The sequence below is a fragment of the Mesorhizobium sp. M0598 genome (assembly GCF_040320865.1).
In the GTDB taxonomy this organism is placed as follows: domain Bacteria; phylum Pseudomonadota; class Alphaproteobacteria; order Rhizobiales; family Rhizobiaceae; genus Mesorhizobium.
This window is the reverse complement of sequence record NZ_JAMYQL010000033.1, coordinates 1-54,962: the sequence shown is the minus strand read 5'-3', so window position 1 is coordinate 54,962 and position 54,962 is coordinate 1. Positions and strand designations below refer to the sequence as shown.

57 protein-coding genes and 3 pseudogenes (1 of these 60 running past the window's edge) are annotated in these 54,962 nt (G+C 61.5%); 29 read left to right on the top strand and 31 right to left on the bottom strand.

Annotated elements, in window-relative coordinates; genetic code table 11:
• The 3 genes in view from NKI59_RS28465 to NKI59_RS28455 are tightly spaced (at most 38 nt apart) and all read right to left on the bottom strand, a layout consistent with a single transcriptional unit that may run on beyond the window.
• Positions 1-192: the start of a DUF1259 domain-containing protein gene (locus NKI59_RS28465; RefSeq protein ID WP_352708048.1), read on the bottom strand. Its footprint begins 696 nt before the window's first position; the window shows 192 of its 888 coding nt (coding positions 1-192); its start codon is at positions 190-192; its stop codon lies off the left edge, out of view.
• Between the two features lie 38 nt (positions 193-230).
• The gene (locus NKI59_RS28460) at positions 231-701 is read right to left on the bottom strand and encodes a chromate resistance protein ChrB domain-containing protein (RefSeq protein WP_352623691.1); all 471 of its coding nucleotides are present in this window, start codon (positions 699-701) and stop codon (positions 231-233) included.
• Complete coding sequence (locus tag NKI59_RS28455) at positions 698-1,672, bottom strand: Fe-Mn family superoxide dismutase (RefSeq protein WP_352623692.1); 975 nt, start codon at positions 1,670-1,672, stop codon at positions 698-700. Before NKI59_RS28455 ends, NKI59_RS28460 begins: the two co-directional genes overlap by 4 nt.
• 111 nt (positions 1,673-1,783) lie before the next feature.
• Here NKI59_RS28455 and NKI59_RS28450 point away from each other — a divergent pair, with 111 nt between their 5' ends.
• The gene (locus NKI59_RS28450; protein ID WP_352623694.1) at positions 1,784-2,761 is read left to right on the top strand and encodes a chromate resistance protein ChrB domain-containing protein; all 978 of its coding nucleotides are present in this window, start codon (positions 1,784-1,786) and stop codon (positions 2,759-2,761) included.
• A gap of 17 nt (positions 2,762-2,778) precedes the next feature.
• Positions 2,779-4,194, top strand: a complete 1,416-nt coding sequence (gene chrA / locus NKI59_RS28445; RefSeq protein ID WP_352623772.1) for a chromate efflux transporter — start codon at positions 2,779-2,781, stop codon at positions 4,192-4,194.
• On the opposite strand, the gene NKI59_RS28440 is transcribed toward chrA, so the two are convergent.
• From NKI59_RS28440 to NKI59_RS28430, 3 genes are all read right to left on the bottom strand, one after another.
• Positions 4,115-4,519, bottom strand: a complete 405-nt coding sequence (locus NKI59_RS28440; protein WP_352623695.1) for a TetR/AcrR family transcriptional regulator — start codon at positions 4,517-4,519, stop codon at positions 4,115-4,117. The genes chrA and NKI59_RS28440 overlap by 80 nt on opposite strands.
• 175 nt (positions 4,520-4,694) lie before the next feature.
• Positions 4,695-5,096 carry a phosphoribosyltransferase family protein gene (locus tag NKI59_RS28435; RefSeq protein WP_352708047.1) on the bottom strand — a complete coding sequence of 134 codons (402 nt, stop codon included), beginning with the start codon at positions 5,094-5,096 and terminating at the stop codon, positions 4,695-4,697.
• A 538-nt stretch (positions 5,097-5,634) separates the two neighbouring features.
• Entirely contained in the window at positions 5,635-5,835 is a 201-nt protein-coding gene (locus tag NKI59_RS28430) for a hypothetical protein (RefSeq protein WP_352623704.1), read from the bottom strand.
• Positions 5,836-6,324: 489 nt separating this feature from the next.
• Between NKI59_RS28430 and NKI59_RS28425 the strand changes: the two genes are divergently transcribed.
• Together NKI59_RS28425 and NKI59_RS28420 are read left to right on the top strand one after the other, a co-directional pair.
• Positions 6,325-7,332 carry an alpha/beta fold hydrolase gene (locus NKI59_RS28425; RefSeq protein ID WP_352623706.1) on the top strand — a complete coding sequence of 336 codons (1,008 nt, stop codon included), beginning with the start codon at positions 6,325-6,327 and terminating at the stop codon, positions 7,330-7,332.
• 381 nt (positions 7,333-7,713) lie between these two features.
• Positions 7,714-8,010, top strand: a pseudogene (locus NKI59_RS28420) (ABC transporter permease); the annotation flags it as partial.
• Positions 8,011-8,283: 273 nt separating this feature from the next.
• Here NKI59_RS28420 and NKI59_RS28415 read toward each other — a convergent pair.
• From NKI59_RS28415 to NKI59_RS28380, 8 genes are all read right to left on the bottom strand, one after another.
• A complete protein-coding gene (locus NKI59_RS28415) occupies positions 8,284-10,710 on the bottom strand; it encodes a heavy metal translocating P-type ATPase (protein ID WP_352708046.1) in 2,427 nt (808 codons plus the stop codon).
• A 38-nt stretch (positions 10,711-10,748) separates the two neighbouring features.
• A complete protein-coding gene (locus NKI59_RS28410) occupies positions 10,749-12,176 on the bottom strand; it encodes a multicopper oxidase family protein (protein WP_352708044.1) in 1,428 nt (475 codons plus the stop codon).
• A 78-nt stretch (positions 12,177-12,254) separates the two neighbouring features.
• Positions 12,255-12,923, bottom strand: a complete 669-nt coding sequence (locus NKI59_RS28405; RefSeq protein ID WP_352623715.1) for a methyltransferase family protein — start codon at positions 12,921-12,923, stop codon at positions 12,255-12,257.
• A gap of 2 nt (positions 12,924-12,925) precedes the next feature.
• Positions 12,926-13,240, bottom strand: a complete 315-nt coding sequence (locus NKI59_RS28400) for a DUF2933 domain-containing protein (protein ID WP_352623717.1) — start codon at positions 13,238-13,240, stop codon at positions 12,926-12,928.
• Positions 13,237-13,710: a hypothetical protein gene (locus NKI59_RS28395; protein ID WP_352708043.1), complete on the bottom strand. Its 474-nt coding sequence runs from the start codon at positions 13,708-13,710 to the stop codon at positions 13,237-13,239. Before NKI59_RS28395 ends, NKI59_RS28400 begins: the two co-directional genes overlap by 4 nt.
• A gap of 19 nt (positions 13,711-13,729) precedes the next feature.
• On the bottom strand, positions 13,730-13,978 hold the full coding sequence (locus NKI59_RS28390) for a DUF5676 family membrane protein (RefSeq protein ID WP_352708063.1): 249 nt from the start codon (positions 13,976-13,978) through the stop codon (positions 13,730-13,732).
• A 42-nt stretch (positions 13,979-14,020) separates the two neighbouring features.
• Positions 14,021-14,491: a CopM family metallochaperone gene (copM, locus tag NKI59_RS28385; RefSeq protein ID WP_352642945.1), complete on the bottom strand. Its 471-nt coding sequence runs from the start codon at positions 14,489-14,491 to the stop codon at positions 14,021-14,023.
• Between the two features lie 300 nt (positions 14,492-14,791).
• Positions 14,792-15,169, bottom strand: coding sequence for a hypothetical protein (locus tag NKI59_RS28380; protein ID WP_352642947.1), 378 nt, complete (start codon positions 15,167-15,169; stop codon positions 14,792-14,794).
• 293 nt (positions 15,170-15,462) lie between these two features.
• Here NKI59_RS28380 and NKI59_RS28375 point away from each other — a divergent pair, with 293 nt between their 5' ends.
• From NKI59_RS28375 to NKI59_RS28360, 4 genes are all read left to right on the top strand, one after another.
• Complete coding sequence (locus NKI59_RS28375) at positions 15,463-17,886, top strand: phosphoketolase family protein (protein WP_352642949.1); 2,424 nt, start codon at positions 15,463-15,465, stop codon at positions 17,884-17,886.
• Between the two features lie 51 nt (positions 17,887-17,937).
• Complete coding sequence (locus tag NKI59_RS28370) at positions 17,938-19,158, top strand: acetate/propionate family kinase (protein ID WP_352623727.1); 1,221 nt, start codon at positions 17,938-17,940, stop codon at positions 19,156-19,158.
• 1 nt (position 19,159) lies between these two features.
• The gene (locus NKI59_RS28365) at positions 19,160-20,455 is read left to right on the top strand and encodes an ATP-grasp domain-containing protein (RefSeq protein WP_352623729.1); all 1,296 of its coding nucleotides are present in this window, start codon (positions 19,160-19,162) and stop codon (positions 20,453-20,455) included.
• A 1,886-nt stretch (positions 20,456-22,341) separates the two neighbouring features.
• Positions 22,342-22,596 (top strand): glucoamylase family protein, encoded by a 255-nt coding sequence (locus NKI59_RS28360; RefSeq protein ID WP_352708062.1) that lies wholly within the window; start codon positions 22,342-22,344, stop codon positions 22,594-22,596.
• Between the two features lie 306 nt (positions 22,597-22,902).
• On the opposite strand, the gene NKI59_RS28355 is transcribed toward NKI59_RS28360, so the two are convergent.
• The 3 genes from NKI59_RS28355 to NKI59_RS28345 form a co-directional block, all read right to left on the bottom strand.
• Positions 22,903-24,489: a serine hydrolase gene (locus tag NKI59_RS28355; RefSeq protein WP_352708042.1), complete on the bottom strand. Its 1,587-nt coding sequence runs from the start codon at positions 24,487-24,489 to the stop codon at positions 22,903-22,905.
• Positions 24,490-24,873: 384 nt separating this feature from the next.
• Positions 24,874-25,092: a hypothetical protein gene (locus tag NKI59_RS28350; protein ID WP_352708040.1), complete on the bottom strand. Its 219-nt coding sequence runs from the start codon at positions 25,090-25,092 to the stop codon at positions 24,874-24,876.
• 169 nt (positions 25,093-25,261) lie between these two features.
• A complete protein-coding gene (locus tag NKI59_RS28345; RefSeq protein ID WP_352708038.1) occupies positions 25,262-25,411 on the bottom strand; it encodes a hypothetical protein in 150 nt (49 codons plus the stop codon).
• 303 nt (positions 25,412-25,714) lie between these two features.
• Here NKI59_RS28345 and NKI59_RS28340 point away from each other — a divergent pair, with 303 nt between their 5' ends.
• Positions 25,715-25,978: a hypothetical protein gene (locus NKI59_RS28340; RefSeq protein ID WP_352708037.1), complete on the top strand. Its 264-nt coding sequence runs from the start codon at positions 25,715-25,717 to the stop codon at positions 25,976-25,978.
• 42 nt (positions 25,979-26,020) lie between these two features.
• On the opposite strand, the gene NKI59_RS28335 is transcribed toward NKI59_RS28340, so the two are convergent.
• Positions 26,021-26,281, bottom strand: a complete 261-nt coding sequence (locus tag NKI59_RS28335) for a hypothetical protein (protein ID WP_352641576.1) — start codon at positions 26,279-26,281, stop codon at positions 26,021-26,023.
• Positions 26,278-27,174: a LysR family transcriptional regulator gene (locus NKI59_RS28330; protein ID WP_352708035.1), complete on the bottom strand. Its 897-nt coding sequence runs from the start codon at positions 27,172-27,174 to the stop codon at positions 26,278-26,280. Before NKI59_RS28330 ends, NKI59_RS28335 begins: the two co-directional genes overlap by 4 nt.
• A gap of 160 nt (positions 27,175-27,334) precedes the next feature.
• On the opposite strand from NKI59_RS28330, the gene NKI59_RS28325 reads away from it, so the two are divergent.
• The 5 genes and pseudogenes from NKI59_RS28325 to NKI59_RS28305 form a co-directional block, all read left to right on the top strand.
• Positions 27,335-27,781 carry a (2Fe-2S)-binding protein gene (locus tag NKI59_RS28325; protein ID WP_352623742.1) on the top strand — a complete coding sequence of 149 codons (447 nt, stop codon included), beginning with the start codon at positions 27,335-27,337 and terminating at the stop codon, positions 27,779-27,781.
• 10 nt (positions 27,782-27,791) lie between these two features.
• Positions 27,792-30,032, top strand: coding sequence for a xanthine dehydrogenase family protein molybdopterin-binding subunit (locus tag NKI59_RS28320; RefSeq protein ID WP_352623744.1), 2,241 nt, complete (start codon positions 27,792-27,794; stop codon positions 30,030-30,032).
• Positions 30,029-30,397 carry a c-type cytochrome gene (locus NKI59_RS28315; RefSeq protein WP_352623746.1) on the top strand — a complete coding sequence of 123 codons (369 nt, stop codon included), beginning with the start codon at positions 30,029-30,031 and terminating at the stop codon, positions 30,395-30,397. Before NKI59_RS28320 ends, NKI59_RS28315 begins: the two co-directional genes overlap by 4 nt.
• A gap of 19 nt (positions 30,398-30,416) precedes the next feature.
• Positions 30,417-30,881 (top strand): arginase family protein, encoded by a 465-nt coding sequence (locus NKI59_RS28310; protein WP_352708034.1) that lies wholly within the window; start codon positions 30,417-30,419, stop codon positions 30,879-30,881.
• Positions 30,880-31,020: pseudogene (locus NKI59_RS28305) on the top strand (short-chain fatty acyl-CoA regulator family protein); the annotation flags it as partial. The gene NKI59_RS28310 and the pseudogene NKI59_RS28305, both read left to right, overlap by 2 nt.
• Before the next feature lie 217 nt (positions 31,021-31,237).
• Here NKI59_RS28305 and NKI59_RS28300 read toward each other — a convergent pair.
• Positions 31,238-31,465, bottom strand: a complete 228-nt coding sequence (locus tag NKI59_RS28300) for a hypothetical protein (RefSeq protein ID WP_352623748.1) — start codon at positions 31,463-31,465, stop codon at positions 31,238-31,240.
• Positions 31,466-31,478: 13 nt separating this feature from the next.
• Here NKI59_RS28300 and NKI59_RS28295 point away from each other — a divergent pair, with 13 nt between their 5' ends.
• Together NKI59_RS28295 and NKI59_RS28290 are read left to right on the top strand one after the other, a co-directional pair.
• The gene (locus NKI59_RS28295) at positions 31,479-31,772 is read left to right on the top strand and encodes an amidohydrolase family protein (RefSeq protein WP_352623750.1); all 294 of its coding nucleotides are present in this window, start codon (positions 31,479-31,481) and stop codon (positions 31,770-31,772) included.
• The gene (locus tag NKI59_RS28290) at positions 31,745-32,044 is read left to right on the top strand and encodes an amidohydrolase family protein (RefSeq protein ID WP_352623752.1); all 300 of its coding nucleotides are present in this window, start codon (positions 31,745-31,747) and stop codon (positions 32,042-32,044) included. The genes NKI59_RS28295 and NKI59_RS28290 overlap by 28 nt, the downstream gene beginning before the upstream one ends.
• Positions 32,045-32,107: 63 nt before the next feature.
• Here NKI59_RS28290 and NKI59_RS28285 read toward each other — a convergent pair whose 3' ends face one another.
• The 3 genes from NKI59_RS28285 to NKI59_RS28275 all read right to left on the bottom strand — a co-directional run bounded on the left by NKI59_RS28285 (position 32,108) and on the right by NKI59_RS28275 (position 33,105).
• The gene (locus NKI59_RS28285; protein WP_352708061.1) at positions 32,108-32,326 is read right to left on the bottom strand and encodes an aldehyde dehydrogenase family protein; all 219 of its coding nucleotides are present in this window, start codon (positions 32,324-32,326) and stop codon (positions 32,108-32,110) included.
• Positions 32,327-32,455: 129 nt separating this feature from the next.
• Positions 32,456-32,662, bottom strand: coding sequence for a zinc-binding dehydrogenase (locus NKI59_RS28280; RefSeq protein WP_352623754.1), 207 nt, complete (start codon positions 32,660-32,662; stop codon positions 32,456-32,458).
• Positions 32,593-33,105 carry a zinc-binding dehydrogenase gene (locus tag NKI59_RS28275; RefSeq protein WP_352708033.1) on the bottom strand — a complete coding sequence of 171 codons (513 nt, stop codon included), beginning with the start codon at positions 33,103-33,105 and terminating at the stop codon, positions 32,593-32,595. Before NKI59_RS28275 ends, NKI59_RS28280 begins: the two co-directional genes overlap by 70 nt.
• On the opposite strand from NKI59_RS28275, the pseudogene NKI59_RS28270 reads away from it, so the two are divergent.
• Positions 33,093-33,833: pseudogene (locus NKI59_RS28270) on the top strand (IS110 family RNA-guided transposase); the annotation flags it as partial. The gene NKI59_RS28275 and the pseudogene NKI59_RS28270 overlap by 13 nt on opposite strands.
• A 410-nt stretch (positions 33,834-34,243) precedes the next feature.
• Here NKI59_RS28270 and NKI59_RS28265 read toward each other — a convergent pair.
• Genes NKI59_RS28265 through NKI59_RS28250 form a run of 4 tightly spaced genes read right to left on the bottom strand, consistent with a single transcriptional unit; the run spans position 34,244 to position 38,810 of the window.
• The gene (locus tag NKI59_RS28265; RefSeq protein WP_352623758.1) at positions 34,244-35,443 is read right to left on the bottom strand and encodes a mandelate racemase/muconate lactonizing enzyme family protein; all 1,200 of its coding nucleotides are present in this window, start codon (positions 35,441-35,443) and stop codon (positions 34,244-34,246) included.
• 17 nt (positions 35,444-35,460) lie between these two features.
• The gene (locus NKI59_RS28260; protein WP_352708031.1) at positions 35,461-36,822 is read right to left on the bottom strand and encodes a mandelate racemase/muconate lactonizing enzyme family protein; all 1,362 of its coding nucleotides are present in this window, start codon (positions 36,820-36,822) and stop codon (positions 35,461-35,463) included.
• 56 nt (positions 36,823-36,878) lie between these two features.
• Positions 36,879-38,045, bottom strand: a complete 1,167-nt coding sequence (locus NKI59_RS28255; protein WP_352623762.1) for a mandelate racemase/muconate lactonizing enzyme family protein — start codon at positions 38,043-38,045, stop codon at positions 36,879-36,881.
• A 54-nt stretch (positions 38,046-38,099) separates the two neighbouring features.
• Positions 38,100-38,810: a GntR family transcriptional regulator gene (locus tag NKI59_RS28250; protein ID WP_352708029.1), complete on the bottom strand. Its 711-nt coding sequence runs from the start codon at positions 38,808-38,810 to the stop codon at positions 38,100-38,102.
• A gap of 208 nt (positions 38,811-39,018) precedes the next feature.
• On the opposite strand from NKI59_RS28250, the gene NKI59_RS28245 reads away from it, so the two are divergent.
• From NKI59_RS28245 to NKI59_RS28220, 6 genes are all read left to right on the top strand, one after another.
• Entirely contained in the window at positions 39,019-40,497 is a 1,479-nt protein-coding gene (locus NKI59_RS28245) for an ABC transporter substrate-binding protein (RefSeq protein ID WP_352708028.1), read from the top strand.
• 80 nt (positions 40,498-40,577) lie between these two features.
• Positions 40,578-41,537, top strand: a complete 960-nt coding sequence (locus NKI59_RS28240) for a carbohydrate ABC transporter permease (protein ID WP_352708027.1) — start codon at positions 40,578-40,580, stop codon at positions 41,535-41,537.
• Positions 41,534-42,424, top strand: coding sequence for a carbohydrate ABC transporter permease (locus tag NKI59_RS28235; protein WP_352708026.1), 891 nt, complete (start codon positions 41,534-41,536; stop codon positions 42,422-42,424). Before NKI59_RS28240 ends, NKI59_RS28235 begins: the two co-directional genes overlap by 4 nt.
• A gap of 10 nt (positions 42,425-42,434) precedes the next feature.
• Complete coding sequence (locus tag NKI59_RS28230) at positions 42,435-43,532, top strand: ABC transporter ATP-binding protein (protein WP_352708025.1); 1,098 nt, start codon at positions 42,435-42,437, stop codon at positions 43,530-43,532.
• A 33-nt stretch (positions 43,533-43,565) separates the two neighbouring features.
• Complete coding sequence (locus tag NKI59_RS28225) at positions 43,566-44,729, top strand: mandelate racemase/muconate lactonizing enzyme family protein (protein WP_352708024.1); 1,164 nt, start codon at positions 43,566-43,568, stop codon at positions 44,727-44,729.
• Between the two features lie 22 nt (positions 44,730-44,751).
• A complete protein-coding gene (locus NKI59_RS28220; protein WP_352708023.1) occupies positions 44,752-45,501 on the top strand; it encodes a ribonuclease activity regulator RraA in 750 nt (249 codons plus the stop codon).
• Here NKI59_RS28220 and NKI59_RS28215 read toward each other — a convergent pair whose 3' ends face one another.
• Genes NKI59_RS28215 through NKI59_RS28205 form a run of 3 tightly spaced genes read right to left on the bottom strand, consistent with a single transcriptional unit; the run spans position 45,502 to position 49,064 of the window.
• The gene (locus NKI59_RS28215; RefSeq protein WP_352708021.1) at positions 45,502-46,323 is read right to left on the bottom strand and encodes an alpha/beta hydrolase; all 822 of its coding nucleotides are present in this window, start codon (positions 46,321-46,323) and stop codon (positions 45,502-45,504) included. It lies immediately after the preceding gene.
• Positions 46,324-46,331: 8 nt separating this feature from the next.
• Positions 46,332-47,819, bottom strand: a complete 1,488-nt coding sequence (locus NKI59_RS28210; protein WP_352708019.1) for an NAD-dependent succinate-semialdehyde dehydrogenase — start codon at positions 47,817-47,819, stop codon at positions 46,332-46,334.
• 18 nt (positions 47,820-47,837) lie between these two features.
• Positions 47,838-49,064, bottom strand: coding sequence for an iron-containing alcohol dehydrogenase (locus NKI59_RS28205; protein ID WP_352708018.1), 1,227 nt, complete (start codon positions 49,062-49,064; stop codon positions 47,838-47,840).
• Between the two features lie 332 nt (positions 49,065-49,396).
• Here NKI59_RS28205 and NKI59_RS28200 point away from each other — a divergent pair, with 332 nt between their 5' ends.
• Both NKI59_RS28200 and NKI59_RS28195 read left to right on the top strand, forming a co-directional pair.
• Positions 49,397-50,089 (top strand): GntR family transcriptional regulator, encoded by a 693-nt coding sequence (locus NKI59_RS28200; protein WP_352641607.1) that lies wholly within the window; start codon positions 49,397-49,399, stop codon positions 50,087-50,089.
• A 151-nt stretch (positions 50,090-50,240) separates the two neighbouring features.
• Positions 50,241-50,834, top strand: coding sequence for a DJ-1/PfpI family protein (locus NKI59_RS28195; RefSeq protein WP_352493019.1), 594 nt, complete (start codon positions 50,241-50,243; stop codon positions 50,832-50,834).
• Between the two features lie 133 nt (positions 50,835-50,967).
• Here the strand turns inward: NKI59_RS28195 and NKI59_RS28190 are convergent, their stop codons facing one another.
• Positions 50,968-51,879, bottom strand: coding sequence for a GntR family transcriptional regulator (locus tag NKI59_RS28190; RefSeq protein WP_352708017.1), 912 nt, complete (start codon positions 51,877-51,879; stop codon positions 50,968-50,970).
• Positions 51,880-52,039: 160 nt separating this feature from the next.
• On the opposite strand from NKI59_RS28190, the gene NKI59_RS28185 reads away from it, so the two are divergent.
• From NKI59_RS28185 to NKI59_RS28170, 4 genes are all read left to right on the top strand, one after another.
• Positions 52,040-52,294: a hypothetical protein gene (locus NKI59_RS28185; protein WP_352595583.1), complete on the top strand. Its 255-nt coding sequence runs from the start codon at positions 52,040-52,042 to the stop codon at positions 52,292-52,294.
• Positions 52,270-53,091 (top strand): ABC transporter permease, encoded by an 822-nt coding sequence (locus NKI59_RS28180; RefSeq protein WP_352708016.1) that lies wholly within the window; start codon positions 52,270-52,272, stop codon positions 53,089-53,091. Before NKI59_RS28185 ends, NKI59_RS28180 begins: the two co-directional genes overlap by 25 nt.
• Entirely contained in the window at positions 53,088-53,873 is a 786-nt protein-coding gene (locus tag NKI59_RS28175) for an ATP-binding cassette domain-containing protein (RefSeq protein ID WP_352708015.1), read from the top strand. Before NKI59_RS28180 ends, NKI59_RS28175 begins: the two co-directional genes overlap by 4 nt.
• Before the next feature lie 94 nt (positions 53,874-53,967).
• Complete coding sequence (locus NKI59_RS28170; RefSeq protein ID WP_352708014.1) at positions 53,968-54,879, top strand: sugar ABC transporter substrate-binding protein; 912 nt, start codon at positions 53,968-53,970, stop codon at positions 54,877-54,879.
• The last annotated feature ends 83 nt before the right edge of the window (positions 54,880-54,962 follow it).

Sequence of the window (54,962 nt, the reverse complement as noted above, 5' to 3'; positions counted from 1 at the left end):
AACGGCTACGCCGTCAAGCGATACCTTCAGGTCGGTTCGCGGCAGGCCGACCCTGTAGACGCCATCAGGCATTTCGGTTCCGGATTTGCCGAGTGTCTTTGCAACCATTTGCCAATCGGGAGCCGCGGCGGCGGGCTGGAGCGACGCTGACATTGCAATCGAGATTGCACCGATCATGAGTTTTGCATGCATGGGATATCTCCTTGTGATCTGCCCCATTGCCCGATCTGTCATGCGGCCGCCGGCTTCGGCGCGGGTGGCCAGCTGTGGGTCTCCGCTTTGCGGCGCGAGGCCCAGGCGTAGAGTGCGTCATAGATGACGAAGCCGTGCTTCAGCACCTCGTGATCGTCGGGTGTCACATCACGCAGACCCATGGAGATCGCGAGTAGTCCTGCCGACTGTGGCGTGAGATCGTGCCGGTCGGTGTCGGCACCGCGCACGATTGCGGCAATGGTCACGATCGCCGGGTCGCGCTCGAGGCCATATTTCGAGACGAAGGTGTCGAAGCTGCAGCCGTCGCCGACATGCGTGAACTCGACGCCGGGCACGTCATAGGGCGTCGCGCCGGTTTCCTCGGCAACATGGATCACCTGATCCGGCGCCACAAAGAGAAACTCCGGCTCCTTGTCGATGAAGCGCGCAATCAGCCAGGGGCAGGCAATGCGGTCGATGACCGGACGTTCGCGAGTAACCCATTTCATGATGAAATCCTTTCTTCGCTCATCACCAGGGGGACGGTTGGCGCGCCGATCGCATGCCAGGCGGCGACGCCGCCTGAAAGTGCACTTGCATAGACGCCGCGGCGGCGCAGTTCGGCGACGGCGTCGCCGCTGACCTGGAAGCCATAGAGGCAATAGACGATCACCGGCCTGTCTTTCGGCACCTCCTCCGCCCAATCGGCAATCTTTTCGGGTGCGCGGACCTTGGCTCCCGGCAGCATATCGCTGCGCTTTGCCAGATCCTCGGCTAGGCACACGTCGAGCAGAACGAGATCTTCTCCCCGATCGAGGCGCGCGCGCAACTCCTCCGGCCCGACTGCCGGAATCCTTTCAACCGACTCAGCCCTAGCTGCGGGATCGCGTTGCGCAACCGCTCGCTGATGGCGGAGAGCGACCCGATCCCAATGGATGTTCTTCATGAAGGCGTCTACATAGGCACCGGCCTTCGCGCCGAAATCGAGATGATAGGCGTGTTCGTACATGTCGAGCGCGAGGATCGGTATGCCGCCAGCGAGGCAGTTGGTGTGGTCCGCCGCCCATTGGATCGTCAGCCGGTCGCGACGCTCCGACCAGGTCAGCAAGGTCCATCCAGAACCGCCGGCTTGCGCCTTTGCGCACGCCATGAACCTGGCGCGCCAGTTCGCTACACTGCCGAAGTCGCGCTCCAGCGCGGCGGCGAGATCGCCACCGGCATCGCCGGTGCCACCCAGCCCATCAAAATAGATTTCGTGGAGGATCGCTGAATTGGTGGCAACCAACTCCTCGCGCTTCAACCCGTTGATGTCGAAGACGGGCGCCGTGCTCCAATCGAGTTCGTCGAGCCGCCGTTCGATGGCGTTGAGGCGGCGAACGGCACCTCCGTAATTGTTTTCGTAGTGGCTGGCCAACAACCGTTCGGACAAGCCGACGAGCCTGGGCGGCTTGAACGGTAGCGGCATGATCCGGTGTGGCATCGGGTTCTCTCGCTCGGCGGCACGGCCCATCCGTGAGGAAGCGAAGGCTATGCTCAAACGAAAAATGATACAAGTGTTGCATTTCACTTTGTTCGTGATACGGTTTCATTTATGAATGAGGGGCAACCGCAGGAGCAGCGCTGGCTGCTTCTGATCCATCAACTGCCAAGCAAGCCCGCCTACTTCCGGGTGAAAATTTGGCGACGGTTGCAAGGCATCGGCGCGGTCGCAGTCAAAAGCACCGTTTATGCCCTGCCGGCCAATGCCGAGATGCAGGAGGATTTCGAATGGCTTCTGAAGGAGATCGTCGCTGGCGGCGGCGAGGCCATGATGTGCGAGGCGCGCCTCGTCGATGGTTTGTCGGACGCCCAGGTGCGGGCGCTGTTCGACGCAGCCCGTGATGCCGACTATGCGGGGGTCGCTGGGGAAGCGCGCGAACTGGCTGCAGCGATTGGGGCCGACGCGACATCGGAAAAGGATGCCGAGGCACGTTCGCAACTGGGTCGCTTGCGCAAGCGGCTCGCTGAAGTGGTGACGATCGACTTTTTCGGCGCCAGCGGTCGCCTCACCGCCGAGGGTTTGATCGCCGAACTCGAGGCACAGATTGCAAAGGACGACGGCATGACCGACGAGCCCAAGAAGGCGGCTGACCCGGCCGAGCTCAAAGGCCGGATCTGGGTCACGCGCCGGGACGTGCATGTCGACCGTATTGCTTGCAGCTGGCTGATCCGTCGTTTCATCGACGCCGATGCGATCATCCGCTTCGTGGCGGGCAAGGGATACGTGCCAAAGGAGGGGGAATTGCGCTTCGACATGTTTGAAGGCGAAATCACGCATGAGGGCGATCGCTGCAGCTTCGAAGTTCTGCTTGCCCGCGCCGCCATCAACGACCCGGCGCTGCAGGCCATCGCCGAGATCGTCCATGACATCGATCTCAAGGACAACAAGTTCGGTCGCGAAGAGGCGACGGGCATTGCTAGCCTGATCGCCGGCATCGCCATGGCGAACAAGAGCGACGAGCAACGGATCGCGCAGGGCGCTCCTGTCTTCGACAACCTCTATCAGTATTTCGGCAAGAAACGCGGATGACCGAAAGGACGCAAGCAATGGCCAATCTGGAGCAGACCGTCGCGACGACGCCCTCTTCAGCCGGGACTCACGACCACGGCGTTTCGTTTGCTGCAGCCATGCGCGTATGGGCTCGTGTGGCAATGCTCAGTTTCGGTGGGCCGGCGGGCCAGATCGCCATGATGCATCGGATCATCGTCGAGGAAAAGCGCTGGATCGGCGAGACCCGATTCCTGCATGCGCTCAACTACTGCACGCTGCTGCCCGGTCCTGAGGCGCAGCAATTGGCGATCTATATCGGCTGGCTCATGCACAAGACCAAAGGCGGCCTCGTTGCCGGCACCCTGTTCGTCCTGCCCGGGGCAATCGCGATAATGGTCCTGAGCTGGATCTACGCGATTTTCGGCAACGTCGGCGCCGTTCAGGCGCTCTTCTTCGGCCTTAAGGCGGCAGTTCTGGCCATTGTGCTTGAAGCGGTCCTGCGGATCGGCAGGCGGGCGCTCAGGAACAATGTGATGGTAGGCCTCGCCGCCGCCGCCTTCATTGCCCTGTTCTTCTTCAAGGCGCCGTTTCCGGTGGTCATCCTGGCCGCGGCTGTGATCGGTTACGTCGGCGGCAGGGCAGGCTGGGCTGCTTTCAAATCGGGCAACGGACATGGCAAGTTTGCCGGCACGCAGGTCGATGATGCCGACTCGGCGCTTGGCGAAGGGATACCGGCTCATGCACGGCCCTCCGCCGGGTGGGGGTTCAAAGTTGCCGGAGTGGGATTACTGCTATGGCTGGTCCCGGTCCTCGCGCTGCTTGCATTCCTAGGGCAGGGCAACGTCTTCACCGATATCGCGATCTTCTTCTCCAAGATGGCGATGGTCACCTTCGGCGGCGCCTACGCAGTCCTCGCCTATGTCGCTCAGCAGGGTGTGGAGCACTATGGCTGGCTGAAGCCAGGAGAGATGCTTGACGGTCTCGGTATGGCCGAGACTACGCCTGGTCCACTCATCATGGTCACCCAATTCGTCGGCTTCATGGGGGCCTACCGTGCGCCAGGTGTGCTTACCCCGCTGGTAGCCGGAACACTCGGCGGTCTTCTGACAACGTGGGTAACCTTCATCCCGTGCTTCCTATGGATATTCCTAGGCGCGCCGTTCATGGAGACCATGCGCAGCAACAAGGCCTTGTCCGCAGCGCTGGCTGCCATCACTGCAGCGGTGGTTGGTGTGATCCTAAACCTGGCGGTATGGTTCGCGCTTCATGTGTTGTTCCGCGAACTGCATGACTTGAGCTGGCTGGGCATGACGCTGGACGTGCCGGTGCTCAACTCCATCAATATCCCGTCGCTGGTGCTGACGCTCGTCGCGCTGCTGGCGGTATTCCGTTTCAAGGTCGGCATGATCCAGGTCCTCGCGACCTGTTCGATATTGGGTGTTCTTTACGGCGTCGCCACGGGTTTGGTCTAGGCTGTGCAGTCGGCCTCCCGACTGGCATGCAGGAGGTGTGTTCGGTTCGCACGGCGCGTCGGATCCGTTCGCGCAACTGGTCGTGGATCGTATCGCCGCTGCTCAAAAGCAGCGCGTGGTGCACCGATTGGAAGGCCTGCGCGTGCTCGAACATCGGCAGGCTGAATTCGAACAGGCGGCGGTTTGCCTGCTCCCTTTCCGACATGCGCCTGTTCAGCGACTGCAGATGCGCCTCCAGGGTCGCACCGCGCAGTTGGTCCTTGCCGGCGTAATGGGTGTAGAAGGTCGACCTGCCGACATCAGCCTTCTGGCAGATGTCCTCCACGGTGAGTGCCGCGTAGCCGCGCTCGGGGATCAGGGCAATCAGCGCGTCCTGCAGCAGGGCGCGCGTGCGCGCGCGCCGCGCCGGTCGATCGTGCCCCTGTCGTCGGTCCGCTCAATTTTCATGGTCACTGCGCCCTGCCGCGTGCGGTTCCGGACATTCAGCGGTCCGGTGTCTCTCAACAGCTTTTCCAGACACTGTGTCCAGTATGATACGCCAAGTCCAGAAGCTGAATGATCATTTGAGCACACCGAAATAGAGAGGCGGCAAAAAATTCATGCACCAATTTGGTCATCGGGCCGGCGACGCACACGAGCGAGTAAGCTTCAATGACTTCACGATTCAGCACAACATACGCAGGGTCACCGTCGACGATGGCAGCGACGGCCAACTCGCAATTGCCCGGCGCGCCCACCTTGCGCACGATGATGAGGTCAAGCGGCGCCTTCAGGACTTTGGCCACTTCAGCGGCAACAGGAACGCCACCGCGCGGCAGGGCCAGAATGACAGGTTGGTGCAACTGGAGTTTCCTCAGCTCGATGGCAAGCCTCTGCCCCGCCTCCCGACGATCGTGGAACATCGTTCAACCCACCAGCCAGAGGTGTCGGAGGTGGACCACTTCGCCAGACAATACGTGGCGGGCAAGCCGCTTCGATCGCCTTGGTGATATCGACGCCAAGCTTGCGCCCAAAGCTATTCCGGACGCAAATGAGGAAGCCGCTCTTTTTCGTTCCGCCACGGGCTCCCCCGATAAGTCCAGCGCTCGAAATGAAGTGTGGGTCATGCGGAGATCCTTCAATCTGGCTTGCCATTCTGGCCGACGGGAAGACTGTCGCATTAAGCCGGATCAATTTGGCTGGACCCATGTCGGTCAAGCAGTCCACGAGGGGTGGAACTTCCGTGTTGGAGTCGGGGCAACCGCGCCGACGTGTATTCAATCCAGCAAGTTCCGATCACAAGACGGGCCTTCAAATCCTTCAGCAGATCTTCAAGCAACCATCGAAGTCCAGCGCCTCTGTGATGTGTCTGATCGCTCGACTGGCTGGACTGGAGGCTCTATCGGGGCTTTGCCTCGACTAACCGCCTCACGTGGATGCTGGCCGGGTCCGGGGTGAAACTCAGGGACGAGCCGCTGGCAAGTGCTGGTCGTGGTCGTCCAACGGGAAGAAGTGGACAGCCTTCAGCGTGACCGGAAGGTCATAGCCCTCAATCAGCACGGTCGCCCACTGATCCCCTAGATCATCCTGCCAAGTCTCGATGACGCGGCACCTCACAGCCACATCCATGCCAACCTCGATATTGTCTGTTCTCTTCGCCATCCCGAACTCCCGTTGCTTGGCATTGGTGCTGTCATCGACGCTTCGCTGTCGCGCCAGTTCGAAGCAATCGGCTGATCGCCCCCTGTTTTAGGAGAGGGAGCGGCTAACACCCATTCACGGCAGCGGTTGTGAGCGTAGCCGCCCAACACCCTTTCCGACTGCTTGTGTCGAAGTACCAGGCCTGCATTCAACTGGCTTTGATGCGCATCAATTGAGGACGATGATCAGCGGGCGGGCGCACCTCTCGACTGCGTCAGCCTCACGTAAGAGGCAGCGGCTCCGGTCATTGCTGTACAAGGGCCTGCTGCTCACGCCTGTTGGGCGAGTCGATGGCTTTTGGGATTAACGATGCACAACCCGGAGAAGTCTTGGCGATATTCGACCGTCTTCGTATCCAAAGTTCACAGCATCCGACTTGAAGCAGGGAAAATCAACTTGCCTCCAAGCCAGACAGGCTAATATTCGGTCGTGCTTTGTGGAGCTTTTTTTATGTGGCAAATTGGTGGTTTCCTGCTGGCCATATTTGTCGCCCTCGCGGCCGCGGTCTTTGTGACCTTCTTAGCTTACGAAACCCAGCTGAGCCGTATACGCAACGCCGCCAGCCGAGGCAGTGTGGTCGCTAAACTCGACGCAGGTCCGATCGAATACGTCGACAATGGAGTGGGTCCTGCGCTTCTATCGATCCACGGGGCCGGTGGCGGCTTTGACCAAGGGCTTGCCAATGCGGCTGATCTTGTGGGCGAGGGCTTTCGGATCATCGCGCCGTCGCGCTTCGGGTATCTGCGCACCCCCGTTCCGCAGGATACCTCTCCAGCCGCGCAGGCCGATGCGCACGCGGCGTTGCTGTCCAAACTGGGCATTCCCGAAGCGATAGTCGTCGGCGTTTCGGCAGGCGCGCGTTCTGCGGTCGAGCTGGCACTCCGTCATCCGGACAAGGTCACCGCTCTCGTTCTGATCGTCCCAGGCCTTTATTCGCCCACCAGTCCGGTGTCGATCGAAGCGAGCCGCGGCAACAGGTTCGCATTCTGGGCCGTCAATGCCGGCGGCGACTTCGCCTGGTGGGCCGCTGAGAAGATCGCGCCGTCAGTGCTCGTTCGTTTCCTCGGCGTTCCGCCGACGCTGGTTGCGGCTGCGCTTCCGGCCGAACAGGACCGCGTCATGAGCATCGTCGAGAGTGTCGAGCCGCTGTCGCTGCGCTTCGCCGGGATCAACATCGACAGCACCCCCGCCTTGCATGAACTGCCGCTGGAAGTAATCACTGCGCCGATGATCATTATTTCTGCGCGCGACGATCTGTTTAACACCCTGCCGGCAGCTGAGTTCGCTGCAGCCAAGATCCCGGGTGCCAAGCTGGTCATCTACGACACTGGAGGACATCTTCTTGTCGGACGACAGCAGGAGGTTCGCATGGCAGTCCGCATGTTCCTAGCTGGCGCCGGCCGGATCCCGTCATCCGAGAGCCCGGACAGTCAGACAAGACCCGCTCGGGGGCAGTAGCGCCTCACAGATCGCGTCGTTGTTGTCCCCGATCGATGGAATGGTGGCAGAAGAGGGACAGCGCATCACGACGTAGCTCTCGAACCGGCGTTCGATGCCCATCCACTGGAGCGTGGAAGGACCAGGACGTGGCACGCTCGCTCCGTGGTCCGTCGCCGCCTCCCTGCCTTGTTTCGATCAGCGGTGCACCCGCCTGGACCACTTCCTTCGCTCTCCTGAATGATCTTCAGGACGCTGCCGGCAAGAGGGACGCTGGCGAGCGCTTTTTCCGACATCCAGATGAGGCCGAAGCGGCGGTCGTCCGGCATGATATCGCTTGGTCCGACTGCATAGATGAACTCGGGCGACAGCGCGATCCCGACAATCGTCAATTCGCGCCCCTATGACCTCGATGATGCGTTCTCGTCCGTTTCGTTGAAGTTGCTGCGGGGCGCGTCCGAGAGTGAGGTCATGATGCGCCTCGACGCGATGCTCGAGCGCTATGGCGGCCGAGCGGCCTATGGCCGGAAGGACCACACTTCGCACGCCTGGCTGAACCACGAACTCGATATGCTCAACAACATGAGCCGGACGCTGCCACCGATTTTCCTTTTGGTGTCGGCATTTCTGGTCAATCTCACACTTAGCCGGCTCGTTGCACTGGAGCGCGAGCAGATCGGGCTCATGAAGGCGCTGGGATAACTAACGTGGAATGCCGTCCTGATCGGCATGCTCACCTTGGCTGTTACCTGCTTGCGAGCATGATTGCCCTTCTGGACCAGCCATACGATTCGGCAGCGGTCAAGAAGCCGATCTGCGGCGCATGAATGTCGGGTCTGCCGAGCCGGCAAGCCGCTCGATCATCATCGGCAGGACCGGCAAGACAATCCAGTAGCCGAGCGCAACGACAAAGGCCGAGAAGGGCGCTCAGGACCCATCGCGACGTAGGCAAGCCAGCCCGCATCGACACACTCATGCCTGTGCGCCTCTAGGGTGCTCATGTGCGACCCCCTCGGCCCTCGATGTGGTGGCAGGACGGATGCCCTCAAGCCTCGTCCGCTTGAGCAAAAGCGCATTGACGGCCACAAGCGCAGAACTGCCCGACATTGCCAGCGCCGCAAGCTCGGGGCTCAAAAGGAACGGGTAGAACACGCCTGCCGCGATCGGGAAGGCAATGAGATTGTAGCCCACCGCCCACCACAGGTTCTGGTGCATCTTGCGCAGCGTGGCACGCGAGAGTGTCATCGCACCGACCACATCGTAAGGATCACTCTTCATCAGCACGATATCAGCGCTTTCGATGGCGACGTCGGTGCCCGCACCAATGGCGAACCCCACGTCACTCTGTGTCAGAGCCGGCGCGTCATTGACGCCATCTCCGACCATGCCGACCTTCAGGCCCTGTCCCTGCAGTTCCTTGATCTTTTCGGCCTTCTGGCCCGGCAACACGTCGGCGAGCACAATGTCGATGCCGAGCATGTCCGCGATGCGCTTGGCGGTGCCGGCGTTGTCACCCGTGAGCATGGCCACGCGAACGCCCTGCTCGTGCAGTTTGGCAATCGTTGCGATGGCTGTCGGGCGCGGCGTATCGGCGATCGCGATCAGCCCGAGCAGCTTGCCGGACCGTGCAACATGGATGACGGTGCGGCCTTCGCCCTTGAGCGTCTCGGCCCTGACGCCAAGCGCCAGAAGATCGATCTTCTGCTCTTCCATAAGTCGCCGGTTGCCAAGGAAAACCTTGGCTCTGCCAATGGCGGCGCTGGCACCCTTGCCCTCGATATTGAGGAAGCCCGAGACCTTGGGAAGCTTCATACCCTTGGCCTGCTCGCCGATGGCAACGGCAAGCGGGTGATCCGACCCTTGATCCACGGCAGCTGCGACCTGCAGAACCTCGTCGGGCGAAACGCCGGCAGCCGGGACGATTTCGACGACCTTGGGCTGCCCCATGGTGAGCGTGCCGGTCTTGTCGAAGACGATTACGTTGAGCTTGGTCGCCTCCTCGAGAGCGGCTGCATTCTTGAAGAGGATCCCGTTTGTAGCGCCAAGGCCAGTGCCGACCATGACGGCCATGGGCGTGGCGAGGCCGAGCGCATCGGGACAGGCGATGACGAAGACGGTTATGGTCAAGGTCATCGCGAACAGCAGAGGCTGGCCGAGCCACCAGAACCAGACGGCGAAGGTCGCAAGGCCGATGAGGATCGCGGCGAGCACCAGCCATTGCGAGGCGCGATCGGCCAGCAGTTGCGCCGGCGCCTTCGAATTCTGGGCCTCCTGGACCAGCTTGACGATCTGGGCCAGGGCCGTGTCGGCGCCGACCTTGGTAGAGCGGTAGCGCAGCGTCCCGCTCTTGTTGATCGTGGCGCCGATGACCTTGTCCCCGACCTTCTTGGTCACCGGCATCGACTCTCCGGTCAGCATCGATTCATCGATCGTCGAGGTGCCTTCGATCACCTCGCCGTCGACCGGAAGCTTGTTGCCAGGCCGGAGGACTACTATGTCGCCGAGCACGACCTCGGCGGTTGCAACCTCGACCTCCTTGCCCTCGCGGAAGACGGAGGCCTTGGGTGGAGCAAGGTCGAGCAGGGCCCTGATCGCGGCCGAGGCCCCGGCGCGGGCACGCATCTCGAGCCAGTGGCCAAGCAGGATGAACACGAGCAGCACGCTCGCGGCCTCGTAGAACTGCTGCCCCTCGAAGAAGAAAGTCGCGCCGACGCTGAACAGGTAACCAGTGCCGACGCTCAGCACCACCAACACGGCCATGTTGAGGACGCGGTTGCGCAGGGCACGCCAGGCGGCAACCAGGAAAGGCCAGACGGGATAGAGGATCGCGGCGCTGGCGAGGAAGAACATCGCAAGGTCTTCGCTGAGGCCGAAGGGCGGACGCAGCCAGGGCTCGCCCAGGCCCATCGGCTCCATGGCGAAAATCGGCAGCGCGAAGACCAAGCTGATGAAGAACCGGTTGCGCATGTCCTTGACCATGCCCTGCATGTCCATGCCGGCGCCGTGTCCCATCTCATGGGCCATGGCGTCGTGCGGCATCTTGGCCGCAGCCGTCCTGAGGCCCGCTGCACTTGGTTCGATCATGGTGGCGTGCCCCGCATGATCATGCCCGGCCTGCCCGGACGTCCCCCGCGGATGCCCGGGCGGAATGGTCGTGCTATCGGGAATGCACAGATGCCGCGGCACGGACTCGCCACGGCAATGGAAGCCGCAGGCCTCGATGTCCCTGGCAAGGGCCCCGGGGCTCGTCCGTCCTTCGTCGAATTCGACGGTCGCGGTCGTAGACCCCGCGTTCATGGCAACACCGGCGACGCCTGGCAGAGCCGCCAGACGTTTTTCGACCGCTGCGAAATCCATCATGCCGACAAGGTCGCGCACTTCCAGATTGACCTTTTTCATCGTCGTTCTCCGTGCCGGCATTCGCGCTGCTGCGTGCCTCAGCTTCGATAGGCAAAGGTCGACATCATGCCGCTCGCCATGTGGTAGAGGTGGTGACAATGGAATGCCCATTTGCCGGGATTGCCGGCGTCCACGGCAATGGTGACCGAGCGCATCGGCGGCACCAGCACGGTGTCGCGAACTGCGCCCTGAAAGCGCTGCCCATCAATCGCGACCACCTGGAAATGATGGCCGTGAAGATGCATCGGGTGGGCCATCATGGTGTCGTTGCGCAGCGTGACCTCGACGCGATCGCCCCTGTCCACGAGAAGCGGAGCGTTGGTTTCGAGGCCCCAGCGATAGGCAGCCATATCGCCGGTCAGCGCCATTTCGAACGTCTTTTCGGCAGAGCGTGATGCAAGCGGCGACATTGCCCGAAGCTGCGCCTCGAGCGCCAGGTCGAGAACCGGAGCATCGACATCAGCCGCCGGCCCGATCTTGGCCACCGCCGCTCCCGCCGGACGCAGGACAATTCCCGTCTGCTCCTTGCTTCCCTCGCGCAGCGCCAGGATCGGAAAGGAGTTGAGTTCGCGCGGCAACTGCAGGCGCACGTCGATGCGCTGTCCCATTGTCATCGGAAACCGCCGGCCCCTGACCGGCTCGACAGGCTGACCGTCGACCGCGATCAAGTCGCCTTCAAGCTCGCCGAGGTCCATCGTGAAAGCGGTCGCCGTGGCGCCATTGATGATCCGCACCCGCACGCGTCCGCCTCGTTCGACCTCCACGATCTCGGGATCGTTCAGGGACCGGTCATTGGCCAGATAGGCGTCATAATCGATGTCGTTGATATCGGTCGCCATGCCGCCATCGTTCATCCCTGCCATGGTGTTGCCGGCGCCACCCGACATGGCCATGCCGTCCATCGGCATGGAACCGCCAGTATTCTTACTCTGCAGCCGGGCCAGCAGTTCCTCCGGCGATGAGAACGAGAAATCGTGAAGCAGGATGACGACCTCCTGCTCATCCCTCGCATCGTCCTTGGGATCGGTGACGATGAGCGGAGCAGCAAGCAGCAGCTGTTCCTGCAGGGTGTGGGCGTGCATCCAGAAGGTGCCGGGCTCGCCGACCGGAAAATCGAAACTGCGATCGGCTCGAGCGCCAATGAGCGGCAGTGGCGCGTCGGCGACGCCGTCGCTCGGCCACGGCGTCGTCAACCCATGCCAATGTATGATTGTCGGCTCGGGAGTCTCGTTTCGAAGCAGGACATTGAAGCCATCGCCGGCGCGAAAGCGCAGGCCGGGCGCACCCTCGGCCCCTCGCAAGCCAAAGACACTTGCGGCCTTGCCATTCACCTCGATCGTGCGGCGTGAGATGCCAAGCATCTGGCCTTCTGACTGGCTGGCGGAGGCTGCAGCGAGCAACGATGATGGGATCGCAAAAGCTGCGGCGCCTGCAACTGCGCCCTTCAGGATATCTCGACGTTTCATAATCGTTCCTTCGTTTTCGAGTTCAGATTTTTCTTGCTTGGTTCAGCACGCAAGGACAGGGCTATCGACCCCCGCGCTTCAAGGCGCACGGCGCTCGCCGGCCGAACTGAACAGCCTGGTCACATGCGGAAAAAAGGCGGGCACACGGGCGGCGTATCGGTCGTATGCATCGCCGAACTCCTTTCTCGCTTCCCGCTCCTCGATGAAGGAAAGCCGGACATACATGCCGACGAGAATGGGAAACATCGCCAGCGTCAGCAGCGTCGGCCACTGCACGAGGAATCCCGCCATGACGAGGACGAAGCCGACATATTGCGGATGCCGGATGGAGGCATATGGGCCGCCCGTTGCGAGGCGATTGTGATGCTGCGCGTCGTAAAGCACTCGCCACGCGGTCGAGATCAGCATGAAACCGCCGCCGATCAGGAAGAAGCTGAAAACGTGGAAGGGCCCGAAATGCGGATTGAGCCGCCAGCCGAACATCATCTCCGGGAGGTGACCCGCATCATGCGAGAACCAGTCGATGCCTAGGTATCGTGACTGCAGCCAGCCCGAGAGCAGGTAAATCGTCAACGGAAATCCATACATCTCGGCAAACAACGCCACCAGGAAGGCGCTGAATGCTCCGAAGGAGCGCCAGTCACGGCCGGTTCGCGGCTTGAAGAAGCTGAATGCGAATAGAACGAAGACCGCCGAATTGATTATAACCAGGACCCAGAGGCCATAGGCGGGAGATTGCTCGACCATCGTCATGTTCCTTTATGTTGGGTAATGCCGTCTTGCGCGCCCGGCTCGGGTTCCTTGCGCCTGGCATGGCCGCCGTGGCCGCGGTGGCCGCCATGCATGGACATGTGAAGCAGAGGACAGGCGAGCAGCAGCAGAAAGGGAAGGACACCGAAGGTATGAGCTCGGTGCTCAGTGAGCAGGAAAAACGCGGCGATCAGCAGAAAGGCGATCGTGACCAGGCCGGCCTTCGAAGTCCAACAACCACCAGCCTCGGCCTTCGGTTCTGGTTGGGACCCGGTCGGCGGATCCGACATGCGGTGAACGTTGTTGGTATTCATGGGATGGGTTCCTTTATTTGTGTCCGATTGTCATTGCGGGAGCTTTCGAGCCCAAACGCGACGAGGCTTACGGCCCAGACCAGCGCGCAGGCGAACAGGGGCCACCTGAAGTCGGAGCCGATCGTGAAGTTGACCACCGACATCAAGCCGATGGATAACGCTCCTCCGACCAGAGCGCCGGCCACCGCGACCGGATGGCGCGCCCGGAACGCAGTGATTGCCAGCGCAACCAGGAGAACGCCGGTGGCCAAGGCGTAGCCGCCGAGCACCCGGAAAACCTGCGTGAGCCACACAGCAAGACGCGGGCCGATGGCTTCGAGTTCGGCCGCCGAGAGGTGCATGTAGCGGACGTCCTCGGGCAGCAGGGGTGGCCTGAGGGCGATGAAATACAATCCGATCCCGGCGATGATTATTCCCGCCAGAGCAAGAGTGACGGACGACGTCGTCCATGGATTGACTGTGGCTTTCATGGGCTGAACCTTGACTTGCCTACCGGCGCCCGGTTGCGACGACATTGTAGATCGACGCGTAAACGACACCCGCCGGCAGCCCGACGATGCCAAAGCCGACGACGCCGTAGAGAACGCGGCCCAGCTTCATCGGCGCCGCGGATCTGACCGCGCTGAGGTCGAGCCCGTGCATGAAGGCGCCGAAGAAATCGAGTGTTGCATCCGGCCAGATGACGAAGGCCAAAGCACAGAACATGCTTATCAGGGCCGACGTCACGCCCAGCGCAATGCCGACGGACAGGACGCTGAGTTTGTCCGTGTCTTCCTCCTGTCACTTTGCGTGTTGCTTGAGCCATTCCTGCATTGCGGCGATCTCGGCCTGCTGAGCCGTGATGATCTGATTGGCCCAAACCTTGACCTGATCATCCTTGCCGAATTGCAGGACCGCCCGGGCCATGTCGATCGCGCCCTGGTGGTGCGGAATCATCGCCTGGACGAAGGCGACATCGGGATCGCCAGCCTGGACGGCCTGCATCATCGGCCCGTCCATTCGCTTCATCGCGTCCATATAGTTTCTAGAGGCTTCGGACATGGTGGCAGTGTCCATCGGCATGTTCGTCATGCCCTGCATCATGCCGCCCTGGCCGCCCTGCATCATGCCGCCCTGTCCGCCTTGCATTCCGCCGCCCTGCATCATCGGCATCATTTGCTGCATCACGGGAATCATTTGCTGCATCATCGGCATCATCTTTTGCATCGTGGACATCATCGCCGTGCACTGCTCGGGCAATCCGCCCGGCATCGCCTGTGCGGCCGGAGCCGCTGTCGTGGCTTGCGGCGCATCGGCCGCCGGATGGTGCGGGTCGGTCTGGGCAAATGCCGCGCCGGAAAGAGTTGTCAATGCTGCAAACGTGATCAATCGAAGGTGAGTTTTCATGACAGTTTCCTTGTCGTTGGTGTGAAGCGACAGGCGAGCCCTGAAATGGGCGCGGAGGCAGCCCAGATCGCGGCTGCCGGTTATGTTTCGCGGATCGTTCGCGCGCTATGCGCCTTGACGGGCACTGCTGGATTCAACAGCCCCAAGCACCGCGACGGCGCGATATCAGGCGAAGGTCTGGGGTGGTTGCAGGAGCGCCTCGGGGTCGATGCCCGTTGGCAGGAATGCCTTGCCCGCCATAAACCGGGCGGCAACCGGCGCATCATGAAGAATGTCGCATTCGCCGGCGAAAATGCTTGCAGCACAACAGCCAGAGCCGGGCGAATGCACGCAATCCAGGCAGCCCTCACATGAGGCGCGATGCTTGTCCTGGTCTGTGAAAGCGTGGTTACCCATCAACTTGTGCAAGGCGCTCGTCGAGAGCGTCGCATCGTCAGTTGTGACGCCGCCATCGGCCCCAATTGCAGAAGCGGCAGCGGCACCGCCCGCGATCAGGAGGATCACGGCCAGCCATAACCGAAGCTGAGCCAACGCGATTTTCATGCATTCAGTCTAGCCCAATTGTGCGCCGCCACTTTGATGCAAATCAATGCCGCGGCTCTGGGAGAGTGCCTAGTTTCAGCGAGCCTCTTTTCCCAGCTCTTCCATGGGGAATGAACTGGAGCTGAAACTATGTCGGCAAAGCCGCGTTCCACCGAGACTCCCGTCAGGATAGAATCGCCGGCCGACTTTCGTATTCGCCCATGTGCGCGAACGCGTTGGATCCATTCGCTAGGGTTCGATGAGCACGGGTGTCGCGAACCGGCGGCATTCCCAATCGGCAACGAGAGACAGGCATGACCCAGCACAAGGCAATACCGATCCCCACCAGCCGGTTGTCCGAACACGAACTGAGTGACATCGACGCCTATTGGCGCGCCGCCAACTATTTGACGATCGGGCAGATTTACCTGCTCGACAATCCGCTGCTGCGCGAGCCCTTGCAGTTGGAGCACGTCAAGCCGCGCCTGCTCGGGCACTGGGGAACGTCTCCGGGCCTGAGCTTCATCTATACCCATCTCAACCGCGCCATACGGCTCCGGAACGCGAACGTCATCTATGTCTGCGGTCCCGGCCATGGCGGCCCGGCCATGGTGGCAAACACCTATCTGGAGGGCACCTACAGCGAGCTCAATCCCGACATTTCGATGGACGAGCAGGGAATGCGCAGGCTGTTCCGGCAGTTCTCCTTTCCAGGCGGGATTCCTAGCCACGCCGCTCCCGACGTGCCGGGTTCGATCCACGAAGGAGGCGAGCTGGGCTACGCATTATCCCATGCCTATGGTGCTGCCTTCGACAATCCTGATCTCGTCGTGGCCTGTGTCGTCGGCGACGGCGAGGCGGAGACCGGGCCGCTTGCCACCGCATGGCATTCGAACAAGTTTCTCAACCCGGCACGCGATGGTGCGGTGCTACCGATTCTGCACCTGAACGGCTACAAGATCGCCAATCCCACCATCCTGGGCCGCATTCCCGAAGAAGAATTGCGAGCGCTGTTCGTTGGCTATGGCTATGAACCGCTGTTCGTCGAGGGGCATGATCCGGTGTTGATGCATGAGCTGATGGCGACCACGCTCGACGATGCGCTCGACCGCATCCAGGCGATCCAGCGCGCGGCGCGTGATGGTTCCGCGGTATCGGCCTTGAGACCGAAATGGCCGATGATCGTGCTGCGAAGCCCCAAGGGCTGGACCGGCCCGAAGGAGGTCGACGGGCTGAAGACGGAAGGATTCTGGCGCTCGCACCAAGTCCCTTTATCCGGCCTCGCGGAAAACCCGGCGCATCTGAAGCTGCTTGAGGAGTGGCTGAGAAGCTATCGGCCTGAGGAACTGTTCGATGATGCCGGCGTCGCCATCGCATCGATCCGCGCCACCACGCCCCAGGCCACGCGGCGCATGGGATCCAACCCGCACGCCAATGGCGGCCTGCTGCGCCGGTCGCTCGATCTGCCCGCGCTACGCGACCATGCTGTTGCGGTCGAACAGCCAGGTGCGGTGAAAGCGGAGTCGACGCGGGCCATGGGCAAGTTCTTGCGTGCCGTCATGCAGTTGAATGAGGCGGCAAAGAACTTCCGCATCGTTGGTCCCGACGAGACCGCCTCGAACCGGCTTCAGGACCTATTCGAAGTCACCGAGCGCGCCTGGATGGAAAAGATCCTGCCCGAAGACGTTCATCTCGGCCGCGACGGCAGGGTTCTGGAAATCCTCTCCGAGCATACCTGCCAGGGCTGGCTTGAAGGCTACCTGCTGTCCGGGCGGCACGGTCTGTTTTCCTGCTACGAGGCGTTCATCCATATCGTCGATTCCATGTTCAACCAGCATGCGAAATGGCTGGATGCCTCCCGACACATTCCGTGGCGGCGGCCGGTCGCATCCCTGAACTACCTGCTGTCGAGCCATGTCTGGCATCAGGAACACAATGGCTTCAGCCACCAGGATCCCGGCTTCATCGACGTTGCCCTCAACAAGAAGGCCGACATTGTGCGCGTCTACCTGCCGCCGGACGCCAACACCTTGCTTTGCGTGACCGATCACGTGCTGCAGACATGGAATCGCATCAACATCATCGTCGCTGGCAAGCCGCCATCGTGGCAGTGGCTGTCGATGGACAAGGCCATCGTCCATTGCAAGACAGGGATCGGCATCTGGGACTGGGCATCGACCGAGAATGGCGAAGAGCCGAACGTGGTCATGGCGTGCGCCGGCGACGTTCCGACACTTGAAACGCTTGCAGCCGTGCAGATCCTCCGGCATCACGTCCCCGAGCTCAGGATCAGGGTGGTCAACGTCGTCGACCTGATGACACTGCAGCCCAAGGAGCATCATCCGCACGGGCTGCCAGATCGCGATTTCGACGCATTGTTCACCGCCGGCAAACCCGTCATCTTCGCCTATCATGGTTATCCCTGGGCCATTCATCGCCTGACCTATCGGCGCACCAACCACGACAACATCCACGTGCGCGGCTATAACGAGGAGGGCACGACGACGACGCCCTTCGACATGACCGTTCTGAACCGCCTCGATCGGTTCCATCTCGTCAAAAGCGTGCTTGAACGGGTCCCGGAACTCAAGAGCGTTCAAGTCGGTCTCAAGCAGGCGATGGACGGCAAGCTGCTTGAACATCGAGCCTATATTCGCGCCAATGGGCAGGATATGCCGGAGATACTTGATTGGAAGTGGGATCAGGACCTGGATGTGACGCAGATCCGCCCGGCTTGAGCCGATGCCACGTCTTCAGCGAACTGCGGTGACAGCCCATCGGACGGCCCCATGACTGACGCTATCCTCATCCTGAACGGCGGTTCCTCCAGCCTGAAATTCGCTGTCTTCGAGGAACGCGATGGCCTCCCCGTGCTTCTGCGCGGCCACATCGCCTCGCTTGGCGGACATCCGCAGCTGCATGCCGAGGCCGCAGGCGACAGACCGGAGATCTTGAAGAGCCTGGGCGAGAGACCGATCGACATCGGCGAAGCATTCACTTCCGTCGTCTCCCTCCTTGCCGATCGCGATCTCCTGCGCCGCATAGACAGGGTGGGGCATAGGATCGTTCATGGCGGCCGCGACTTCACGCAAGCGACGCTTCTGGATGCGCCCGCGCTCGACGCGCTCGCCCGGCTCGAGCCGTTGGCGCCGATCCATCAGCGGATCAATCTCGAAATTGTGGCGCTGGCTACCGACCTCCTCCCGCAAGCCATGCAGGTCGGATGCTTCGACACAGCGTTTCATTCGACCCGACCGAGCGTTGCGAAGATCTACGGCATTCCACGTGCGATGACCGAGGCGGGTATCGTTTCCTACGGCTTTCACGGCTTGTCCTACAGCCACATCGCTTCGCGGCTGCGCGACCGCTATGGCGCCGGCGCCGGCGGCCGGGCAATCGTTGCCCATCTCGGCAGCGGCGCCAGCGTGTGCGCCATGGACGCCGGACGAAGCATTGCGACGACAATGGGGTTTTCGACGCTGGATGGCCTGATCATGAGCACGCGTTGCGGCGCGCTCGACCCGGGGATCATCCTGCATCTCCTGCAGGACTGGAAGCTGCCGACCGACGAACTGGTCACGCTTCTCTATGAGCAGTCCGGCCTGCTCGGCATGTCTGGTATATCCGGAGATATGCGGACGCTCATCGGCTCGGACGATCCTGCCGCCGCCGAGGCCGTCGATCTATTCGTCTATCGCATCGGGCGCGAGATCGGATCGCTGGCCGCTGCCCTTGGAGGTCTTGATACGGTGGTGTTTACCGCCGGCATCGGTGAAAACGCGCCATCGATCCGGGAAAAGATCGGAGTTGCTGCCGGCTGGCTTGGCGTCGGTATCGATCATGACCAGAACCGAAGAGGCGAGGAGATCATCAGCCTTGCCAATTCACACGTCGAGGTTCTTGTAATCCCTACCGATGAAGAGAGAGCCGTTGCCAGCCAGCTGCGCTCTGCGCCTTCGCCGAGGCGGGCAAGACCCAGCTTTGCCCTGCCATCGCAGAGGAGACTCTGACATGCTTCCAGTCTCCGGCGTGTCGGAAGCCGCCATGTCCCCGTCGGCGCGACGCAATCGCAACTGCTTCTGCATCACGCTCGACCGAACAGCGCTTTGGGCAGCGCTGAACCATGAGGCCGGCGATCCCGGCTTCTGCGAAACCTTCATGGCGTCGAGGCCGCATCTGTTTTCCAACGTTCCGGTCTTCCTCGCCGCGTCAGCTCTCGATGAGATGCAAGCAATCGTCGTCGCCATTGAGGCAACAGCCAACCTACAGGGTTACCGCGATACCGTCCTCTCCTGGGCCCCGGAAATCGCCCAACGGGATTTTGGACCCGTTGGCGCTCTGATGGGCTACGATTTCCACCTCGACGATGATGGTCCCAAGCTGATCGAGGTGAACACAAACGCCGGCGGGGCTTTCCTCAATGCCTTGCTGGCCAGGGCACAGAAAGCCTGCTGCTCTGAAGTTGACCGGGCGCTGATTGGCGCCAGGGACGATCACTTCGAAACCAATGTCATCGCGATGTTCGAGAACGAATGGCGCCGCCAGCGCGGAGCCGGCTCGCCGCGAACGATTGCGATCGTCGACGATCAGCCTGGGGAGCAGTATCTCTATCCTGAATTCGTGCCAGCCCGGCAGCTATTGCTGAAGCACGGCATAGACGCGATGATCGGGGACGCGAACGAGCTGACATATGATGGCGGCAGGCTTCGGCTCGACGGACAGGAGATTGACCTCGTCTACAATCGCCTGGTCGATTTCACACTCGATCGCCCGGAACATGCCGCACTCAGAGTGGCTTACCAGGACGGCGCCGTGGTGCTCACTCCCAATCCGCACAACCACGCGCTCTTTGCAAGCAAGCGCAATCTGACATTGCTGTCCGATCCGGCGGCGCTGGAAGCGTTCGGCCTTCCTCCGGAGATGCGCTCGCGGCTCGCCGGCGTTCCGCGGACCACACTAGTCACGCCCGACAATTCGGATGCCGCCTGGCAATCCCGCAAGGATATGTTCTTCAAGCCGCTCTCAGGCCATGGCAGCAAGGCGGTCTACCGCGGCGACAAGGTGACAAAAGGGGTGTGGGCCGAGATCGCCCGGGGCGGCTATGTGGCCCAGGCATTTGCTGCGCCGGGGAAGCGTGTGATCGAAATCGATGGCGCACCCGCGCCGCGTAAGATGGACGTGCGGCTTTATACTTACGATGGCCAGGTGCTGCTCGCCGCCGCACGCCTCTATCAAGGCCAGACCACCAATTTCCGGACACCCGGCGGCGGCTTTGCTCCGATCTTAGTTATCTGCGATAAGAGCTAAGGCAAAGCCGCCCACAGATGACAGAGGATTGAACTCTCCAGCAAGGCTGCTCGGGACGCGCGGCCATTGCGTACGGGACTGGGCGCCGTTGGATCGAACATGGCGACCCCGCTCGACGTCGCGGCTCAAGGCTGCCAGGGGGTAGTGAGGAGCGACCCGAGGAATTTTCGTCGATCTCCGCAGGGAAACCCATTCGCCGCTCACGTTCAACGACTCTGTCTTGGAACGACACCGCGATTTCATACCGAGCGGCGACACCGGTGAGCCGTCCTGAGTTGTGTGCGTCAAGTTCTGCAAAATGGCGTGGCATTGCGTGACGTCGGCGTGTCCGCCGCGCAGCCCCCGTGTTTAGCGGAGCGGCATTGGGCTTGCCGATATTGTGGAGATGAAGCAGGAGTGGACCTACCGGACCGACATTAAGGCGCCATTGCCGGCGCCGGATTGAGCACACCGTCGTTGGGTCACCGCTCCGCAGCACACGCCAGATGTCAGGAGGGCCGTATGCTGAAAGCGAGCGCGTTTTGCGACCAGCCGGCAACCGTGCGGAACAGCTTCAAGTCGTAGGGCTGTAACGAGGCCTGTTGCTCGTCTGTTTTCAGACGACGGGGCACGGGCGTTGCTGGGTGATTGGCGAACCACTCCATTCATATCCCCGCGGCCGCTGTTCGCCGCGCCTCGGCGACCAACGCGGCAATTTCTCTGCGCTGCTCGACGGCCTCGCAAGTGAACTGACCGTGCCTATAACGGCCATGGGCCTTGAGGGACATCGGCACCACTCAAACGAATGGCAACTATCTGTCTGAATGCGATTAGGGTCCATTCGCAGAGACCCACGCATCCGTCGCGTGGGGGGACACAGTAACTTCCCCTTTAAAGGCGTCGAGATGCCACGAGAACCGAAAAGTCAGTTCCTTAGACCTAAAGATCGAGCGATCTGCCAGCGGGTTGTCGACCAGATAGCCACCGACGCCAAATCGTACAGCACGTCGGTAGACAGCCAGATTCTAGCCTCGACCACGCTGTCTCTCTTTCAATCCGGGGTCGTCAATGAAGTGAATTTGCTGGCACATGTTCGCGCGCGCCTCCATGACTTCACGAAGCAGACCGGCACTGCTTCGCAGCACTCACCACCTTAATTCCCCGGTAGCCCTCCCCCGCTGTTTCCTCGCTGTATTATCAGCGGGGAGGCATCGCCGACGAGCGGCCGAAAATTTGGATAAGCCCCCTAGGCCGAACCCTCAAAAGGTTCAAAAGCCTAAGATTGGGCCCGTCCCCTTTCCCATCTCAGACGGAAGTGTCTGCCCTTGAGCATCAGGACATCCGGATCATTTTCCTCGTCTTCATCGGGTTCGTAAGCGGCCGGCGCCTCCAGCAGGTCGACTCGCCGGAGGTCTGTCCCGCCCATCTGCCAGGGCAAATGCGGCGTTTGCCAACATGCAACACAGTCAGCCGAAAACAACGACTTGCAACCGCTTCGGTAACACAGTGAATTGCACGACTTATTGATTTCGGCCTATTGCGAACGCTCGACTGCACACGTTGGCGCGTCACTCGCCCCTGGCCTGAAAAAATTCGGCCGACGGCAGAAGGAAGATGCTCGGCCAAGATGGCGATTATATATTCGACAGTGGGGGGTTAGAAAATGAGTGCTGCTGAGTTCATCGACAAGGTTCTAACCCCGCTTGGAGGCGGGCTTGGCGTCCTGCTGGCTTGTCGGTTTTCACCGCGACTTCGTGCACAGGTTAAGCCGGGGCGGGAGTATGTGGCGGCAGCAATCGTTGTGCTGATCCTGGGAGCCATCAAATGGCTCTTTTAGGAGTTTCGCTGATTGAAACCTGCAAGCCAACGGCGTTGAGCCGCTGGGCTATCTCGCCGATGTCCTCGCACTGCGCCATTTCCACGAGATCGACCTGCACGAGGGCAACCCTTACGGCTTCACCGCAAGCTTCAATCCGACAATAGCAGCCGCCGACGGCCGGCCATGCGGTTGGGTATCGCCGGACCATGTCGGCATCAATCAGGGGCCGATCACTCTGATGATAGAGAACTACCGCTCGGGCTTCCTGTGGCGCCTGATGCGCTGCGTGCCGGCGATCATCGCCGGACTGCACCGAGCCGGTTTTTCGGGCGGTTGCCTATAACAAGTCGAGATGACAAAGCTCCCCGACTGACCGGGACTCTTGACTGCTAGCGCATGCCGCATTTGCTGCAAACGTCGACTCAGCGGCGCATTGCAACATAGGGGCCGGGAGCCGTCGGTCTGCTCGGATCAGCGGCTGGCCAAAGCCGACATAGCTTGTTGGAAGCTCCCGAGCAAATGCCGGCTTCCTAATCGCCACGCCCCGAAGCGAACCGTCACAAATCCGCCATCTCAGGCATCACCTTGCAGACGGCCGGTTCGCCTTTTCGACGGCATGGGGTGTATGAAGCACCGGACGCCTCCACCCCTACCTCTGAAAATGCCCCAACCCGTTCTCATTCAGATAGTCCACCGTCATCACCCGCGCGCGAATGCCGCCGGGGGAACCGACGAACTTCACCGATGACAGCGAGCCGGTCGGCGCGTTCTCTCCGCGGGGCGTGAGGGCGTAGGTGTCGCCGTCCCAGTGCTCGAGCGTGAACTGCATGGGCTTTGGGCCGAGTTCGAGCATCAGCTTGTCGCCATCGGCCCGCACGGTGGCGGTGTCGAAATAGTTGCTCGTATATTGGCCCTCGTAGAAGGATGGACTGCGCGCCTTGGCGGGGTTCGTCGGCTTGCCCTTGCCGGCAAGGTCGCCCACCGGCTTGTAGTAGGCCATGAACCGCGGCTTGATGTAGGGATACCAGTCGCGGGTGACCTGGCCATATTGCACGATGTCCATGAAGCTGGCGGCGACCGCCTCGGCGGCGCCGACGGGGGAGCCGTTGGTGAGCACGACGATGCCGACATCGGCCGAGGGCAAGATCTGGAAGGTGGTGCCGGCACCGAGCAGGAAGGCGCCGGAATGGCCCATGGTGGTGCGCCCATTGGCGTTCACCCCCACGTTGAAGCCATAGCCATAGGAACTGGCCCGCGTATCGGGCGTCTCGCCGCGGTAGGTCACGCTCTGTGGTGTGATGGCGGGCTGCAGGATCTTGGGGTCGATCATGGGCTGGCCGTTATAGGTGCCGTCGCCAAGCAGCAGGATCATCCACTTGGCAAGATCCTGGGCGCTGGAGGAGACGCCGCCCGCCGGCGCCTGCTGGTCGGGGTCGCGGTCATAGAGCGGCTCGAACACATTCTCCGCCACGCGCGCATGCAGCAGGGCGCGGTTCTTGCCGGCGGCAATGAAGTCCTCGTGCCGATAGCTGCTCGAGCGCATGCCGAGCGGATCGAACAACAGGCTCTTGGCCAGCGGCTCCCAAGGCTGTTTCTCGGCGTGGGCCACTGCCTCGGCGCCGATCGTCGTGCCGAAATTGGCGTAGTGATAGGAGATGCGGAAGGGATCGAGCGGCACCATCCACAGGCTCCCGACGATCTGCTTGCGCTGGAAGCCGAGATCCTCGAGTTCGTCGCCCGCCGCCATCGGCAGGCCCGAGCGATGGGCGAAGAAATCGCCGATAGTGGCGTTGCCCGAGACATAGTCGAGATTGAGGCGGAAGCCGTCCCAGACCTCGCCGACCGGGGTATCCCAGTTGAAGCTGTGGTCCTTCGTCATGGCGATCGCGGCCACCGTGGCCGAGATCGACTTCGACACCGAGGCGACCTGGAAAATGGTGGTGCTGCTGACCTTAGAAGTGTCGTCCCGGTTGTCGCGAAGGCCATAGCCCTCGTCAAAGATCATTTTGCCGCCATGCACCACCGCCACGGCGAAGCCGGGAACGTCGGATGCTTCCTTGACTTTCTTGACGATGTCCGGCAGCGCGGCCAGCGCCTTCTCGACACCGCCGGGGTACAGCTGCGTAGCATCCTGCGGCGGCGATGGCCCAAGCTCCGGCAGGTAGGACTGCGCGGCTGCCATGGCGGGCAGCATGATAACGAGGGAAAGTACCAGGAGAGCAGCGACCTTCTTCATTGCATGTCCTCAAACTTGCACCGGCAGATGATCGGACCATACGCGGCAAGATGAAAGATGGTTGCGGTTATTTTCCAATGATATGTTTAAGTTCAAAGATCAGACAGAGACGGCGGCTGCGTGTCATGTGATTTCGGAGTGGTGAAGTAGCCGCGTTACCTACGCGCCCGGCAATTGGATGGGCAGGGGTCCTAAGAGGAAACAGGCGGCGAAATGGGTCAATGTATTTCTCTAGGGCTGCCGGTTGGTAGACGCGACGCCGCCGACGCGCATATGATTTTCCACGATCCGTGCACCGGGCACACCCGATCCCCGCCCACACCCTGTGCTTGGTGAATGACTGATCGCCCGCCGAGCCGAAAGGTGCGGCGCGCTTTTTTGCGTTTACGGGTCGCTTATCGCTTGGCAAATGAGCGCAACTAAGCGATGGAGCGCGCCTTTAGGGCGCCAGGCAAGGAAATCATCCACGCTCAGCCAGTTCACCGGATTTGACTCAACATTTGGCCGGCTGAATTCCACATTGCGATGCCGATCGTCAGGCACAAAGACGAGTCGCCACGTTCCCTTTGCGTCGGCGGCGAGGCTGTAGGCGAGGACGGTCATGGCGATCACTCCTTCGCCCCGAGATTGCCTAGTCCGCAGGGCAAATCCATCGCAAGAAGTTGGTATTGACAGCGCTTTTTTGCGTTTGTCGGACGCGATTGACCTGCACTCCCGATCATGAGCGGAATGAGAACATCCAGTTGGGGGCAGGGGGTCGGGAAATGACATTTCAGGCAGTCGCATTGATAGTGACATTGGTCGCCGCAACGCCCAACAATGATTTGCCTCCCAACGCCGTTGAAAGTGTGTGGATGAAGGCTGAGACCGTGATCACCGAAAGCCGCAAGATGAAAGCAAAAGGGATGATGCCGGCGTCCATTGATTGCCGAATCGATAGCATCTCCGGAACCGCAGCGGTTTACTCGATGAAAATCGTCTGGGTGCCAAACGACGCCGGCATTATATGGCGCTTCGGAGTAGGCACGGCCGAAGAAAACTTCAAACTAGAAGAAGGAAATCGGGCGTCAGGTATTCGCAACGTTTGGTCGAAGCAATTGATTGACAAGGCTTCGGGCTGGCACGCCTCGTGTGTGCTTTGGGAGGGGCCTGGCTACAGACGAAATGCCGGATGCCCTTGCGCAGCGCGTAGGTTCTCATCGATTTTGCCATCGACATTTCCGGCATGCCTGCCGGGGACGAGGTCGACGCTTCATCATCCTGCCGCCGTCAGGCGCGCGGTCGCAATCGGCCCTGCGCGGGGGCTCGAGGCATTCCTGAAGAGCTGTTTTCCCGAATACGATTTTACTGCCAACGGCGACATTTTGCGTTCGACGACGACTACCAGGTGTTGCCGATCTGCGGCATGGGCGGCGACGAGCCGGGCACGCTGCGGGTGCTCGACTATCCCAAGCAATCAGTGATGATGGGCATCGCTGCCGCACTTTAAGGCCTCCAGGCTTAGCCGGCCCCCGGCGCTGAACTAGCTGGACTATTGCTCGACCGGAAGCCGCTCGTGCTGCGGCTCGGCGTGGTGGAACACCTGTCCAAGATCACGCGCGTCGAACGTCTGGCCGCAGACTGGGCAGTAGACAAAGTGCTTCGATTCGTCCTCCACCGCCCCGTCATGCGGCTTGCCTTGGTAGCCCGTCCGGTTGGCCGAACGCGTTTTCGGCAGCGCCGGTGGCGCGGGAGGTTTTCGAGAAACGTGCGAACCCTTGATGGAGGGTGCGAGGTCGCCGGGTCGCCTCAAGCCGCCCCCTGCCTCAGTGCATCGACGATGACCTTGAAGGCGGGCAGATTCTGCCGTCGGCTCGGATAGTAGATGTAGTAGCCCGGAAACTTCGGGCACCAGTCGTCCAGTACCTGGACGAGATTGCCAGATGCGATGTGACGCTCGACGAGGTTCTCCGGCACGAAGGCGATGCCGTACCCCTTCAGAGCCGCATCCACCATGGCGTAGGAGGCGTTGAAGGTGAGCTGCCCGTCCACCCGGACGCGAAGCTCATGACCCTCCTTCTCGAACTCCCAGCCATAGAGCCCGCCGCCACGTGTCTGGCGCATGTTCATGCAGTTGTGTCCAATCAGCTCCTGCGGGTGGCGAGGCGCAGGATGTGAGGCGAAATAGTCGTGCGAGGCGACGGCGACCATCCGCCAGTCAGGACCGATGCGGACCGCGATCATGTCCTTCTCGACACTTTCGCCAAGACGCACCCCAGCGTCGAAGCCATCCTCGACGATGTTGCGCAGCCCGTTGTCGATGCTGAGCTCCAGCTTGATGTCGGGATACGCCGCGAGCGCCGGCCTGAGCTTCGGCCAGACGAGGCTGTCGAACGCGTGATCCGAAAGAGTCAGCCGGATGGTTCCGGCGGGCTTGTCGCGAAACTCCATGAGCGCGGCGATTTCCGCCTCGATTTCCGCAACACGCGGTGCAAGCGCCCGCCCTAGGCGCTCGCCGGCCTCGGTCGTCGCCACGCTGCGGGTCGTGCGCATGAGCAGGCGGATACCCATGCGTGTTTCCAACCGCTTGATCGTGTGGCTGAGTGTGGACTGCGTCATGCCGAGCTTGGCGGCGGCGCGCGTGAAGCTCTTTTCCTCGGCAACGGCCAGGAACCACAAGAGGTCGTTGAAATCTTCCTTGGCCATGTCGCTGCCTCGCACCGATCGGGGAAGATTTATGCTTCCCATCGATCAATGCAAGCGAATTAGCGCCCCTAATCCTCTTGATCGGGAGCAGCTACCCTGCAGGTCCGACAAGCCAACAGCCAGTCGTGTTGGCTTTCCCGCGAACCGAAAGGTGAAGGCCATGGAACTGACCATTAACGGCTCGACATTTCAGGTCGACGTCGAACCAGACACGCCTCTGCTCTGGGTGCTGCGCGATGTGCTGGGCATGACCGGCACAAAATATGGCTGCGGCGTCGCCCAGTGCGGCGCATGCACGGTGCTGATCGATGGACAGGCCACGCGGTCCTGCGTGATGACCGTGGACAGCGTCGTCGGAACGGCGATCACGACGATCGAGGCGATCGAGCAGGACACCGAGGGCCGGAAGGTGGTCGAGGCGTGGGTTGCCAACCAGGTGCCGCAATGCGGCTACTGCCAGTCCGGCCAGGTGATGGCGGCGACGGCGCTGCTCAAGCAGACGCCGCAGCCCACTGAGGACGACATCGCCGGCGCGATGGTGAACCTCTGCCGCTGCGGCACATACAACGCGATCTCGGCTGCCGTCCGGCAGGCCGTCCGGGCGTGAGGAGGCAACCATGAACGACATGACCCCCATCCGGGACCGCTCGTCCACGCGCCGCGAGGAGGGACCGCTCAACATCTCTCGTCGCGGCTTCCTTGGCGGCGCCGCAGCGCTCGTTCTTTCGGTCACCGTGCCGGTCGGACGTGCCAGGGCGCAGGCCGGTACACCATCCGTCGCACCTGGCACGCGAATCGCCGCCTTCCTGGAAATCCGCCCTGATAGCACGGTGCTGTTCCGTAGCGCCTTCATCGAGGGCGGGCAGGGCATCTTTACCGCCATGGCGCAGATCGTCGGCGAAGAGCTGGATCTCGATCCAACGCAGTTCGTCGTGGAAGGAGCGCCTCCCGGTCCTGACTATCTGCTGACCGGCGGCGGCCGTTTTACTGGCGGCAGCATGTCGGTGCGGATGAGCTACGAGACGATGCGCAGGCTTGGCGCATCCGCGCGCCAGATGCTGCTGCAGGCGGCCGCCGAACGACTCGGCGTCCAGCTATCGGAGCTTTCCACGGAACCGGGCCAAGTCGTGCATACCGCGAGCGGTCAAGCAATCCCTTACGGCGAGATTGCCGATGCAGCCGCCGATCTGCCAGTGCCAAACGATATCGTGCTGCGCTCTCCCGACAGCTTTCGCTGGATCGGCAAGCCCGTTCGGCGGCTCGACGCGCGCGACAAGTCCACGGGGCGCGCGCAGTACGCGATCGACCTCAAGGTGGACGGCATGCTTCACGCCGCCGTCCAGCATAGCCCGCGCCTCGGCGGTGAGCCGGGCGCGCTGGCGAATGAGGCGGAGGTGCTCGCCATGCCCGGCGTGCACTCGATTCACCGCTTGCCTGGGGCAGTGGCGGTCGTCGCCGACGGGTGGTGGCGGGCGCGCCGCGCGGTGGAAACTCTGCAGGTGACCTGGACGGAGCCTGCGGCTGCAACGCCTCGCGCCATGCCGGCTGATTTCTCCTCCGAGACCCACAAGGCCATGTTGAAGTCGACACCCGGAGACGGCGTCGCTTTCGAGCAGGAAGGTGACGCCGCGGGTGCCCTTGCAGGTGCGGCCCAGGTCGTGGAGGCGACGTACGACGCGCCCTATCTCGTGCACGGCCAGCTCGAGCCGCCATCGGCGATCGCGCGCTGGAACGAGGGCGGGACTCTCGAGCTTTGGATCCCAAACCAGGCGCCCGAGATGTTCCAGGCCGAGGCTGCAAAGGTCGCGGGCATCGAGCCGGGCAAGGTGATCATCCATTCGCCGATGCTCGGCGGCTTCTTCGGGCGGCACTTCCTTTATCAGACGGCCAACCCGTTCCCGCAGGCGATCCTGCTGGCGAAGGCGGCAGGTCGTCCCGTCAAGCTCATCTGGAGCCGCGAGGAGGAATTCCTGCGCGACACGTTGAGACCAATGGGGGTCGCCCGTTTTCGCGCCGGTCTCGACGCCGACGGTTTGCCGGTCGTTCTGGATGCCGTTGCGGTGGGTGAAGGTCCAACAGGACGTTGGTTCGGCCGCCAGCCGGACAAGGTGGACAGCTCCGCCGTCGAAGGCATCGCGGGCAAAGTCTATGCGATTCCGAACCGGCGCGTCGGCCAGATTCACGTCGACGACCCGGCGATCATCGGCTTCTGGCGGTCGGTCGGTCATTCGATGAACGACTTCTTCTACGAGACGTTCTTCGATGAAATGGCCGACGCAGGTCAGCAGGACCCCTACGAACTGCGGCTGCGGCTTCTCGCGGACAGCCCGCGCCACAGCAATCTTCTGCAGGCAGCCGCCGATCTGTCCGGGGGGTGGAAGCGCGGTCCTTTCGCGGCAGAGGACGGCAGCCGCCGCGCGCGCGGCGTCGCGATGGCCTCGCCCTTCGGCAGCGAGGTGGCGACGATCGCCGAAGTCTCGCTGCGCGACGGCGAGGTCGTCGCGCACCAGATCTGGGTGGCTATCGATCCCGGAAGCATCGTCAATCCGGCCATCATCGAGGCGCAGGTGAACTCGGCGGTCGCACTTGGCCTGTCCTCGGCGCTGCTGGAGGAAGTCGTTTATGTCGACGGCATGCCGCAGGCCCGCAACTTCGACGCCTATCCCATCCTGCCGCCCGACAAGATGCCGCGGGTGCATGTGCGCATCGTCGAAAGCGGTGCGCCGATGGGCGGCATCGGCGAGCCTGGCCTGCCGGGCGTGCCGCCTGCGGTGGTCAATGCCGCCTCGGTGCTCACCGGCCAGCGTATCCGCAGCCTGCCCCTCTCGAAGCTCGACCTGAAAGGCATGAAAGGATGAGGAATTTCGTACTACCTGCCTTGATTGCAGCAACCTGGGCAACGGATTTGTCCGTTGCCCAGGAGGCGAATCCCGGTTCAGGGGAGCGCCTGTTCCGGCAGCGCTGCGGGGCCTGCCACCAGATCGCGACCACCCGGAACGGTGCCGGACCTCACCTGCAGGGTGTGGTCGGCCGCGCCGCCGCCAGCGTCGAAGGCTTCAACTACTCTCCCGCCCTGCGCGACTCAGGCATCACCTGGACGCCCGAGACGCTGGAAACCTACCTCGCGAATCCGACTGCCATGGTGGGCGGCACACGAATGGTTCAGCGCTTCAACAGCGCAGACGAGCGGCACGCCATCATCGAGTTCCTGAGTAGCCTGTAGCGCGGCTCCAAGGCTTGCTTTGGGCCGTACCCCGGATCGAATCGGACCGCCCGGCATTTGCGACTTGCCCGCCGATATCCGTGGCGGCGCTTACATGTCGGTATTCGAACGCATCGTGCTGCCGGCGCTCACTCGCTACAAGCCTGACTTGATTGTCGTACCATCGGGCTTCGATGCCTCAGCGGCCGACCCGCTGGGACGTATGATGCTGCACAGCGGCAGCTACCGCGAGATGACGCGGCTGCTGATGCAGGCGGCGGACGATCTCTGCGGCGGGCGGCTGATGATGTCGCATGAAGGCGGCTATTCGGCTTCCTACGTGCCCTATTGCGGGCTGGCGGTGATGGAGCAATTGTCCGGCATCGAGACTGATATCGATGATCCTTTCCTGCCGGTCTTCGAAGGCTACGCCGGCCAGCCCCTGCAGCCGCATCAGGCGGCCGCCATCGCCAAGGCGGAGGAATTGGTGGGCGGCATCGGATAGCTTTGAGCCGATTGGCATTTCCTGCCGGATTTGCGAACGGACGAATTGTGCAGCGCGCGCCGTGCCGCCGCTCAAGGAGCGGCTGGGGATTGACCATGATCAGCGAGCGGCATTGCCATACCGACTGAACGACAATTGAACTTGCTGAAGGAGAAGGGGTCGGCGCCGGATTCGATGAGCGTCAGGCCACATGGCTGAGAGCGGGGCATTCCGCTCATCTTGAAATAAGTAGGTCCACGGTGGCCAAGGAAACCGCGGGCCTAGTTGTTTGAGAGTGTCGGTGTGTGTCGGGATCAGCTCTTGGGCGTTTTGACCTCCTAGACAATATATCACCGACCGGCTGGTCAGTCGTTGGTCTAGTTGGTCTTCAACTGGCCGACGCGGTTTTCGGCGATCCAGCGCGCGGCGAGCACCAGCGCGCCCATGCTGAAATCCTTGCCATGCTTGGCCACCATTTCTTCCGACAGCTTGGCCAGCCGTTCCAAAAATCCCACGAGCGCTATCACGCCTGGGGCGACGATCCGCTGCGTCAGGTCGCAGCCTACAGCCTGGAGGAAGTGACCGAGGCCGTTGACGAAGCCCATCGCAACCAGCTCTATGTCAGCGCTCATGCCATTGGCGAGGCGCCCCGTCAGGCTGGCGCTTGAAGGCGGGATCGATGTCATCGAGCATGGCTACGGCATATCGCCGGAGACACGGGCACTGCTGGTGGCAAAGGGGACGATCGTCGTCTCCACGATCTCGCAACTGTATTTCCATCGCGCGGCCTATGATGCCTATCACTACCCGCAGTGGGAGCGGGAGGTTTACGAGCGCCACTGGGCGGCAATGCAGCGCGATTTTCGCTGGGTCTCGCGGCCGGCGTGCGGTACGCGCTCGGTACCGATCTGATTGGTGGGCCGACACATCCGTTGCATGAGGCGGCGACGGAATTCCGGCTCGCGGTCGAGTGGGGCATGAGCAAGCACGAGGCGCTGCTCGCACGAACGATCGTAGCTGCCGAAGCGCTCGACCTCGCATCGGAAACAGGCAGCATCGAGGTGGGCAAGGCCGCCGACATCATCGCGGTCGATGGCAATCCCTTGCTCGATGTCACGACCCTCAAGAAGCCGATCCTGGTGATGAAGTTGGGACGCTTTGCCAGGCAACCACTGCCTGTCTGATCGACGAGGACGAGAACGGCGGGCGGGGACCGGTGTTCTCGCCGTCCCCGGCGAAGGCTCGTTCTATTGACGGATGCCGAGCACCTCACCGAGCGCGAGATCGCGGATCTTGCCCTGCTCCCTGAAGATGATTTCGGTCAGGGACTCGGCATTGTCACGGATATTTGCCGCAATCGCCTTCACATATCCGGCGCGCTCGATTGGCGGCAGTGCCGCCCATGCTGGCTGCGCCTTGCGGGCTGCTGCAACCTCATCGACAGTTGCGGCCGACGCGAGGGGGATGTCGGCAATCCGCTCCTCGGTTGCTGGATTGAAAACCTCGATTCGGCTCGCCGCATCGGCATCTTCGACGAAACGCCCATTGATGAAATGCTTATAGATGTCATGGAAATCCTCCCTTCGAGCTTGGCTTCAGGCGACGGGCATACGTGCGACGATCTTGCCTGACACTTCGCGGCGGCGAAGGCGTCCAAGCGCGTCGGGTATGGCAGCGAAGTCGATCACTTCCTCAACCATCGGATCGAGTTGACCGGCCGCAAGCCGCCTCATCAGCTCATCGCCAATCGTCTTGAAATCACGCTGGGTCGGCAGATGACCGGAGAAATACGCGCCGCCCAACGCCACCTCGTGCACGGATGCCGCGTATATGGCGGCACATTCGCCATGACCGGCAGCGGATCGATCGACAGGAGTTGGCCGTTGTAGTGGATGAAGCCCAAAGACTTGAGCGCGTCGCCGGGATTGGCCACCTCAAGCATGATGTCGATGCTGTAGCTGCCTTCCGCTTCAGCCCGAACCTTGGCCACCAGATCGGCGTCCCGATAGTCGAAGACGATTTCGGCGCCGAGCTTGCGAACCGCATCGTGGTGCTCGGGCTTGGCAAGCGCGACAATCCTGGCTCCAGCCTGGCGCGCAAGCTGGACAGCGAACCCGCCGACACCGCCATTGGCGCCCTGGATTAGGATGGCCTGACCCGCCGCGAGCCGTGCCTTGCGAACAGTGCCTGGTAGGCCGTGTATCCCGCGCAGGGGATCGCGGCGGCATCCACGATGGCCTGGCACATCTGGCCGAGGTCGGCTTCTACCGAGAGGTTCGGGTCAAAGGTTTTGACAGCATGTTGATTCGCACTCTGATCACCGCGCGGCGCCAGCTTCTCAAGATGCGTTTGCAGATATCCAACCAGATCCGCGGATTGATGAAGACGTTCGGCCTTGTTGTGCCCAAAGGGGCCGGCAGCGTGTTCGAGCGCAACGTTCGCAACCTTCTGCAGGGCGAGGAAAAGCTGGCGCGGATCGTCGTGCCAATGCTTCGGGCCTGGAGTGATATCCGACACCAGACAGCAGAGCTGACCAAGCAGTTGGCCGCGATGGCGCATAACGACCAGCACTGCCGACTGCTCATGTCAGTGCCCGGTGTAGGCACCGTCACAGCCACCGCCTTTGCAGCAGCCGTGGAGGATCCGGCGAACTTCAGGAATTCTCGCTCCGTGGGCGCATGGGTGGGCCTGACGCCAAGGCGCTACCAGTCCGGCGAGGTCGATCATGACGGCCATATCTCGCGCCGTGGCGACAATCAGTTGCGCGGACTGCTATACGAGGCGGCCGCGGTCATTCTGAACCGGTCGACGGATACCAGCACCCTGCGAACCTGGGCGTTGGAGCTCAAAGAACGGCTCGGCTTCAAGCGAGCGGCCGTGGCCCTGGCGCGCAAGCTGGCAGTGATCATGCATGCGATGCTCCGGACGGGCGAGCTATTCGATCCGCACGGAGGAATACCCGCCGCCGCCTGATCTGCATATGCCTGCGACGATTTCTTCACTCAACCGATAGCGTTCTTCCAGGACGCACCGAGCCGTCCCTGCCGGGACGTGGCTGAGATCATTCCGCGAAGCGGGAAGCAACCGAAGCAACTGCCTCCTTAGCAGAGTGCGTAACGAACATAGGAAGATCTCACCAGCGAAACTCATCCTGCGGCGATCAGCTTTGCATCGACCGCGTAGACGACCCTGTACCCGGCATGCGAACGAGCATCGGCAAAAAGGACGGCCGCCTTGCACTCACCCCTTGACGGTCGAGCGATTAGACGACCCGCTGCGCGGGATGGGCGCATGGGGTGAGGTAGAGATCACGAACCGGTCATTCCGGATGACAGGTTGCGTGAAGCGGTCCGCGTGGTGCTGGGTGGCGCAAGAAGGATGGTTCAGTCGAAGAAGCCTGCATCCTCTTCCCGGAGATACTTCCTGGCTGCTTCGGCGTCGATGTCGAGGCCCAGCCCCGGCGCTTCCAGCAAGTCCACCATGCTGTCCTTCACGATCTGCGACGGCAGGCCGATTACGAGGTCCTCCCACCAGGGGTCGGAGGCGCTCGGGTATTCGAAGGCAATGAAGTTGGCGGGCAGGGTGGCGCAGACATTGATCAGCGCGCCGAGGCCGAGAAGGCCGTTCGCGGTGCCGTGCGGTGCCATCAGGATCGAGTGCATACAGGCGTGCTCGGCGACCCATTTGAGCTCGGCAATGCCGCCAATATCGGCCGGATCGGGGCCGATGACCCGCACCGCCTGCGTTTCGATCAGCTCCTTGAAATTGTGCCGCAGGTATATCTGCTCGCCGGTATGAATTGGCGTCGAGGTGGCGGTGGTCAGCTCCCGATAGGCCTGCGGATTGACCCACGGCACATAGTCGCCGGTCAGCATGTCCTCGAGCCACATCAAATTGTACTTCTCGACCGCGCGAGCGAACTTGATCGCATCGGACAGCATCCAGCCCGGGCCGCAGTCGAGCGCCAGGCTGACCTTGTCGCCCAGCACTTCCTTCATCGCGATCACGCAGTCGAGCATGTGGTTGAAACCGCGCTCGCTGATGACGCCCTGATCCATGGCACCGTGGTAGCCAGCCTTATTCTGCTTCACGCCGTAATGGAAGTCCTCGATGGTATCCTTCATGTTGGAGTGGAACGAGATCCCTTGCTTGATCATGAAGAAATTCTGCGGCTGCTCCATCATCCATTTCACGTCAGCGGCGTAATCCTCCGGCCGGTCCCCCGTTCGCTTCTGGCGGATCGAGCCGTTATAGACGCGCACCTTGTCGCGCACCTTGCCGCCGAGCAGTTTGTAGGCCGGCACGCCTGCAGCCTTGCCGGCAATGTCCCACAGCGCATGCTCGATAGCGCTTACCGCCGCGCCATAGGGCTTGAAAGAGCCGCGTTGGCGGATCTTCAGCATCACCCGCTCGACGTCGGTCGGGTCCTCGCCGATCAGCGCCTCGCGGAAATGCAGCACCCAGGGTTTGAGGTAGGTCTTGGTGAACTCGACTTCGCCAAGGCCATAGAGGCCCTCGTCGGTAACGATGCGGACGATGGGATGTTTGCCGATCACGGCGCAGCGGAGGTCGGTGATCTTCATCTTCGGTTCTTTTCGCCTCAGCTCCAGGTGCGGTCCCAGGAATACTCGTTGTCCCAATGATCCGTAGGCTGCCAGATGCCGGTGACACCCGGCTGCAGATGCTTCGAGATCACCTCGTCGACGACGTCGTCAATCCCCAGACCCGGTCTGTCCGGAACAGTGATAAAGCCGTCCTTCACGAGCGGCTTGGAAACGCCGGCGACGATATCGTCCCACCAGTCGACATCGGCAGAGTGGTATTCGAGCGCCATGAAGTTTTCGGTCGCGGTCGCGACATGTGCCGCGGCCATTGCGGCGATTGGACTTTCGGCCATATGGATGGCCATTGCGACGCCGTGGTCCTGGGCCATGTCGCCGATCTTCTTGGTCTCGAGGATGCCCCCGCTGGTGAGCAGGTCCGGGTGGATAATGGAGAGGCCGCCGCTCTTGAGCAGAGGCTCGAAGCCTTCCTTAAGGTAGATGTCCTCGCCGGTGCAGATCGGCACCGTCGTGGCGCCCTGCAGTTGCCGGAACTGCTCGGTGTACTGCCATGGGATCACATCCTCGAGCCAGGCCGGCACGTATTTTTCAATCCGCCTAGCGAGCCGAATGCCGTCCTGCAGCGAGATGTGGCCGACATGGTCAATGGCGAGCGGAATATCCATGCCGATAACATCGCGAACCTCGGCAATGTACTGTTCAAGCAGGTCGAGGCCCTTGTCGGAAAAGTGGAGGCCGGTAAACGGATGGGGGACGTTATGCAAATCGTAAGCGGCATTGCGGGCGCGCCGCTCCTCCATGGTCTTGACCGGGCCGCGGCCGGGATGGATGCGGTACCCTTCAAGTGAACCGGCAGGGGAGACGACCGCACCGGGTACATCCGCGATCTGCATCAGCCCCAGATCCATCTTGAGGAAGGTGAAGCCGAGCGCCATGCGCTGCTTGAGGCGCTTGCCGGTCTCGGTGCCGCTCGGCACGGTAGCGTCGGTGTCGCAATAGACGCGCACCTTCTCCCGAAACCGGCCGCCGAGCATCTGGTAGATGGGAACGCCATAGGCCTTGCCGGCGAGATCCCACAACGCGATCTCGACCGCCGAGACGCCGCCGCCTTGCCGGCCATGGCCACCGAACTGCTTGATCCGGCGAAACAGGCGGTCGATGTCGCAAGGGTTCTCGCCAAGCAGCCGGCTCTTCAGCATCAGCGCGTAGGTGGCACTGGCGCCGTCGCGCACCTCGCCAAGCCCGACGATGCCCTGGTTGGTGTAAATCTTGAGCAGGGTCGAGGTGAACGGCGCGCCGACGATTTCGGCTACCCGCATGTCGGTGATACGAAGCTGGGATGGCTTGGAGTTCGCGTTTACCCGATTGAGCGCTTCGTCGGCGCCACCTGTCTTTGCCATGACTTATCCTCGTTTTCGGCTTGTCGTCCCGCACCCTGGGCCGGCATAGAGTGTTGCTAGCCCAGCTCAATCTCGTGGGCCTGCAAGTAGTCGCGGTCCATCTCAATACCGAGACCAGGCTTCGACGTCAGCTTGAGGCTGCCGTTCGAAACGTCGAGTGGTCTGTCGATCAGGTGATCGTATTTGCCCAGGTTCCATTCCGATGTTTCGAGTTTGTAGAAGTTGGGAACGGTCATCATCACCTGCGCTCCCGCAACCACGTTGATCGGTCCCGCGGCGTCATGTGGCGAGACCGGCACGTAGTAGGCTTCGCACAGCGCAGAAATCTTCTTGAGTTCGGTAATGCCGCCGGTCCAGGTAACGTCGGGCATGATGTAGTCGGCGAGCCTGTTCTCGAGTACCGGCACGAAATCCCACTTCGTGTGGCCGCGCTCGCCCCACGAGATGGCGGTATTGACCTTCTCACGCACCTGCTTGAGGGCGTTAAGGCTCTCGGGCGGGCAGGGCTCCTCAAACCAGTCGATCTGGCCGGCCTCCTCGAGGCTCCGACACAGGCGAATGGCGGTGGGGACATCGAAGCGGCCGTGCGCATCGATGAGAATGTCGACATCGGGTCCTGCCGTTTCGCGGATCAGAGCCGTGAGTTCGGCGGCTTCGCGCTCGTCCTTGCGAGTCATGCTGCCATCGAGGTAGCCGTCTCGCTGTTCGCGGGGCAGGCCATCGGCGCTGCGGCCCTGGTGGGGGTAGGGATCGAACTTGAGCGCAGTGTGTCCGGACTCGACAATGTCAAGAATTTCGCGGACCACAGCCTCCTTGCTGGTGAATTTGGCCTGGTTGGGATGGGTGTAGAGCGCGATTTCATCGCGTACCGGCCCGCCAAGCAGCTCGTAAATCGGCTTGCCGAGGACTTTGCCCCGGATGTCCCAGAGGGCAATATCGATGGCGCTCACGCATTCGACGGCGGCGCCGCGGCTTCCCATGTAGGTGAAGCTGCGGAAGATCTTGTGCCAGAGATGCTCGATATGCGCCGGATCCTCGCCTGTCACGGCGACGCCGATCTGCCGCAGGATCGTGCAGAGGGCGCGGTTGGCGAGCCTTGTCGTGGTGGTGATCTCTCCCCAGCCACTCACTCCCTCGTCGGTCGTCACTTCGACGAACAGGAACTCTCCCCAGTAGGAAGCATCGGACTTGATCAGCCACGGCCGAATGCTCGTGATTTTCATCTCAACTACCTTTGCCTGAAAATGGTCAGCTAACGATGTTCTGGACTGGACATTCTATCCGGCCCGAGCGGCGTTGCGCGCTCGCATCTGTTCGAGAATATGCCGGCCCGAACCCTCGACATGGCGGGAAACGAGTTCGGCCGCCTTGTCGGCCTCTCCCGCCTTCACAAGCGCGATGAGTTCGCGGTGCTCGCGCATGATCGCGGCACGTCGCGCCAGCGTGAAAATGAAACGACGGCTCACGGCTCGCAGCACTTCGCGATGCTTCCACCAAAGCTCGGCGGCGTGGCGGTTGTAGTGCCGCTGGTACATCACGGTGTGGAAAGCGGTATCCAGCTCACTATGCCTGAATGTGTCGGCGAAATTGTTCTCTTCGATCAGGCCTTGGAGACGTTCGAGTTCGGCGATGTCCTCGCCGGTAGCCATATTCACAAACCATCGTGTCAGGGCTGGCTCGATCAGAACACCGATCTCGTAGATATCCCGGACAAAATCTTGATCAATGGGTCGGACGCGCGCCCCGCGGTTGGCGACAAAGGTGACAAACCCTTCGCCGCGCAACAACTGCAGGGCCTCGCGCACAGGATTGGTCGAAGTGCCGTGACGCCGGGCGAGATCGGTGACGACAAGCCGTTCGTTGGCGGCGAGCCGTCCCTCGATGATATCTTCTCTGATCAATTCATAAAGCGAGGCGCCCTCGCTGGAGGCCCCGATGGGATCGGTCCCCACCGGTGGCATCGCTTTGAAATCGCTTATTTCGGCCAAGGCCGGCTCCCCAATTTAATACATACTTTGCCCGGTATCACACACGGCTTTCGCAAACAATGTACGATCTGGCGCGTTGACAGGCAATCCATGATCTGAAAACGTACCAAGCGATCGAGAGGATACACTGAGTTGAAAGAGGCATCCTCGCGATCGAAACGAGCAAGGACCGCTTTAGGGCGGCATGGGAGAACCAGGGAGGATACCTATGACGAGAATTGCGCTCGGCAGTGCCGTCCTGCGCGGCACTGTCGCCACTGCTTTGATGGCATCCCTGACGTCTACTTCGGCGCTGGGTGCGCCACCGGTCGACCTGAGCAAGTGGTCGCCGGAATATGTGCGCTCGATTGCGGGCACACAGGATTTTGACACGGCTGCCGATTGCGCCAAGGTTACCCCGCTCGACTACAAGGGGCGACTGACTTTCTGGTATCAGGGCGTGTTCGAGGGCGACCCCGACCTCCTGCGCCAGTACTACAAGGATTTCTTCGAGACCTTCCGCAAGACATATCCGAACATCCAGCTCGAGGAACAAGCCCTCACCTATAACGACCTTCTCGACAAGTTCCGCACGGCGCTCCTGGGCAATGCCGCGCCGATGGCGGTCCGCCTGCAAATCCTGGGTGGTACCGAGTTCGCCTCAAAGGGCTATCTGCAGCCGCTCAAGCCAGAGGATGTGGGGTATTCGACCGAGGATTTCTGGCCCGGCGCCATGAAGGCCGTGACCTGGGAGGGCGTGACCTACGGCATTCCGACCAACAACGAGACGATGGCGTTCATCTGGAACGCCGACATCTTCAAGCGTGCGGGCCTCGATCCGGACAAGGCTCCGGCAACCTGGGAAGATGTCGTCAAATATTCCAAGCAGATCCACGACAAGCTCGGCATTGCCGGCTACGGCCTCGTGGCGCGCAAGAATGCCGGCAATACGCCGTACCGTTTCATGCCACAGCTGTGGGCCTATGGCGGCGGCGTCTTCGACGAAGCCACCGCGAATCCGACCTATGAGCAGGTCCAGCTCGATAGCCCGCAGAGCAAGGCGGCGCTGCAAGCCTCCTACGACATGTATGTTCGCGACAAGTCGGTTCCGGTTTCGGCGCTCACCAACCAGCAGGCCGATAACCAGCCCCTGTTCGTCGCCGGCCAGCTCGGCATGATGATCTCGCACCCGTCCGATTACAACGTCATGCTCGACCTGCAGAAAAAGGCGACGGGCACCGACAAGGACAAGGCGCAGACGGTCATCGACAACATGCGCTACGGCCTGATTCCAACTGGCCCCGACGGCAAGCGCGCCGTCGTGTTCGGCGGCTCTAACATTCACATCCTGAAGCCCGAATATGTCGAGGGCGGCAAGGTAGACGAGCCTGCTGCAAAGGCTATCATCTGCATGTGGACGAGCCCTGAGTGGTCGCTGAAGATGGCCTACGCCGGATCAAACCCAGGCAACCTTAACGGCTTCAAAACCAAGTGGATGAAGGAACGTCTGGACAACATCAAGTTCCTGGATGTCACGACCTCGATGCTGCCATACGGCATTCCGTTCCCAGCGCTGCCGCAGGCCCCCGAGATCATGAACATCATCATCCCGGACATGCTGCAGAATGCCCTGACCGGAGCGATGACCGTCGACGAGGCAGCGGAGGACGCGGCCAAGAAGGTAAAAGACGTGATGGGCGGACTCTAGTCCAAGCCTGACGCGTACGACCTGACCGGCTGCGCCGCTGGCGCAGCCGCCTCGTTCCGAAGAATAAGGGCACGCCACAAGTGACGATCGTGACCGGCAAGGCCGAGGCTCGCCGAAGATTGCAACCCGGTTGGTCCGGCACGCTGCGGAAGATCTGGGAGCATCGCGCGGACTACGCGTATGTGCTCCCGGCGATCGCCGTGATGCTCATCGTCATCGCCTATCCGATCTACTACACGGTCGAGCTGTCGTTCTTTAAGACACCGCCTGGTCTGCAGCTCCGCGACAAGACCTTCATCGGCTTCGACAACTACACGACGATCCTCACCAGTCAGGTGTTCTGGAAGGTCACCTGGAACACACTGATCTGGACGCTGGGGTCCACTTTCATCTCCTTTGTCCTGGGGTTTGCAACGGCGCTGGCGCTCCACCGCGACTTCATCGGCCGTGGTGTCTTGCGCGCTATCCTGATCATCCCTTGGGTCATCAGCGCAGTGGCCGCCTCCTATATCTGGAAGTGGATCTACCATTCGGACTTCGGGATCATCGGCGCGGTGCTGGTCGGCCTCGGATGGGCCGACCAGCCGCCGAATTTCATCGACAATGTCAGCACGGTGCTGCCCTCCCTGATTGTCGTCAATATCTGGCGCGAGTTTCCGTTTGCCATGATCATGATGATGGCCGGCCTGCAGACAGTCCCCGACCAATTGCTACGCGCCGCAAAAGTCGATGGTGCCAATGCATGGCAGCGCTTTTGGCACGTCACCTTCCCGCACTTGCGCAACGTCTCGGTGGTGACGATGCTGCTGCTCGCGGTGGCCAACTTCAATTCCTTCATCATCCCCTGGATCATGACCGGCGGCGGGCCGTCGAACGCATCGCATATCTGGATAACCCACATTTATGAGCTCGCCTTCGGACGGCAGCGCTGGGGGGTGGCATCGGCTTATTCGGTGCTCCTGTTCCTCACGCTGATGACGCTGGGCTACTTCTACGTCCGTGCGTTAAGCGGCAACGAGCCGAAAGAGGGGAGCGCATGAGCACGATTGCCGAGACAGCCCCTCGAGCCCAGACCCGTCGCCGCATGCGCGTCGACGGATGGCGGTGGGCCGGGCGCATATTCCTCGTGTTCATGCTGCTTTATACCGCGTTGCCGATGATCTGGATGCTGATCACCTCGATCAAGTCCGGATTCGCGGCGACGCAATTCCCGCCGCAATGGTGGCCGGACGAACCTACCCTCGCCAGCTATCAGAAACTGCTCGATCCGCAGAACAGCGTCGGCCAGGACTTCCTCCGCTTCTTCTGGAACAGCCTTTTCGTGTCGACCGTCACGACAATCCTTTCGGTGATCGTGGCTGTCCCAGCGGCCTACGCGTTTTCGCGCTTCAGTTTCCCCGGCCGGAATTTCCTGTTCTTTGCCGTGCTGCTGCGCAATATGTTCCCGGCGGTGATCTTTCTCGTGCCACTCTTCATACTGATGCGCGCGATCGGTCTGATAAACACGCATGGCTCACTGATACTCACCTATCTCACCTTTGGCCTGCCGCTGGCGATCTGGCTGCTCAAGGGCTTTTACGACAATATCCCGGTGCAGCTTGAGCAGGCGGCGCGCATCGATGGCGCAACACGGTTCCAGGCCTTCATCATGATCGTGATGCCGCTCTCGACGCCGGGGATCATCGCCACCGCAATCTATTCCTTCATCGGCGCGTGGAACGAGTACATCTACGCCTACACCTTCCTCTCCAAGAACGAGCAGTTGACCCTGCCGGTCGGCATCCAACGCTTCTTCTCGGAAAATACGACGGACTTTCCGGGCCTGATGGCGGCCAGCTTCATAATGAGTGTGCCCGTCGTGGTGTTGTTCCTGGTCCTGCAACGATACTTTGTACGCGCCCTTACGGAAGGCGCGGTCAAGCACTAGGGAGTTGCCGATGGCCCACGTGGTCCTCCAAGATCTCGTCAAGAGCTATGGCAGCTTCAAAGCTGTCAACCACGTTTCGCTGACGGTCAATGACGGCGAGTTCGTTGCGCTCGTCGGCCCTTCAGGCTGCGGCAAGACAACCACGCTCAATCTCGTCGCTGGGCTGACCCCGATCACATCGGGCGACATCATCATCGGCGAGCGCGTGGTCAACGACCTCGACCCCAAGGACCGGGACATCGCAATGGTGTTCCAGAACTACGCGCTGTACCCGCAGAAATCGGTCTACAAGAACCTGGCGTTCCCGCTTCAGATGCGCAAACTCCCCAGGGACGAGATCGACAAGAAGGTCAAGGAAGCGGCGCGAGTGCTCGACATGACGCACCTGCTCGAGCGCAAGCCGCGCGAACTTTCGGGCGGGCAGCAGCAGCGTGTGGCTCTTGGCCGTGCCCTCGTTCGCGACCCCGCAGTGTTCCTCATGGACGAGCCACTGTCCAACCTCGATGCCAAACTGCGCGTGCAGATGCGGTCGGAGATCAAGCGTTTCCACCAGGACCTCAAGGCGACGATCATCTATGTGACGCACGACCAGCTCGAAGCCGTGACCATGGCTGACAAGATGGCGGTGATGAATGGCGGCTACCTGCAGCAATACGATTCACCGGCGCAGGTCTTTGCCCATCCGGTAAACATGTTCGTGGCCAGCTTCATCGGCAGCCCGGCGATGAGCCTTATTCCGCTGCAGGCATCGATGGCAAACGGCAACACGGTGTTGACCGGCGCCGAGGGCTGGCGCCTTGAGCTCTCGCCGCGCAATGCCCAGAAGGTCGCGAAAGCGACGACCCGGAAAGTCGTGCTCGGCGCACGTCACTCGACGATCAAGCTCCACAAGAGTGCGGTGCCAGGCAGCGTCCCGGCCAAGGCCTATACGGTGGAGCCGACCGGCGACGTCACCTTCGTTCAGGCGTTCCTGTCCGGCGCCATCGTCAACGTCAGCGTGCCGCCGAACATTGCCGTCGCGCCCGACGAGCAGATCTGGCTCGAGTTCGACCAGGAGCGGATGCATCTGTTCGATGGCGAAACTGAAATGGCCCTCAAGGCCAACTGAGATAGGGCGAATGCGCGTGAAACGTGGGCGTGGATGACTGAGAAGCTTAAGATCACCGCGATCAAGCCCTATCCGGTGTGGGTAGGAACGCGCAACCAGCTGCTCGTCAAGGTCGAGACCGACCAGGGCATCTTCGGCTGGGGCGAGAGCGGCTTGAGCGGTCGCGAGAGGGCCGTGGCCGGCGCGGTCGAGCACTATCGCGAGTTTCTCATCGGCCGCGACCCGATGCAGATCGGGCGGATCTGGCAGGAGATTTACCGCAGCCAGTACTTCGAAGGCGGGCGAGTCCTTCAGGCGGCGATTTCCGCCATCGACATCGCCCTTCATGACATCAAGGGCAAGGCGCTGGGCGTGCCGGTCTACGAGCTGCTGGGCGGCAAGCAGCGCGACCGCATTCCCACCTTTGCCTCGACCGGCGACGAGGCCGAGGGCGACGTTGCCATCGAACGGGCCCGCGAACTTCGCGCGCAGGGGTGGCAGGCGATCCGCTTCTTCCCCTTCGGGCAAAACAGCAAGGACATCTTCGAGCCGCGCGAGTCCATCGGCGCTACCGCGGGTATGCTGAACAAGGCGCGCGAGGCGCTGGGCGACGACGTGGTCCTCGGCCTCGACTATCATCATCGGCTGTCGGTGGCAGAGGCCGCGAGCTTCTGCAACAAGCTCGGTCGCGGCGTGCTTGATTTCCTCGAGGAGCCGATACGGGCCGAGACGCCGGAGGCCTATGAATCGCTGCGCACGATGACCGAAATCCCCTTTGCCATAGGCGAGGAATTTGCCAGCAAGTGGCAGTTCCTGCCCTACATCGAGCGCGGCATCCATCAGTTCAACCGGATCGATGTTTGCAATGTCGGCGGGCTCACCGAGGCGATGAAAATCGCTGGCTGGAGCGAGGCGCATTATGTGGACCTGATGCCGCACAATCCGCTTGGCCCAGTGTGCACGGCCGCGACCGTGCATCTCGCTGCCGCGGTACCCAACTTCGCGTGGCTCGAGACCAGGGCACCCGAAACAAAGCTGGGCTTCGACAATTCCGACTTCTTCCCCGTGCAACCACGGCTCGACGGGACCGATTACCCGGTCGGCGATCTGCCGGGACTCGGCGTCGAGGTCAACGAAGTTGCGGTCCAGGCGCAGAGTTTGCGTTTCTGGGAAGCGCCTCACCTTAAGCGCCGCGATGGTTCTGTTACGAACTGGTAGTTCCATTCAATCGGAGTCCACAATGACGCATACTTCCGACATCATGCGGCCGCCTAAAGACCTGATCGACGCGCTAAGGGAGATCGGCGCCGCGACGGTAGCCGGCACGCTTGGCCACATGGGCTTCCGCAATCCGCACATGGTCGGTCCCGTGGCGCAAAACCACGGGAAGTCGATCGTCGGGCCGGCGCTGACGCTGCAGTTCCTGCCGCAGCGGCCGGACCTCTTCACCGAAGGAGAATATGCCGATCCGGAGACACAGCTGCACCGGCACGTGCTCTATCACGCGCAGGAGGGCGATGTGGTCGTGGTCGACGGGCGCGGCGATATGAGCTCGGGCGTCTTCGGCGATATGATGTCGACGTATTTCAAGGGCAGGGGCGGGGCGGGTATCGTCATCGACGGGTGCATGCGCGACCGGCCCAATGTCGAAAAGCTCGATCTGCCCCTATGGCTGCGCGGCTGGACGCCAAACTATCATGTGCAGACCAGCATCTATCCCAATGCCGTCAACGTTCCGATTGCCTGCGGCGGTGTCACGGTGATCCCCGGCGATATCATTGTCGCCGACGACGACGGGGTGGTGGTGCTTCCCGTCGTGATGGCCCCGAAGGTGATCGAAGAATCACAAAAGCATCATGATTGGGAGGAATTCTCACGAGTGAAGCTCATGGAGGGCGGCCCGTTGCAACGTTACTATCCGCTGCATGACGATGCCCGCGGGGAGTACGAGGAGTGGCGCAAAACAAATCGCCTGGAGAACCCGAGTTAGTCAGCAGGCCTTGGCGATCAGTTTTGCCAGGCAATCGGCAGCCCCGGTCCCCGGCACGCCGAGATCTCTGACACTGTCCATGTGGTTGCGGTTCGGGAGCACATGCGACGTTACCAACGATCCCTGCCGCAGCAAGCTTGCCTTGAATCGATCGGCTTGCTGATGGAAGGGTGGCGTCTCATTGGCTCCGACCAGAACCGCCGCCTTGGTTTGAGGATCATGCCGACAGGCGAGCGGCGTGAACATGGCGACTTCCTCGTCGGTTATTCCAATCTCGTTGGCGAGAAAGGAATCCTGGAGCGGCTTCAAATCGTAGAGCCCGCTCAACAGAAGGGCTGCCCTTACATTCGAGGGGGTGTGCGCCCCATCGAACAGGAACGTTGCAAGATGGGCTCCAGCCGAATGGCCACTGACGGTCAGGGCCGCCGGGCTTCCGCCATGATCGGCGATGTTGGCCAGGACCCACTGCTTGGCCCGGCGCACCTGGTCGACGATCCTCGCCATTCGGACCTTGGGCATCAGAGCATAATCAAGGATGACGGCAATGGCCCCGGCCCGGGTAATCGTCGTCGCCATATATGAATAGTCGCGCTTGGAGAACATTCTCCAGTAGCCGCCGTGGACAAAGATGTGCACCGGAAGCGCCGTTCTTTTGCCCGCGGGAAAGAACAGGTCCATGGTCTCGGTCGGATCCGGTCCGTAGGCCACGTCAGCGGTCATCGCAATGGTGGCGCGGGCGACCTCGCTGCGATCAACGAAGTCCTGCACGATTTCGTCAAAATCCGCGACGTGGTCGCGGATGCGAAAGGGATCGCCTTGCATTCTTCTGCTCACATGCTGATGGCGAGGTATTTCGCCTCCATGAATTCCGCAATGCCGTGATGCTGCCCTCCCTCGCGGCCGAGCCCGCTTTGCTTGACGCCGCCGAAGGGAGCTGCCGGATCGGACATCAGGCCGCGGTTGAGAGCAATCATCCCGGCCTCGATCCGCGAGGCCACCCGCATGCCGCGCGCCAGATCGCGCGTGTAGATGTAGGCAGCAAGCCCATATTCGGTGTCATTGGCGCGCCCGATGACCTCGGCCTCCGTTTCGAAGCTGGAGATTGGCGCCACCGGCCCGAATATCTCCTCATGCGCCATCTTTGCGTCGCCTGGCACGTCGCGAAGCACTGTCGGAGGGTAGAAGAAACCACGTCCGGACAGGACTGAGCCGCCGCACAAGACCCGCGCGCCGCGTGTGACCGCGTCGACGACAAGGCGGTCTATCTTCTCGATCGCCTTTTTCGTGATCATAGGCCCGCATTCCGTGTCCGGGTCGGTGCCGGCGCCGACCTTGAGCGACGACATTCGCTTCTCGAGGCCCTCGCAGAAGGCTTCGTAGATGCCAGATTGGACGTAGAGGCGGTTTGCGGCCGTGCAGGCCTCGCCGGCGTTGCGCATCTTGGCCACCATTGCGCCATCGAGCGCCGCTTCGAGATCGGCGTCGTCGAACACAATGAACGGTGCGTTGCCGCCGAGTTCCATGGAACATGAGATCACATGCCTGGCAGCCTCTGCCAGCAGAGCGCGACCCACACCCGTCGAACCGGTGAAGGAGAGTTTGCGCACCCGCGGATCGGCCAGCATGGCGGCTGTCAAAGGCCCGGGACTGGAGGTTGTCAGGACGTTGACCACCCCTGGTGGAACGCCTGCGTCCTGGTAGAGCGCGGCCAGCGCGTATGCGGTAAGCGGGGTCTCACTGGCCGGCTTCAGGATCACCGTGCATCCAGCGGCAAGTGCCGGTGCGATCTTGCGCGTCGCCATCGCGGCAGGAAAATTCCAGGGCGTGATCAGGACGCAGATGCCGATCGGTTCGTAGTCGACCACAATGCGGTTGGTGCCGGAAGGCGCAGTACCGAATTCACCGATAATGCGAACCGCCTCCTCGGCATTCCAACGGAAAAATTCCGCGGCGTAAGCGATCTCGCCGCGGGCATCCCGCAGAGCCTTGCCGTTCTCCAGCGCAATGAGAGTCGCCAGCGCCTCGGATCGTTCCGTCATCAGTTCAAAGCAGCGTCTGAGGATCTCGGAACGCTTTCGCGGCGACGTTGTCCGCCAGCCATGGGCTGCCTTGGCAGCGGCGTCAACGGCAGCGGCCGCGTCGTTCACGGTCGCATCGGGCACAGCGGCGATGACAGCCTCGGTCGAAGGATCGACGACCGGAATCACCCTGCCATCCGCTGACTGCCGCCATTGGCCGCCAATATACAGCCCGTGCGAAATTGTGTGGAAGTCGCTGACGCCCTGATCATCCGACAGAACCTGTGAAAACGTGTTCATCTCGATATTCCCGATTGTTTAAATGACGCAGCTGGCGAGGTCGCCATCAAAGGCGGCCTGGACCAGGCGTCGCATGGATCCCAAATCGAATGGCCGCGGATTGTTCTTGATGAGGCGCTCGATACCGATCGCTTGTTCCGCCGTCCAATCGAGCTTGTCAGCAGGCAGCCCCAGCTCGGCCAACGAGGGGGTGATCCCGATTGCCCCAAACAGCCGACTGACCTCGCCAATGGTCGCGTCGGCCAACTCTTCGGGCGTCCGGCCTTTTCCATCGAGGCAGAGCGCGTTGGCGATCTCGGCCATCTCGGTCGCTGCGGCCGTTCTGTTGTACTTCATGACGAATGGCAGCATGGTGGCGACACCCAATCCGTGAGCGGTGTGGGTTATCGCGCCAACCGGATATTGCACGGCGTGCGCTGCCGCCGTGCCGGCCGTTCCGAACGCGCAGCCGGCTGCAAGTGCACCCATCATGACGTCGGTCCGGGCGTCCTCGTCAGAGGGCCGGCGGTATGCCGTTTCAAGGCTTCGGCCAAGCAGCTTGATCGCCAGCAGGGCGAAGTGATCGGTCAAGGCGGTTTTGCCGATAAAGACATGGTTCTGCGGAAGGCCGGGATCGGTCCCACGCCTGGCGGCGGTGAAGGCCTCGATTGCATGCGTCAGCGCATCGGCGCCTGCCATTGCCGTCAATCCCGGCGGGCATGTCATCGTCAGCTCAGGGTCGCAGATAGCCGCGGCCGCGATCAGATACGGGCTGGAGATGCCGACCTTCAGCGTGCGATCCGGATCCGAGATCACGGCAACCGGGGTAACTTCAGAGCCGGTGCCGGCTGTCGTCGGCACCGCGATCAGCGGCAGCGTCGGGCCGGGCACCTTGAACTCGCCGTAGTAATCCTGGAGCTGACCGCCGTGACTGATGAGCAACGCGGCGCATTTCGCCATGTCGAGACAACTGCCGCCGCCAATGCCGATCACCACGTCGGGCGCGAACTTCCGTGCTTCCTCGACGCAGACGGCAACGGTGTCCCGAGGAACGTCGGGCAGCACACGATCATGCACCAGTACGTCTATCGAGGCGGCTCGCAGCCCAGTGACAATCTCTGCGAACGGGCCCGTTGCGGCAAAACGTTCATCGGTGCAGACGAGTGCGCGACGCCCGAGCCTCGCCGCGACAACCGGAATGACGTGGCGTTGGCCCTTCCCGAAGAGGATTTCGCGCGGCAGCCTTAGGGCAGCGAAAAGGCTCATGACCTGCATCCTGTGATGATGTCTGGATTGGAATGCGAGATGGTGTTCAACTCGGCCCAAAGGCCGGGTTCGATGTAAAACCCGTCTCGCAACGCGTTTGCGTATCGACGTGCCGAACCATCGCCCGCAACGCTGGCGGTCCGTTCAGCAGGTGAGGAAGCACGGGCTGCCAGGGCGGCACGCTGTTCCAGCAGGGCCACTGCAAATTCGATTGCTTTGTCTCCTAGCAGCCGCAAATGATATCCTCTATAAAATCGTATAGGATATAGGATTGCATTGGCCGGAGCATCGTGTTAGCAACTCAATGTGTCAAGAGGCAAAACATGCACGCCATGAACTTACCCAGTCTAGACGAAGCGAACCTCGCCGGCGGGCGTATCCAGCGCTCCAGCAGCCTGGTTGAGGACGTCTACGAAGCGATCTTTGCGCAACTCATGTCCCTGAAGATTGCGCCGGGCTCGCGCATCACCGTCGACAGCCTGGTCAAGGAATTCAACGTATCCCACACGCCGATCCGCGAGGCGCTCGGCCGGCTCGAAGGCGAAGGCCTGGTGCTGAAGACGCATCTGATCGGTTACCGCGCTGCGCCGCAGATTACGAAACGACGGTTCGATGAACTCTACGAGCTTCGCCTGCTGCTCGAGCCTCATGGTGCAGCCAAGGCAGCGGTGCTCATGGACGAGGTAAAGCTCGCACAGCTTCAGACATCGGCCGGCGTCATGGCGCGCCGTGAGGGCAAGGACGAGCGCCTGCGGTATTCCAACTTCGCCCGCCAGGATGCCATTTTCCATGACAAGGTTATGGAATTCGCCAACAACGAACTCGCGCGCGAGACACTGGCGCACCAGCATACCCACTTCCACATATTCCGCCTGATGTTCCATTCGCGCGTCACCGAGGAGGCGCTTGACGAGCATGAGGCCATCCTGGCCGCTTTCGCTGCGGCCGATCCTGCCGCTGCCGAGCAGGCGATGCGTCGCCATATCGAGCATTCCCGCGACCGTTTGTTGTTGGCGTTCGACTGAGACTGTCCCGATGTCCCCGTACCCGCCGTTGACGGTCATCACGCAGGCCAGAGCCAACGAAGACTACTTCCCCGATTCACCCTTCTAGAAACTCAAACCTGCCAGGCGAGTCCAGGTCTCGCCCGGCCGTTGTCACAGGAAAGGAAGTACCATGCCAGGCAAAAAGATCCTGATGCTGACCGGTGAATTCACCGAGGAATACGAAATCTTCGTCTACCAGCAGGCGATGGAAGCGGTGGGCCACACCGTGCACGTCGTGTGCCCAGACAAAAGCGCCGGAGACCTGATCAAAACATCGCTGCACGATTTCGAGGGCGATCAAACCTACACCGAAAAGCTCGGCCACTATGCGCTGATCAACAAGACCTTCTCCGACGCTGAGAAGCAGCTGGAGCAATACCACGCCGTTTACTGCGCCGGCGGTCGTGGCCCCGAATACATCCGCACCGACAAGCGCGTGCAGGCGATGGTGCGCCACTTCCACGAAACCAAGAAGCCGATCTTCACGATCTGCCACGGCGTGCAGATCCTGATTGCGGTGGACGGCGTCGTGCGTGGCAAGAAGGTCGGCGCACTGGCGGCTTGCGAGCCCGAAGTGACGCTTGCGGGCGGCACCTATATCGACCTGTCTCCAACGGAGGCATATGTGGATGGCACGATGGTTTCGGCAAAGGGCTGGACGGCCCTTGCAGCGTTCATCCGCGAATGCCTGAAGGTGCTGGGAACCGAAATCCGCCACGCTTAGACCTTCTTCCGACGCATCTCAAAGGGGTGCGTCGGTTCCCTTCTGGAAGGGGAACTTGTCACCGCCAGTTCGGCCCGGATCATAAAACGCCTGCATCACGCTGAGTTTGCCTCCCATGGGCGGAGGTCTTTCGTTATGCATTGATGCTCGTTTCATCAAATGCCGTAAGCGAACGCATCAGTGTTTCCCTCGCTGAGGCCAGATGCGCTCGGCAGGCCACCTGAATCCGAGTGGAGTTGCGGCTCTCAAGCGCATCGATATAGGCACTGTGTTCGTGGATTGCGGCAAGGTTGCGCTGCTTTTCGTCCTGCTTGTTCCACTGATAGTGATAGTGGAAAATGAACGTGATGATGTCGTAGAAATCATCGATGAAGCGGTTCGGTGAGGCCTCGTTTATGAGCCGGTGAAACCGGTTGTCCAAGCCGGAGAAGTCGTGAAAACGGCCTTCAATTCGCTCCAGCAGGTCGGCATGCGCCATCTTGAGCGCGGCGAGTTTCGACCATAGCGGAGAACTGTCCGGCTGCAGTGAAAACAGTTGTGCCGAACGCAGTTCGAACATCACCCGGATCTCGAAGAGCTCAAGTGCAAAGTCTTCGGTGAAACCCTTGAAAAGCCAGCCTGTATTCGGCCTTTTCTCGATCAGTCCAAACCGGCTGAAGCGGATCAGGAATTCGCGAATTCCATTGGTCGCAACACCGAATTGGCGTGCAAGCTCAAGCTCATTGATGCTGGTTCCGAGCCTGGTGTCACCCCGCAGCATCCACTCCATGAACTGTTGTTCGACATGCTTGGCGCGAGGCGTGGTTTCGGCGTCCGGATAGTAGTCGTTGTCGCTGACCGGGCGGCCCGTCGACCTGAGGCCGTTGCGCTCGGTGACAAGTTCGCGGTTAACAAGTTCTCGCAAAACCTTTCGGACGGTTGTGCGGCTGACGCACATTCGCCGTCTAAGCTCATTTTCGGAAGGAAGTTCACCGGCCAGTTGCCCGTCGTGCAGCATATTTGCAGCTCGATTGAAGGCCTTCTTGTAGACGGTGTCGGTTCTCATCGGATTTTCCTTTGGAACAATACCTTGTCCTTTTTAGCATGAACTTTATCCATAAAAAACAACTTGACCCGCCTCGGTCGGTTGTTTTTTATCGATAAGAAGAGGCACGAATTGAGTGTTTGACGACGTGGCTCGCACAAGCTGCGGCGGGGAGGGGAATTTGCCTGAAACGGGAAACAGCGGCACGACTGTCGGCGAGGCCACTTTGCCAGCATCCAGGAAGCCAGACGCCGTCCCCGGCCTTGCGCTCGGCCTGATGCTGCTGATCGCTGGTCCGGTCGTCATCCTGGTGCTGCTGATCGCCGTCCTCAGCTTTCTGTCGCCCTATTTCCTGACAGGTCGCAATCTCGGTAACATCCTGGCCAGACCGCCGTTATCTCGGTTGTCGCGATGGGTCAGCATCTGGTCATCCTGACACGCGGCATCGATCTCTCCGTCGGTTCGAACCTTGCACTGGCTTCCGTCGTCGGCGCGCTGAGCTTTCATGCCGGCGCCCCCGCCACCGTTGTGATCGCGGTGATGGTTGGCTGCGGCGCCACGGTCGGCGCCATCAACGGGCTCTTCTATGTCTTCGGCCGACTGCCGCATCCTTTCATCATCACGCTGGCAACATTGAGCATCGCCAAGGGATTGGCGCTGCAACTGGCCGATGGCCGCGCCATCCCTGGCATGCCGGATTCGATCGATGCGCTTGGCCGCGACTCGGTCTGGGGTCTGCCTGGATCAGTTTTCGTTGTTGCCGGTGTTGCCGCGATGCTTTTCGTCATGGCTAAAACCATGGTCTGGGGGCGCTGGATTTATGCCGTTGGCGGCCGGCCCGACGCCGCATTGCGCATGGGTATTCCCGTGTCCTGGGTCCTGGTTTCGGTCTATGTCATCTCAGGGCTGTGCGCCGGCATCGGTTCAGTCATCCTTGCCGGCCGCACGGACGCCGGTTCGCCGTTGTTCGGCAATCTGCTGGAACTGGATACGATCGCGGCGGTGATCATTGGCGACGCCAGTTTTCTTGGTGGTCGGGGCCACCTCGGCCATGCCTTGATCGGCGCCATCATGATCGGCGTTATCCGCAACGCGCTCAACCTGCTCAACGTCAATGTCTTTTTCCAGCTCATCGTCATCGGCGTGGTCATCGTCATAGCGGTCGAGTCCGACGTGCTGCGCAATTACCTCGAAGGGCGTGTGCGTGTCCTGCAAGCCGGGAGGCAGTCATGAGCGCCGTTGCGGCCAATGCCGATCATGCGGTCACCGCGGACAATCCCGTGCTGGCGGTACGCGGTGCTACCAAACGTTTCGGTTCAGTTCTGGCGCTGGACGATGTTAGCATCGAGGTGCGGCGAGGCGAGATCGTCGGCCTGCTCGGCGACAATGGCGCGGGCAAATCGAAGCTAACCAAATGCATCAGCGGGGTGCACCAACTCGATGCCGGCGCGATCTTTTTGGATGGTGCGCCAACGCAGATACGCTCCCCTGCGGATGCGCGCTTCGCCGGCATCGAGACCGTCTATCAGGACCTGGCGCTGTTCGACAATCTGACACCGGGACAGAACTTCTTTGCCGGTCGCGAGTTAGCTGGCCCGCAATGGCTTCCGCGCGGCCTGCGATTTCTACAGCAGCGCCGAATGGACGCCGAGACCCGCGCTCTGTTGGTGAATCTCAAGGTCACGTTGCCGCGGCTGGATGCCGTCGTCGCCATGATGTCGGGTGGACAAAGACAAGCCGTTGCCGTGGCCCGCTCGACCGTGTTCGCCCGCAAGGTTGTCATTCTGGATGAGCCGACCGCCGCACTCGGCCTGCGTGAATCACGCCAGGTGCTCAATCTGGTTGCTGCGCTCCGCGACCAGGGCAATGCCGTCATCCTGATCACTCACAACATGGAACACGTCGTCGAACTCGCCGATCGCGCGGTGGTGCTTCGCCAGGGCCGCAGGGTCGGCGAACTGGTGCCGACCAAGGACAACAAACAGGAGCTGGTTTCCATGATCGTTGGAGCCTGACCCGTTCGAAATTTGGGGACCTTTCCGGTCCGCAAATGCCTGAAGCGTCTCCCGCCGGGAGGCGTTTCAATTCCAAGGGAGGAATAAAATGCCAATGAACCGAAAACTGTTCGCAGGGCTGGCGATCGCCGTTGCGTTTTCCGTGCCGGCTTCGGCCGCAGACAAGATCAAGGTCGGCCTGATTACGAAATTCCCGGTGCCGTTCTACTCGACCCTGGAGGACGCTGCCAAGAAATATGCGGCCGCTCATCCGGAGATCGAACTGGTCACAGGCCAGGGCCAGGCGGCTACCGACATTGAAGGCCAGATCGCTCTGATCGAATCCATGATCACGCAGGGCGTCAAGGGGCTTGCAATCACCCCGGTCGACCCGACGGTCGCGCCGGCGCTCGACAAGGCGGTGGCCGCCGGCATTAAGGTGGTTCTCGTCGACAACAGCATCCCCAACTGGAAAGGCCAGACGTTGGTATCGACCAACAACCTCAATGGCGGCAAGATCGCCGGAGAATACCTCAAGACGGTGCTCAAGAGCGGTGACAAGATCGGTATCCTGCAAGGCGTTCCCGGCGTGCCGGCTCTGGACGACCGGGTCGCGGGCATGATGGAGGGACTGGGCGACGTCAAGGTCGATGTCGTGGGCAAAGGTGCAACCAACTGCACGCTGGAGCTTGGTACGTCAGTGACCGAAGACATCCTGACCGCCAATCCCGATCTCAAGGCAATCTACTCGGCCTGCGGCCCGCCGATCCCTGGCGCCGTCAAGTCGATCAGCAATGCCGGTATTGCCAACGACAACCTCATAGTGGTCGGCTTCGACGCCTGCTGCGGAGAGATCGAAGCGATCAAGTCGGGAGCGGAGGACGCCAGCGTAGCTCAATTTCCCGCGAAAATGGGTGAGCTTGGCATCGACACTGTCGTCAAGGCCATCCGTGGCGAATCCGTCGAGGCCAATGTGGATACCGGCGCCGGACTGGTGACGCTGCAGAACGTCAAGGACTTCGAGTGATCCACCAGTGGTGGGGGGGGGGGGGCCCCGCCGGCCCCACCCGGCCGGCGGTGCGAGAGCGATGGTGTGGGGGTAATAAAGTG

What these genes read in the sequence shown, in the direction of transcription:
- NKI59_RS28460 (WP_352623691.1), bottom strand. Translation starts at nt 701, where the DNA reads ATGAAATGGGTTACTCGCGAACGTCCGGTCATCGACCGCATTGCCTGC.
- NKI59_RS28455 (WP_352623692.1), bottom strand. Translation starts at nt 1,672, where the DNA reads ATGCCACACCGGATCATGCCGCTACCGTTCAAGCCGCCCAGGCTCGTC.
- NKI59_RS28450 (WP_352623694.1), top strand. Translation starts at nt 1,784, where the DNA reads ATGAATGAGGGGCAACCGCAGGAGCAGCGCTGGCTGCTTCTGATCCAT.
- chrA (WP_352623772.1), top strand. Translation starts at nt 2,779, where the DNA reads ATGGCCAATCTGGAGCAGACCGTCGCGACGACGCCCTCTTCAGCCGGG.
- NKI59_RS28435 (WP_352708047.1), bottom strand. Translation starts at nt 5,096, where the DNA reads ATGTTCCACGATCGTCGGGAGGCGGGGCAGAGGCTTGCCATCGAGCTG.
- NKI59_RS28430 (WP_352623704.1), bottom strand. Translation starts at nt 5,835, where the DNA reads ATGGCGAAGAGAACAGACAATATCGAGGTTGGCATGGATGTGGCTGTG.
- NKI59_RS28425 (WP_352623706.1), top strand. Translation starts at nt 6,325, where the DNA reads ATGTGGCAAATTGGTGGTTTCCTGCTGGCCATATTTGTCGCCCTCGCG.
- NKI59_RS28415 (WP_352708046.1), bottom strand. Translation starts at nt 10,710, where the DNA reads ATGAAAAAGGTCAATCTGGAAGTGCGCGACCTTGTCGGCATGATGGAT.
- NKI59_RS28410 (WP_352708044.1), bottom strand. Translation starts at nt 12,176, where the DNA reads ATGAAACGTCGAGATATCCTGAAGGGCGCAGTTGCAGGCGCCGCAGCT.
- NKI59_RS28405 (WP_352623715.1), bottom strand. Translation starts at nt 12,923, where the DNA reads ATGGTCGAGCAATCTCCCGCCTATGGCCTCTGGGTCCTGGTTATAATC.
- NKI59_RS28400 (WP_352623717.1), bottom strand. Translation starts at nt 13,240, where the DNA reads ATGAATACCAACAACGTTCACCGCATGTCGGATCCGCCGACCGGGTCC.
- NKI59_RS28395 (WP_352708043.1), bottom strand. Translation starts at nt 13,710, where the DNA reads ATGAAAGCCACAGTCAATCCATGGACGACGTCGTCCGTCACTCTTGCT.
- copM (WP_352642945.1), bottom strand. Translation starts at nt 14,491, where the DNA reads ATGCCGGGCGGATTGCCCGAGCAGTGCACGGCGATGATGTCCACGATG.
- NKI59_RS28380 (WP_352642947.1), bottom strand. Translation starts at nt 15,169, where the DNA reads ATGAAAATCGCGTTGGCTCAGCTTCGGTTATGGCTGGCCGTGATCCTC.
- NKI59_RS28375 (WP_352642949.1), top strand. Translation starts at nt 15,463, where the DNA reads ATGACCCAGCACAAGGCAATACCGATCCCCACCAGCCGGTTGTCCGAA.
- NKI59_RS28370 (WP_352623727.1), top strand. Translation starts at nt 17,938, where the DNA reads ATGACTGACGCTATCCTCATCCTGAACGGCGGTTCCTCCAGCCTGAAA.
- NKI59_RS28365 (WP_352623729.1), top strand. Translation starts at nt 19,160, where the DNA reads ATGCTTCCAGTCTCCGGCGTGTCGGAAGCCGCCATGTCCCCGTCGGCG.
- NKI59_RS28355 (WP_352708042.1), bottom strand. Translation starts at nt 24,489, where the DNA reads ATGAAGAAGGTCGCTGCTCTCCTGGTACTTTCCCTCGTTATCATGCTG.
- NKI59_RS28350 (WP_352708040.1), bottom strand. Translation starts at nt 25,092, where the DNA reads ATGACCGTCCTCGCCTACAGCCTCGCCGCCGACGCAAAGGGAACGTGG.
- NKI59_RS28345 (WP_352708038.1), bottom strand. Translation starts at nt 25,411, where the DNA reads ATGGACGCCGGCATCATCCCTTTTGCTTTCATCTTGCGGCTTTCGGTG.
- NKI59_RS28340 (WP_352708037.1), top strand. Translation starts at nt 25,715, where the DNA reads ATGCCTGCCGGGGACGAGGTCGACGCTTCATCATCCTGCCGCCGTCAG.
- NKI59_RS28330 (WP_352708035.1), bottom strand. Translation starts at nt 27,174, where the DNA reads ATGGCCAAGGAAGATTTCAACGACCTCTTGTGGTTCCTGGCCGTTGCC.
- NKI59_RS28325 (WP_352623742.1), top strand. Translation starts at nt 27,335, where the DNA reads ATGGAACTGACCATTAACGGCTCGACATTTCAGGTCGACGTCGAACCA.
- NKI59_RS28320 (WP_352623744.1), top strand. Translation starts at nt 27,792, where the DNA reads ATGAACGACATGACCCCCATCCGGGACCGCTCGTCCACGCGCCGCGAG.
- NKI59_RS28315 (WP_352623746.1), top strand. Translation starts at nt 30,029, where the DNA reads ATGAGGAATTTCGTACTACCTGCCTTGATTGCAGCAACCTGGGCAACG.
- NKI59_RS28300 (WP_352623748.1), bottom strand. Translation starts at nt 31,465, where the DNA reads ATGGGCTTCGTCAACGGCCTCGGTCACTTCCTCCAGGCTGTAGGCTGC.
- NKI59_RS28295 (WP_352623750.1), top strand. Translation starts at nt 31,479, where the DNA reads ATGTCAGCGCTCATGCCATTGGCGAGGCGCCCCGTCAGGCTGGCGCTT.
- NKI59_RS28265 (WP_352623758.1), bottom strand. Translation starts at nt 35,443, where the DNA reads ATGAAGATCACCGACCTCCGCTGCGCCGTGATCGGCAAACATCCCATC.
- NKI59_RS28260 (WP_352708031.1), bottom strand. Translation starts at nt 36,822, where the DNA reads ATGGCAAAGACAGGTGGCGCCGACGAAGCGCTCAATCGGGTAAACGCG.
- NKI59_RS28255 (WP_352623762.1), bottom strand. Translation starts at nt 38,045, where the DNA reads ATGAAAATCACGAGCATTCGGCCGTGGCTGATCAAGTCCGATGCTTCC.
- NKI59_RS28245 (WP_352708028.1), top strand. Translation starts at nt 39,019, where the DNA reads ATGACGAGAATTGCGCTCGGCAGTGCCGTCCTGCGCGGCACTGTCGCC.
- NKI59_RS28235 (WP_352708026.1), top strand. Translation starts at nt 41,534, where the DNA reads ATGAGCACGATTGCCGAGACAGCCCCTCGAGCCCAGACCCGTCGCCGC.
- NKI59_RS28230 (WP_352708025.1), top strand. Translation starts at nt 42,435, where the DNA reads ATGGCCCACGTGGTCCTCCAAGATCTCGTCAAGAGCTATGGCAGCTTC.
- NKI59_RS28225 (WP_352708024.1), top strand. Translation starts at nt 43,566, where the DNA reads ATGACTGAGAAGCTTAAGATCACCGCGATCAAGCCCTATCCGGTGTGG.
- NKI59_RS28220 (WP_352708023.1), top strand. Translation starts at nt 44,752, where the DNA reads ATGACGCATACTTCCGACATCATGCGGCCGCCTAAAGACCTGATCGAC.
- NKI59_RS28215 (WP_352708021.1), bottom strand. Translation starts at nt 46,323, where the DNA reads ATGCAAGGCGATCCCTTTCGCATCCGCGACCACGTCGCGGATTTTGAC.
- NKI59_RS28210 (WP_352708019.1), bottom strand. Translation starts at nt 47,819, where the DNA reads ATGAACACGTTTTCACAGGTTCTGTCGGATGATCAGGGCGTCAGCGAC.
- NKI59_RS28205 (WP_352708018.1), bottom strand. Translation starts at nt 49,064, where the DNA reads ATGAGCCTTTTCGCTGCCCTAAGGCTGCCGCGCGAAATCCTCTTCGGG.
- NKI59_RS28200 (WP_352641607.1), top strand. Translation starts at nt 49,397, where the DNA reads ATGAACTTACCCAGTCTAGACGAAGCGAACCTCGCCGGCGGGCGTATC.
- NKI59_RS28195 (WP_352493019.1), top strand. Translation starts at nt 50,241, where the DNA reads ATGCCAGGCAAAAAGATCCTGATGCTGACCGGTGAATTCACCGAGGAA.
- NKI59_RS28190 (WP_352708017.1), bottom strand. Translation starts at nt 51,879, where the DNA reads ATGAGAACCGACACCGTCTACAAGAAGGCCTTCAATCGAGCTGCAAAT.
- NKI59_RS28180 (WP_352708016.1), top strand. Translation starts at nt 52,270, where the DNA reads ATGGGTCAGCATCTGGTCATCCTGACACGCGGCATCGATCTCTCCGTC.
- NKI59_RS28175 (WP_352708015.1), top strand. Translation starts at nt 53,088, where the DNA reads ATGAGCGCCGTTGCGGCCAATGCCGATCATGCGGTCACCGCGGACAAT.
- NKI59_RS28170 (WP_352708014.1), top strand. Translation starts at nt 53,968, where the DNA reads ATGAACCGAAAACTGTTCGCAGGGCTGGCGATCGCCGTTGCGTTTTCC.